Here is a 57,671-nt window from a genome sequence, read left to right as displayed (position 1 = left end):
CTTCCGGAACGTCGAAGGCAAGCAGCAGCCCTTTGCCGCGAACGTTCGAAATGGGGGATAGGCGGGAAAGCTCTTCCAGCTTACCAGTTAAATAACGGCCTTGTTTCTCCGCGTTGGACGTGAGATCGCGCGCAAGCAGTTCGTTTACAACAGCAAGGCCCGCTGCCATCGCAAGCGGCTGTCCGGTGTAAGTGCCGCCCTGGTCGCCCGGCTCAAATAAATTATACGACTCTTTAGTCAACATGGCCGCCAGCGGGAACCCTCCGCCGATTCCTTTGCCAAGCGTCATAATGTCGGGTGCAATGCCAAAATGCTGATGAGCGAACAGTTTTCCTGTACGGCCAAGCCCCGTTTGCACTTCATCAAAAATAAGCAAAATGCCATACATGTCGCATATTTTACGCAAGCCGAACAAATATGCTTCGGTTAAGGGATGAACGCCGCCTTCACCTTGAACGAGCTCGACCATAATGCCGCATGTATCGTTCGTAACTGCAGCAAAACATGCGTCTAGGTCATTGATGGGAACATGGACGAAGCCGTCTACTTTAGGAGCAAATAACGGCTTCCAATGAGGCTTGCCCGTTGCGGACATCATAGCGAGCGTGCGCCCGTGGAAACTGTTCGTCAATGTAATGATTTCGTGAGCGCCATTTAAGTTCAAGGCACCATGCTTGCGGGCCAACTTAACGGCGCTTTCGTTCGCCTCCGCGCCCGTGCTTGTAAAAAATACTCTATCCATGCCGCTAATGGAAGCGAGCCGTTCAGAAAACTCGGCCTGCGGCTTATTGTAAAACGCCGGAGAAGCATGAACGAGTGTAGCGGCTTGCTTCGCAAGCGCTTCTTGAAGAACAGCGGGGGAATGCCCGAGCGCGGTTACCGCCCAGCCTCCGATAAAGTCGAGATAAGCTTTGTTGTCCGTATCATAAAGCGTCATGCCCTCCCCTTTTGCCATAATGACGTTTGGCCGGTTTGCCGTGAACAGAACATGTTTATGAGCAGAAGCTAAAAGCTCCGATGTTGGTGCGTATTCGGGACAACCGGTCTCTTCTAAGGAAGAGACTTGAATGGTGTTAAGCATGGGAAACCTCCGTTCAAATTGGATTATTGTATAAATATACATTAAACAGAATATATATTCAATATCCAAACATCCTGTTTTGTAGAGGAGATTTTTTCCTGACTATGAGGGCCATGCAGCATAAAAAAGCCTCCGGAAACGAATGAATCGTTCCGAAGGCTTGGGAATGACTTTTTATATTAGTTGAATACGACGCGCAAGTCTTTAGAAGTTGCCCAAGTTCCAACTGGGGTGACGTCGTAGGATACGCCCGGCTGCAATTTTCCGCCGTTTTGAACTTCGAATACGCCAAGTACGCCTTTACGGGTTTGAACTTTGTATTGGGCAGTCAGCGTCGTGCCGTCCGATCCTTTTAATTGAACGGAACGGTAAGCGAATAGTTCGTCGCCGGGATCGGCAGCAAGCGATACGTTAAGCGTCGTTTCGTTGACGGCTTCCACGCTAGACAGCGCGAGCGGCGCGATTTCTTTGGCTACAAAGCTGCCTTGCTTCACTTCAAACCAGTTAGATGTCACCGTATATTTAACGCCCGGCTGCAGCGTTTGGCCTTGCGGCAAACGGAATTTAGGCTCTTGCTTGCCATCTGTAGATTGCGTGAAGCCAACGTACGATACTGTAATCGGCCCACCGCCTTCCGGAGTAAGCGTAGCTTGTCTTGTAGCAAGGGAAGGAATAATTTGCATCGTTTTGCCGTTTAATTGATTGTTCTCATCCAGCACGGCTGCATTGGCTCCACGTCCGCCCGCATAAGCGGAAATCAAATACCCGTAGTCGATAACGCCGTCGGAGCGGAAGGAGTCAATTTCGAATGTATCGGCAGTGACCTGGCGAGCTTCGTTCAGCTTCATCGTTTCGCCGCTTGCCGCTGCAGTTACCTTTTGTTTGCCTTTGTAGTTCAGCGTATATTCGGTTCCTTGCGTCATCGTTTGAACAGGCACGATATAAGTGGATGTAGAGCCTGTTTTGAGGCGCGGCTGGTTGACCAGCTTAATGCCGCCGTCGAATGCAAAGTTGGCGGAAGCCGTCGCCATCGTTTCATCCTCAATCGTCATAGGAGCGTCGAATACGACCTCAAAAGAGATGTTGTTTAACGATTTAATGGAAACGATTTTGGCATCGCTGCTGCGAATGGCCGCTTCCGATTTGACGAGCAAGCCAGCCGTTTCTCCTCTTGTTACATTGCCAGAGCCAATTGCTTGCTGCTCCATCCAATATTGAACCGATTTGGTGTCGCGTTGCAACGCTTTTGCAATTATAGCGGCCATATCGGCTGGTGCTGCCATTGCGTTTGGCTGCAAAGCGTCGCTGCTTGCGATAAGTCCTTTTGCAGCAGCGGCCGCGAGGTAGCTTTCGTACCATTTGGCTCCTGGAGCAGCGGCCGGCTGGTCAACCTCCAGAGCGAGAAGGACCATTTTGATAAACTCGGCGTTTGTGACCGGCTTCTCCGCTTTCATCTCCCCGCTTGGATATCCTTGAAGCACACCTTTGTTGATGAGATGTTTGATGGCTGCCTCGTAATTTACTTTTAGGCTTGTGGCTGCTGCTTGTACGCTTACTGCTCCAGTTTGCGGAGCGGCCTGAACGTTAAATGGGATGATTGCGCTCCCTATAATGAGTGCGGATAAGGCGGCAATAGCTGCTTTCTGATTGCTTTTTTTCATAGTTGGTCATCCTCCTGAAGTTTCGGCTGTTTTGAATGTCTTAGCCTTATAATAGAGGACAACTGTAAAATGGAAGGAAAGAGAATCTAAACTTTTTATAAACAGAATGATAAAGAAGGTGAAACAGCTTCTCCGAAACTAAACGGTAAACCGGTAACCGGCGCCCCAAACCGTTTCGATAAATTGAGGACTCGTTGGATCGGCCTCGATTTTCTCCCGTATGCGCGATATATGAACGGTAACCGTCGCGATTTCTCCATTGGAATCGAATCCCCAAATACGTTCGAACAACTCTTCCTTGCTAAAAACACGATTGGGATGCGAGGCCAAAAAGAGCAGCACCTCAAATTCTTTCGTCGTAAGCGACAGTTCTTTGCCATGCACGTAAACGCGGCGAGAGGACTTGCCGATCGCGAGCTCGCGGATTTGAACCATGTCGGAGTCGGTTTTACTTCCGCCCGTATACCGTTCGTAGCGCGAAAGATGAGCTTTGGCTCTGGCGACGAGTTCATTTGGGCTAAACGGCTTTGTAATAAAATCGTCGGCTCCAAGCCCAAAGCCTCTAATTTTGTCGATTTCTTCTTTTTTCGCGGAGACGATCAGAATGGGCAAGTCCAGCTTTTCCCGAATACGCTTGCATAGCTCAAACCCATCAACTCCAGGCAACTGCAAGTCTACAATGACAAGATCGTAGCTTTCGCCAAGCGCTTCCGACAAGCCCGATTCTCCATCGTGGCAAATCGTTACCTCGTAGTCGTGAAGCAGGAAATAATCGCGTTCCAGCTCTGCAATATAAGGATCATCTTCGATGATTAGTATACGTTTCATGTTGATCTCACCTATGCTCTACAAATTTTTTGAGTGTAAAATAAATGGTTGTCCCTTGACTGCCGCCGCTTTCCGCGCCAATTTCCCCGCCGTGCCCCTCCATAATCTGCTTCGCAATTGCAAGGCCGAGCCCGCTGCCGCTGGCCGTTCCGGTACGAGATTGATCCTCGCGATAGAAGCGCTCAAATATATAAGGCAGCGATTCAGGCTTGATGCCGGGACCGTTGTCCGATATTCGAACACGAAAGCCGCTTTCCAGCTCCTGAAGCTCGATTTCGATTTTTTTAGGGGCGGTTTTCATATATTTCAAGCAGTTATGGAGCAAATTAAACATAACACGTTTCAGCTTTTCGCGATCAGCCATCACATAGGCTGCGGAGTGAAAACCCGGACCCCATACGAGCTCGACGTCATTTTGCTCCAGCTCAATCGACATTTCCCCGGCAATATTCGTCAAAAATCCGGTCAGCTCCACCTGCTCAAAGGAGTAAGGCTCTTTGTTAAGGTCCAGCTTGGAATAGTATAACAACTCATCGACGAGTCTTTCCATATCGTTTGCTCTTGTATGAATCGCACCAACGTATTTATCGAGTTTTTCTTTTGTATTGGTAACTCCGTCGCGTATTCCCTCTGCGTAACCTTTAATCGTTGTAATTGGCGTTCTCAGATCGTGAGAAATGTTCGACAACAGCTGCTTGCGATTTTCCTCGTACTTTAGTTGAAGCTGAATCGATTGTTCCAGTTTGCCGCGCATGTCTTCAAAACTCATCACGAGCTGACCGACTTCGTCGCTGGATTCGGATTTCAGCTTGATGGACAAGTCCCCGTTTTTGATCCCTTCCGCAGATAGTTTGAGCCGCTCGAGAGGTTTTACAATTTTACGGGTTACATACCGGTAGAGAAGCAAGCTCGTCAGAAGCAAGATCGACAGAAATACGCCGATTAAAAGCGGCAGCAGTGTGCGTACCAGCTCCGCAAAAGGGCTTCGTTCCCTTAAAACGTATATGCTGCCTTTGTCCCCCGTTTCCGCGGAAAAGTAAAAATCGAATTTGGCATACGAAAAAAATCGGTTGCCTAAATTAAAAGTGTTACGGATGGAATAGTTGCCCATTTCATAGGGTGGAAGCAAGGTAGCGAGCGATTCCTGCTCCAAGGTGGGCGTAGCGTAGACGGTTTGTTCGTTTTCTCTCACGATGAGTCCGGCCTGAACCATTTTGAGCTGCCCATCATACTTTTCCAATAAATTGGTGTTGCGAAGCTGCTGTGGATCGTGTTTGGCCAAATACTTCATATCGAGAAAGATGCTTTCTTCTTCTTCCGACAAGGGATGAAGGGAATAATGAATCCGGTAAAAGCTACTGATGCTGCGGAAATCACCCGTAATGGCGACCGAAAGCAAATAAGCAGCTGAAATAAAGATGATAACGGAGACGATTACGACCGAAGCGAAAGAAAATAACAATCGAAATCGGATAGACATGCCGGTGTGGCTCCTTTCAGGTCGTCGAATAGCGGTAATTGGTATTGTCTGCAATCGAGAGGCTGGACATGTATGCGGTTCATCCAGTTGCTCTTATGAGCATTAATTTGAAATTGTAGTATAGATGCACCGAAATAATCAAGAGCCTTTTAGAAGGGGAATAGACAGGTAGGTCAAATGGCAGGGGGAGCTCGAAAAACATGCGGAAATAGTTGTGTAGCATTCCAAATTATGAAGGAAAAAAATTTCGGAAAACCGTCATATTTGGAAAAAAGGAGGAGGTTATTTCCAGAATTCACCGCCTATAGTCACCTAAATAGAGTCAGTAATATAGGATGTTAAGAGTTTTTTAAGAAAATTTAAGCTTTGTCGAGTTCGGATAAGCCGTTTAGGTTACTGGCTTTTGGCAAATTCCGGGGAGTCGTTTCCCATATTCAACCGTATTAAATGATCGAATAGTCCCGAATAATGTCAAAAAACATTTGAAACCATAGAATCATTATGATAATCTTTCATTAGGTAATATTTACAATAATAGGTTTAACAAGGACTATAAGAATCACTTTCCTGACTTTGCAGGAGACACACATAGAGGAGAGTAGTGGAATATGGCTAGGGTCTATTGGACTATCTAGTTCATCCACTTTAGGTAAATATATGTCTATCGAATCAGAAAAACGATCATTCTTCAAAAAAATTGCCATTGTTTTAGCCATCATTATAGCCATAGCCGCCGTGCTCGCTGGAGTGTTTGGAAAAGGAATCAGCGGCTGGCTTAAGGGCAACTCGGCATCCTCAAATGGCGATCCCCAAGTAAATATCACGCAATTAAAAACCCAATATATTTCCAGTTTAACCAATAAAATATATGATAAAATCACTCAAAACATAGAGTCAACTGAGCCTAGCTTATCAAATAGCATGAAAAGCAGCATCGAATCGTGGCTCGATTCGACAATAGATTCGACTATTATATCAGAATCTGTCGAAAATGGAAATTTAATGCCCCGGATTTTTATCTCTTCCGGTAAGCCCGACTCTTCTAGCAACCTGTCCAAGGGGGATACGGTTCTAGACCATGAAATTCAAGCATTTGGTTTCCAGACAAAAGATGAGAATTGGTGGATTCGATTAAGGTTTCCTGTAATCGGACAATCCGAATCCGGCGCCATGCATGAGCAAGAACTAGCTGATTTCGCTGTTCAAGGGAACCGCTTGCTGGACCGTTTTATGAAAATAAAAACATACTCCGTTTCCAAACACGAGTTTATAAAAGATAGCGCATTGATTCAACCGGCCAGCATTGGAGTTGGAATTGAAAAATCGATTCCCTATACGTACAATGCAACGCTGGAGCAAAGCGCAATCTATTTGGAGACCCTTCAATTAAGCGGCTGGAAAATGCAGTCGTTGAAGCCGGGGGCGTTTTATTTAGATTTTTATTTGGCACGATCCGGTGAAAATGCAAGAGTCATTATTTTAGACGGCAGTTTAAAGGTATTTAATTGGGGGACGCAAAAATGAATATCGAATGGAACTGGAAAACAATCGTAATTATTGCTTCTGTTGTCATTCTGTTTGTCGGCACAAATATCGGCCAATATTTTGTTATTTGGAAGCCTAAGATGAATGACATGAAAGTAGCATATGAGCAGGAGATTGCCGGTTTAAATGAAACGATTGAAAGAATCGGCCCGATCGTTCAAGTTTGGGCGATTAAAGACGATGCCAAAGATTTGTTCGCTGGCGGAGTCATTAAAGAGGAAGACTTGCTGTTGAGAGAGTTGCCGGAATCGTTTGTGACGCAAAGTCTTGTCATTAACCCCGAAACGATTATCGGGAAGTATTATCGCATTAATATGCTTCCGGGTACGCTGTTGTCGACGGATATGGTTATGGAAGATCCGATTGACGATACAGTGAGGCTTTATGACATAGTGGCGAACGTTATCCCGATCGGTCTTAAAGTTGGGGATTATATCGATTTCCGGATTGTATATCCGTTCGGCGAGGACTATATTGTTCTTTCCCGTAAAAGAGTCGAGGCTATTAACGATAAAGTAATCAAGTTGAAAATGAGCGAACTTGAAATTCATTATTATCAAGCGTCTCTAGTTGATCACTTCTTAAACTCCAATAAAGGGTCGCAATTGTATATGACCAAATATTTGGAACCAGGCATTCAGAAAGCAGCTACTCCTTATTATTCTGTACCTGAAAATATATTGTCGATTATGAAATCAAATCCGAACATTACAGAGGTCATTAACGGACAAAACGATACGTGGAGAAAAATTATTGATTCCGGTACCGCTAATGTATCTAAAGAACAAGGACAGGAGATTGTCCAAGGGCGTAATGATGTTCAAAGTGCAGCGGATGCCGGTAAAACGAAGTTTGAGACTGCTGAAAAAGAGAAACAAGATAAAGCAGCTCAAGAAGCAGCTTTAAATCCAGTCCCGCCTCCTGCAGTTCCAACCGATCCGAACGCTGGTTCAGGTGCAACTGGCGGAAGCCAAGGCTCGACCGGATCCAATGGATCAACCGGGTCGGGCACGGGGACTTCCGGCGGAGGCAGCAGCTCAGGCAGTTCGGGAACGACAGCTCCTGAAACAGGCGGTACTACAGGAGGCGGAGATGCTTCGCTCCCAGGAAATCCGCTATTAGAAGTTGAGAAAGGTGTCGTGGAGTAATGCAAATAGGCGTATACGGTTATACAGATAAGCGCCCTATCATATACGCGTTGATGAAATTGCTTCAAGCGACGGGCGATGTGCTTCTATTAAGCAACAATAGACACTACAAACGATTGTTGGAAGACGGAGAGTCGCAAGGCCATATGGCCAACATTATGATCGCGATTTCCGATGCGACTCCCGACGAAATCTTTCAAGAAATTGGTTACACCCCGGACGATTTTGAACATGTCATTTTCGACATTCAAGATACGATACCGGATGATCTCACTCATGTGATTTATGTTAAAACGTATAGACCTAGCGAGGACGAGTTGGCTTTTCTCGATTTGCTAGGCGAGTATAAGGTTTTTAAATTAACATACGACGGCAGAAAAGAAAAAGACGCAGTGAATATCATCCCTTCACCTAAGCTATGGAAGGCTATGGAAGATTTTGAGTTTTTCCGGGTTTTAAATCCGTTACCATCGGCTGATTTGAACAAAGGGCTTGCCGCTATGCTGGCTCCTTCCCTTAACCTATCGATGAAGTCGGCATTTACGTTGCTTAATAGGAAGTGGTCGAGATGAAAATATCAGTAATATCGCCGGATAGGAGACAAGGCGGAACGACCATTAGCATATTGCTTGCTATCGCATTGGCGCAAACGCAAAATTATACGACTTGTTTAACCTACTCGGGTAACAACAGCAACTCCATCTCGGGTGCGCTCGGCATTAAGTCGATCGAGGATAAAACGAGAAGTTTGACCCAAGTGATTAAGCTGCTAGAGGCAAACGCGATCTCTGGCGACGACATTTTGGATTATTGCATTCAGGTGCCCGGAGTGCCTAACTTGCAAATTATTGAGACGGCTTCCGATACGATTACAGATGAGGAAAATGCAAAGCTTCTGAAATTCGTTTTGGGCAGCTTGAATCATCAAATCGTCATAACGGATGTGACAACAGAAATTTACGAGGAAATTACGGATTCCGTTATTGAAAGCTCCGATTTGATCGTTATGGTGCTAACCCAGTCCAGAGAAATTAAAGAAAAGCTGCGCAAATGGGAAGCGGCCAAAATTATGGGGAAGCTGAACAAAAAAGGGCTTGTCTTTATCGTCAATCAGTATGACCCTTACGTCGAAGCGTTCCGCGACACAAGCAAAAATATGAAGCTGAAGCATTCCCGTTGCGCGAAAATTTCGTACAACCCGTTTATTAAAAAGACGAGCAATATCGGCAAACTTCAAACCATTTTGCCTTACATCCTAAACAGAGATCCGAGAGTTATGGAGTTAAATAATGATTTGAAAGAATGTTTAAGCGTGGTTCTTGCCAATCTAGGAAAACGAGTGGTATGGGCGTCACAAAGATAAAAAAGCGGAGGAACAAAGGTTCTTCTCGCCCGGTGGATTGGAGGGATTAAAGCTTGAAATTAAATACTCTTCTTATAGTGCTTACCCTTCTTGGTATCCTCATCTTTGTGGGAGTTCTTTATTGGAGATCAAAGCGCGAGCGCCCGGACGTCGAGCAATCCGACAAGCTGACGGTGGACAAGCTGCTGGAAATCGTCAAGTACAGCCTGGCGGACTTAATTAAGGACGAAAACTTTACAGGCCTGGCGGATGAAGAGTTTGAATCCATGTACAAACGGAAGGCCAGAATTCAAGATGCTATGCAAAATTGCGTATATGGCATCGATTCGGCGAAATTGATTGTACAAGACTTGATCCGAAGTATTTTGGCGGAACAGATGAAGACCGAAGAAGAGATTTTGCAAGTGTACGATTTTCGGGCCAACTATTTGGAGCCTCGTATCAAATTTGAAATTCTCATGTACTATTACAAAAAATCTTACGGCAAAGATGCTTTGGCAGAGATGATTACGGAATACAAACTCGCCAGAGAAAGATACGAGATCGAGGATAAGTCGCAGCCTTCCTATCTCATTAGCGAAGAAGATATCGATACCATTTATGCCGAAAAAAATTTCGACATCGATTATAACGTCATGCTGGATATGATGGTCATTATGATCTACCAACGGTATAAGGGCTTCGGTGTAGTCGATACGCTTCGCGAGATGAACATAAACGGATTTAACTGCGGTACATCAGGTTCAATTCTGAGCGCGCTGCTCAATAAAGATATGAAAATTATGAAAGCTCCGCGATCCGTTTGGCTTTATTTTAACGGTAAGTATATTCACCTACGCTTTCTAAGCTTCAACACCGAGGAAGAACTGAGACGAGTTGTTCAACTGCTGTGCCGGTACAACAATCCCGGTCCATTGACGGAAAAACGGGGATATATGGTTAACACGATGTACGACAAGTCACGGGTACTCGCGATGAGGCCGCCGGCTGCCGAATATTGGGCCGTGTTCGTCCGGAAGTTTACACTAAGCGATTCATCGCTTCCGGCTCTAATCGACAAACCGTATGTCAACCAAGCGTATCTCGCTATCGATCTGGTGAAGTATTTGATGATGGGGCAAGTCACTTGCGGCTTTACAGGCCGGCAAGGTGCCGGTAAAACGGTCATGATGACCGCGGCGGTCAAATATATCGATCCCAGATATACGCTTCGCGTATTGGAGATGGCGCCGGAGATGTATTTGCGGGAGCTGTATCCGGAACGAAATATTCTTTCCGTTCAAGAAACGCAATACGTATCCGCTGCTGAGCTTCAGGATGCTTTGAAAAAATCCGACGCCGCCGTATCCATCGTAGGCGAGGTTGCAACGGACAGCATTGCGGCTCGAATGATTCAGATGGGCCAAGTAGCCTCCATCTTCACCATCTTTTCCCATCACGCGAATCAGGCAGAGCAGCTTGTATATGCGATTCGAAACTCGCTCGTTAATGCGGGTGGCTTTACGGGTAATATGATTACGGCCGAACAGCAGGTTATCGACGTTATCCGCGTCGACATCCACCTTAACTATACAACGGATGGACGAAGGTACATCGAGCGTATTTCGGAAATTATCCGGCTGGACATTAGTGTGCCGTACCCGGATTACGACAAAAGCGATCCGCTGCATTCCATGAATGAAATTACAAAGGAATACTACAACCGCAGTACAGACCGTAAGTCGTTTATGACTAGAGATATTTTGAAATACAACTTGGAAACGAACACTTACGAAACGTATGACTGGTTTTCGACAGAGCTCACCCAGAAGATGCTCGACGTTATGCCGCTGGATAAAATGCAGGATTTCAAAAAATTTATTCTGGATAACTGGAGGCTGTAAATCGTGCTGTTTCTCATTATAGGAATACTCCTGACAGCAATTACGGCCGTTACGATGATTGTCGTTTCCGATAAGAAAAAGGCAAAGCATCGAAAAGGAAACCAGCGCAAAAAACAGAGCCTGCTTTCATTATCGAGCTATTTTAGAATCAGTCATTTCCTTGATGAGTTCTTTTTGACGAGAGGCGCTTACCGGAAAGTAAAAGAGCGGGTAGCGATGCTCTCCGTCTACTCGCCGCAGGAAATTAAAGTGTTTTCGGTACAGGTTTATGCGACGGCTACACTTTCTGCCATTGCGCTTGTTGTCGCCGGTGCAGTCATCTTCCGGGATTTATTTTCAACTTTGCTGGTTGTTTTATATGCGTTCGTTATGAATACGGTATTGGTCAGCAAACAAATCGACCATGTCCATTTCAAATTGCTGAAGCAGTTGTCCGCCGCTCTATCATCGATTAGGCAAAACTATTTGCGGCTAAACTCCATTCCGCAAGCCATTGCCGAAGCAGATACGGGATCGGAGCTGCATCGGGCGTTCGAAGAAATTTACAACATTTTAACGGACCCTGGCGGCAAGTCCAGACTGAATGAATTTTATGCAACCACGCCATTTAGGCTGCTTAGTACGTTAGCCGGCGTTTGCTATATTTTGAACAACTCCGGAGACACGAAGCTGCAAAACGGCTCCTCGAACTTTTTACAGGCGATGGGCATGATGGCAGATGAAGTGAATTTGGAGATTAGACGGATTTCGCTGCAAAAGGCGAGATTCGGCAGCTTGGAATATTTGCCGATAGCGCCATTGTTTGCGATTGGGGTCATCGAGACCTTTTTTACAAACATCATTCCCGGTACGTCGGTCATCTACAATGGTCCAATTGGTTATATTTCCAGAGCAGTCATTTTGTTAGCCTCCATTATAGGTTACACAGTGATTGTTAAAGTGAACAGCGCGGTTTCGGTTAGCAAGGATGACCGTAATCCGTTTGTCCTGTATTTGCTCCGACAGCCGTGGTATGGACGCATTGTAAAGGATGTCATGCCTAAGAAGTTATTTAAAAAAGCGAAAAAAATGCGTTTGGTCAAAGGCGCGCTCAGCGCCACGGATCTTAAACATTTGTACGCAAGTAAAGTTTTGTTTTCGTTCATGGCTTTTGCTTTAACGATAGGCTGTATGTTTTTTGCGGTTAATCTCGGCAAGCAATTTATCCGTGAGAACGTTCGCGAGGTTTCTCTCGTGGGCGGCGAGAAGCTGGAAGAGGATGATATTAAAATCCGCCAGCAGATGGATGATAAATATTTGTCTATGCCGAAGCTTCCAACAGAAAACCATACCAAACAGTATGTAGAAGCGATGCTTCCAAAGCTGCAAGCCTTTGACCAAGAAGCGCAAGTAAAACGGTTACAAGAGAAATACAAGAGTTACTATAACACGTATTTCAAATGGTGGATGATCCTAATTGCCTTTGCCGTTTCCGCAATCTGCTACTTTATTCCCGAAATGATGCTAAGAGCAAGGGCATGGATGCTGAAGACGGAAAGTGAAGAGGACGTTCTGCAATTGCAGACGATCATCTCGATTTTGATGAATACCTCTGCGGATACGCTAGAGACTTTATATTGGCTTGAAAAGCAAAGCCGGGTGCACAAAAACGCCATTTTGGATGCGTATCATGAATATGCGTCCGACCCGGATTTAGCTCTTAACCGAATGAAGGCAAAGGCGGTCCTGTCCGGATTCAAAAGAATGGTCGACAAGCTCATTCTGACGATTCATCAGATTACGCTAGCAGAAGCATTCAGCGATTTAGTGACGGAGAGGGATCATGTGATGCGAATTCGCGAAATATCGCAGAACGCCACATTGAACAAAAAGCGGGCTTATGTCAGTCCTTTGTCCATGGCACCGCTCGTCATGACTGCAATCCTCTATATTTTAGTACCGCTTGGTATTTTGGGCTTTAAAGAGTTTATGACGGCATTGTCTCATGTAGGCACGACTACATAAGACTGTCCTTAACCATGGATTAAGCCAAAAGGCTTGATTATAAAAAACTATTAATAGGGAGTGAGTAAACAATGGAAGGCGAACTGGGATCTGGCGCACGAATAGCCATCGCACTAATTGTAATCGGGGTAATTATTTCTATCATCTTTGTCATCTTGGGATTTACGAGAGGGACAACTAACCAAGGTATCGCAACAGTTTCGAACTCCATGGACTCCATGTCTTTGGCGCAATTTGATGATTATGACCAAAAGGTTTTATCTGGAACTCAAGTTTTATCCGCTCTTAAGCTGTTTGACGGCCGTCCGGTGGCACTTGTAGTTAGAACACAAAAGTTGACTGGGGCAACTCTCTCGGATATGGATGGAAATGGAACGGGACATAACTATGGTGCTTTGCTAAATGGAGTTGTTGCATCTTCTACAACAACGCCTGTGACTGGGGCACTAACTAGAAATGGAACGGATTCATTCTATACGAGTGACTTAAATATTGACGCAACTACTAAGATGCCGGTTGTAAATCCGCAAACTTTGGTTACAACTCAGGCTGGAAGCGCGACATATGTTCGTCCAACAGCAAGATTTACTGCGGAGCTAATTCGAGATACAACGGATACCATTGTTGGCATCGCTTTTACTCAGAGACCTAACTAGTCGTTAAGCAAGTAGGTTAACTAGACCTATGCCTCTTCGCATAGGTCTAGCAATTCATCTTTAATACGCTGTAGAAGTGGGGGCTTTTTATGAATGAGTGGCCAGCGGCGGTCTGGGCGAGCGTAAGCGCAATGATGGCGGCACTCGTATTGTCTACGATCTTTTTGCTCGGGTCATTCGCAAGGGAAGCCGTCCAGATTCAGCAAGTGGATGACAATGCAATCGCTATTGTTAAAGATTATCGCCAATACAGTCATTATGACGGTACATATAATTTAGTATCCGCAGATGTCATTAATGCGATTTCTCAATTTAATGGGTTTCCCGAAATCTGGGTGGATATTTACTTAGGTACAGGTGAAGATTTTTATGTGTGGAAAGATCTGGGTGGAAGTGATGACACTCCGAAAGAGCTTTTTTCAACTGCTTTTTTATCCGAGTTTTTTAAAGATTATGCTTTAGCAAGATACAGTGCCCATTTGGAGAGGGATGGCAATGGCGTTGTAAGTAAGATCATTTTCTACAGATGGGGGGATGTCCCTAACAATGGATAATGAACTTAGTAACGGTATACACATTGCGATCAACTTGATGGTGATCTCTGTTGTTATTGGAATTATATTACTCTTTACTTCGTTAGGCCAAAGTTTTGGAAGAGGTGCCATTGATGGAGTAGCTGATATTCAAACAGCTAGCTTTGCCACCGATTTGCAGGAGATTGAAGCTTACGGCCCTATTCCTGCAGCTTCTGCTTATGTGCTGCTGCAACGAAATGAAGCGGTTGTTGAAAAAATAATTGGACATCCATATCACCTTTCTTTTGTAAAAAATAATCCGAGTCCCTTACTTCATTTAATGGATAAAAAAGTTAAATTTAAAGTGACAGAATCTAACGGACTTTATACGGTTGAGATTAGGGAGGAAGGGGCAATAGACCCTTGAATGAGGCCGATGACGCTTTCGATATGATTATTATGATTATGACAGTGGCCGTATTTGTACCTATTATGATTTATTGCTCTATTCCCTTCTTCAAAGGTGAAGTCGGCGGGTTTAATGTACAGATAGAAAAGACGGCTATGGAAACGCAGCGCGAGCTCATTGTTGAAGAAGAAAGACCTTTAAACACACATGATGTGTTGCTCATGCTGGCGGTGGCGGACCGATTTACTCCGGGGCCAAGCCGCGTAAATATGAATGTTCATGGTTCGCTGGACATGCCGATCGATGAATCTTTCCTGCTTGATAAAGCAGCGTATATTCAACTGGCGAAGCAAGCGATGCCGAATAAAATAAATGTTGATATGAAGCTTTATGCCGGTCCAACCGGCGTAATGTATTGGAACGTCACCCAGCGGCAGCCTTAGGAGGTAAGAGCAATGACTGACATCATTAATAAAATTTTAGGCGTACTCATTGCGTTTGCCATTCTTGTAGGCGGTCCGCTCGTGATTACCGCTTTGAACAAAGATTTAACGATGAGTAGAAGCGTAATGAACGAAATGACCAATTTTATCGATAAAGTGACCGACAATGGAAGGCTGTCGTCTCAAGATTTAGCATCGTTTTACACAAGCATTTCTTCGCATGGCGTACCGATGGATGCGACCGTTACCCGTTATATGAAAGTCGTTTATCCAGAAGGAGCGGGAACTAGAGCCGCTTATATGATTGTAGACGACAATACGGTATGGAATCCGGGAGATATTATTCAAGTCAAGGTACAAGCCGTTGATTATTCCGGCGCACAGCGGCTGCAAAACAGGCTGCTTAGATTAACTCCTCCAAAGTTTGATCAAACGATGGCCGGTATGATTAGAAAGTAGGTGCGAAATGGGAAAAAGTTTAGGGATCGTCAATCTCATATCTGTCCTTTTTTTCGCCGCTTTGCTAGTCGGCTATATGAACTACATTACTAAAGAAAGAGATGAAGTTGAGCGTTTGAAGCTTTCTTATGCGATCGACTTTGCCTCCGATGCTGGAACGGAAGCGATGCTTGGAACGTCCGACATGGATATGGATTATACGAAAGAGAAATATTTTAGCGTAAATCCAGATTTGGCGCTCGATACGTTTCTGGAAGTGTTTTGTTTAAACTACGGTCTCTTTCCGGATGAAAAAAACAAAGCTTCCATTATGGATTATATTCCGGTAGCGGCGGTAGCAGGCTACGATGGCTACTATATTGCCTCCCATCAAGTGCTTCGCACTTCTAGCGGCATCTATCCGGGTACCAATTATAAAGATTCAGAATGGGGTTTAACGTTTGAAATGAAACGTCCCTATCACCACTTTAGCGGGGGCGTAGATTACGCTTTAAATATGGGGTTGACCGATCCCATAGCTTTAACGGGGAATCAATTGTATAGACATGAGGGCATGCCTCCAAATGAAGCTGGGACGGCGATTATGACCAAAACGGAAACCAAAGCTTTAATTAACAAGACGATCTCTGGCGAAATGGCTAGACGTATTGAACAAACCAATGAAAGCAACCCAAACTGGAAACATCAATTTTTTATTCCGGAACAGCTAACGACCCTTAGCGGTGTTAACCCGATTGAGGGGCCAAGCTTTCTAGTCTTAGTCCAAAATATAAAAATGAATACAACGAGACCCATCAGCGGGTTTAGCGTAGCTGGCACATCGGTTGAGATGAGGCGAATGGTAGCCGGTTATGTACGCGACGGAGTCAAGTATTATACATACGCCGATAATTTGCCTGCTGGAAATGTGGCGGACGAGATGTTTTATAGTGTAAATGAAGCAGCCAATATGGGCTATTTCCCTGACATTGCTTATCTCGAATCGAAAAAGCCTTACTAGAAGGAAGCGAAGGAGTGAGACAGATGAACAAAAAAATAGCGATGATCCTTCTTCTGCTTCTGCTGATGCCTTCTACGCTGGCAGCTGCTGAAGATGCGTCGGTGTTGTTTAAAAAATATAATCTTCCCGCCTTCGATCCGCTAGAAGAGGCCATTAAGCTGCAAATTTTAGAAGAAGAGTACGTGGAAGTATCCACAAAAGTGAACACCAATACGATGCTTGAAGCCGCCATGGTCCTTCATGAGGATCAGCGAAAAAATGCATTCAAGCGAATCGATACCGATATTTACGAGCTGACTGATGAGCTGACGGCTATAGAGGGGCAAATGGGCGAAAGCCATATGCAGGAAGTATCTTACATTATGGAGCTGGATACCCGTTACCGGGAAACGATGCAAAAGCTGGATGAGAAGCAGCAAGAGAGAAAGGAATGGACCGATCAGCAAAAGGAAGTTGGGATTTTGAGTCCCGACGAGGCAAAAAAGGATCGCCAAAAACTTGAATCTCTAAGTCCAAAGATAGAGCAGCAAAAACAAAACTATGAAAAAGCGGTGGCTTGTCCTGTATTGGGGGATGTCACCACATTCTCATCGCCGCTGGAAATTCCGGTTCAGCTTACTTCTCCATACGGGGAGCGGCTCGATCCTATTACACTAGATGCAGTCACCTTCCATCACGGAATGGACATGTATGCGCCAGAAGGAACTTTAGTTTTATCGGCTTTTAATGGAGTGGTGGAAGAGGCGTCTACCGCGGAAGAATTAGGCAATTACGTCATTGTGGATCATGGCTGCGGAATTAAAACGTTGTACGGACATTTGGAAAGCTATGATGTGGCCGCAGGAGATCAAGTGACACAGTATCAAAGCATCGCAAGGTCGGGCAACACCGGCTCGCGGACAACAGGGCCGCATTTGCACTTTGCGGTTTATATTAACGGCAAATCAGTGGATCCAGCTGTGTTTGTCCCTTATTAACGAATTAGGAGTGAGAGGTTATGCTGGTTGTCTCCAAGGAACGTTATTTGCCGGTTACGGTCAATACGCTGGTGCTTAGCGCAAATGAAACGTATTTTTACATCCATCGAGATGTATATGATCAGGCCATTATTTTATCGGACCGATACGATACTTTGGCCGAGCTGGCGGAATTGGTTGGCGGGTACGATCATAACGACGATACGGTTCAATGGTTTTATGAGCAGGCGCCCAAACCTCTTCATAGTTTAGCTCCTTTCCTAGCGTTAATTGATGGACGAATTGAGCCGGATATAGAGTTGTGCTGCGGGGTATTGCATGTTATCACTTCACTTATAAATGCCAGACATTTTGTGCGCAAGCCGTTAGAAGTAAGGAAAAGCGTATCGTTTTCCCTATCAATTAAAGAGGAATATGAAATGGCTTGGGATCGCTTTTTTGTTACAGCGCTCCCCTACGAGCAGCGCAATTCCTGGTACGGTATGCAGCCTATGTTTGTACCAAATGCACCATTAGCGAATGTCGCGGTTGAGGTCCAGCAGAAGCAGTCAAACGCACAGGCGGTACAGTCGGAAACACAGCCGGTTGCCTCTATACCGCAGGCAGCTACCCAAACAGCTGGATTGTCCCTTGCTTCTCCTGATGCGACAACGCTGCTGGAAGGTTTTTCTTATCGAAAGGAAGAGGAAGAAGAGGCTCCTGTATCGGCAAAGCTGGCCTCTACCAACGCGGAACGAAAAGCGATAAAAAACTTGTTGTCTTTATAAATTTAAAAAAGAGCGGGAGTGAAGACAAGATGCGTATCGAGACGGAAATGCTTGAGGAAGAAACGATGGATCAAGCCACCGAGAATCATGAAGAAGAAATCGTGGAAGAGGGTCAAGTAGACGAGATTCAGCAATCGATGTCTGCCCTTGTTCAAGAATTGAATGCACTGCAAGAGCTGACGTCGAGAATGAAAACCGTCTACGCCTCGGCAGCCGCCAAAAATGACTTAACTTTCATCAATATTATTGAAGAAAGATATGAGGATGTGCTCGCGATGCTGCAACGGCTCGCCTCCAGAGCCGAAGATGAGCTGAACCGAATGGTAGACGAAGAGGAAGTCGATGAGGGAGGTTTGGAAAATGGGCGGGAAGAACCATCTCTTGGATCCGGCTTTGCTCAGCGGGCTGTATCGTGAAAGCCAACAATTTAATGAGCAGGCTGAAATCCGAATGAAGGCCATTCATAAAGAGCTAAACGGACTTAACGACGCCTTAATCCGCAAAGGAAAGTTGGATTATGAGCTAGGCGACCTCACTAGAGAGGATGTGCTGGAGCTCATTGGTGAAGCAACGTCTCTGAAAGAAGCTTTGGAGAGTACACAAGCTTTTGTAGAGTCCAGACTTTCCGACGCGGTTTTGATGGAAAAGGAAATGAAAAGCGGGCGGTCTCAGCTAGCAGCGACTATTGAAGGGCTGCCAGCGGAAGTCTTTTTAAAGAAATAGATTAAGTCGTGAGATAGCTGAACAAAAAAAGGGTCAGCAATGTACATGCCAGCAAGACGCCCACAATTGCGGTCCATGTAGCGGCAAATCGCCGAGAAGCTTTTTTCTCGCGAAGCTCGTAATCGGCTAAGGTGTCATTCATCGGGACGGATAAATCCGGTTTAAAGTCGCCGCATACCGCAGTCAGCAGGTTGAACTCTTCTTCTTCTGTTAAGTCTCGAACTTGAACATGAGGCGGATTTACGAAATGAACGGTTTGCTTCACTTGGTCTTTTATTATGCCGAGTCCATTCTCGCATTCATAGTAGGTGAATGAACCGACGGCAATATGCTCCGATCCGAATTTTGCTGAAAAGTGATAAGGAGTTACTTCATTCGTTTTCACAGCGTACAGCTCTCCTTTGAATCTTTCATCGAAGAATGACTAACATGCAAAGCGGTGGATAAAGTGTTGCTTATTCTATTTCTACTATTGATTTTTGCTGCACTATTCGTTGTCATCTATGCTTTAGCCCGGCAGCAAAAGAGCAAGCCAGAATTGCCAAAGGTAGATTACCCGTTTGATTATATCGGGCTGATCGCTTTTGTTGAAAAAGCGGACGATGCCTATATTTTAACACACGCTACGTTGGACATCATGCCTTTTAGCAAATTTGCTTCGAGCAAAGCCAGCAACGAGTTGATCGAGTTTTTATACCGAAATCCTCCCAAAATGTTCGGTTCCAAAAAGCATCGAAAAAGAAGCTGGGAAGTTGAATCTTACAAGGGAGATTCTATTTTTTTAAAAAAGACGATCACCCATCGGCAGGTAAAGGTGAAGCGCGGCATAAAAATCAAACTCGGCGACGATTTGACGGAATATTGGGAGATCGCTGTCAGGCCAAACGGATTTAGAGTAGAAGCTGTTCAGTCAGACAGCGATTTTGAGAAAGAGGTGTAGTCATGCAGCTATCATTGCTTAAGGAAAATGTGCTATATACTTGTGTGCTGCCTGAAAAACAGAAGGGCCAGTATTGGGTCACGCAAATTAATGATGAAGGTTTTGAAGAAAGAGTTATCGGCGTGGAGGGGATGGAAGGGAAATGGATTTTAAAATCCAACAAACATGCCGTTCTCATCGATCAAAATCATTTGCGAATTAAAGAGCTTGTTTTGGAGCCAATGGCTTTCTACGGTCTTACGCTTAACCGAACCAGCGAGCGGGCTTGGCTTTATTCGGAGCCTGTAACCGACGATAGAAAACAATTCGTCAAGCTGCAGCTTCCGGCGGAAGGAAAGCTTGTCATCGGGCGCGCGGCTGTCTGTGACATGTGTTACTCCAACCTGTACACTTCGTCGAAGCATGCGGAGCTTATTATTGAGCCTAACCAGCTTATGATTCAAGATTTAGGTAGTTCCAACGGCACTTTTGTTAATGGGACGCGCGTTCAACATAAGATTCTGGTTCCGGGCGACATCATTTATATTATGGGACTAAAAATCATTGTGGGCAGAGGGTTCATCTCCGTCAACAATCCGGATGGACAGCTTTCGTACAATCGATCGATGCTGTACCCGTTTTCGAAACAGTCGGTTATAAACAACGACGAAGACGATGCTTGGGACGACGAGGTGGAAATTGATTATTTCTACCGTTCTCCAAGGTTTAAGCGCGATGCGGAGCGGGCCGAGTTCAAAATCGACAATCCTCCGTCGCTCGGCAATCAGGAGCCCACTCCGTTGATGCTCATGCTCGGTCCTTCCATTACGATGGCGATGGCATCCTTGTTTATGGGATTTTTTACGGTGCAAAATGCATTGCAAAGCACGGGCAATATTTCAAGAGCGCTGCCTGCTGTTGTCATGTCGATATCGATGCTGCTGGGAGCCATTATGTGGCCTTTATTGACACGGAAGCATGAGACCAAAAAGCGGGAAGAACGAGAGAAGCTTCGCCAAGAGAAATATAAGCAGTATTTAGAAGAGATGAATGAAAAAATAGTGCTGGAATGCGAGCATCAAAGCGAGATTTTGCGTGAAAACCATACGGCGCTCGATTATACGCTTAACCGTATCCGTCACCGCCAGCGCAATTTGTGGGAGAGAACGTACGGACAGGATGACTTCCTGAAAGTGAGATTAGGCATTGGGACATTGCCTCTTAATGCGGATATCAGTGCACAAGCAGAGGCTTTTTCAATTGAAGAAGACAACTTGATGGATGAAATGCGCGAGCTTGCGGATACGCCAAAAATGCTGGAAAAGGTGCCGGTCACCTTGTCGCTCGTTGAAGATCGGATTTCAGGTATTATTGGCACTCGCAACAGCGTCATTGATTTGACTAAAGGTTTAATTTTGCAGCTTGCCTCTCTGCACAGCTATGACGAGCTGAAATTTGTATTTATTTATGACCGCAAGGAGCAGCCGGTTTGGGATTTTGTCAGATGGCTGCCTCATGTATGGAATACAGAGCCGGGAATTCGCTTTATCGCTACCCAGCCGAATGAAATGAAAGAGATGTCCGTCTTTTTGGAAAAGGAAATGAGCAGGCGGGAGGCCGCGCAATCCGAAAGTCTTGATGATTTGGGTCCTTACTACATTATTTTCGCTATGAATAAGGATTTGGCGACCAGAACGGAATTGCTGGCATCGATATACAAGCACAAAAGCAATCTTGGTGTAAGCGTCGTTCATTTGTACGACGAACTGATGAACTTGCCTAAGGAATGCTCCATTGTTGTAGAGGCTGACCGGAACTTGTCTAAAATCTACGACAGGGACGATATAACAGGGCAGTTTGTAGGATTCCAGCCGGATTTCTATTTAAAGCAGGACGAGAGAGAACTGGCTGTTAATTTAGCCAATCTCAAGCTTCTATCAGCGGATGCCAACTTTGCGCTTCCTAATATGATGACTTTCCTTGATATGTTCGGAGTCGGCAAAATTGAGCATCTTAATGCTCTGACCCGCTGGAAAGAAAACGATCCGACCATATCGCTGGAAGCCGCTATTGGCGTCGATCCGACAGGAGAACTGTTCAAGCTGGATTTGCATGAAAAGTATCACGGTCCGCACGGCCTTGTGGCGGGTATGACCGGTTCCGGCAAATCGGAATTCATTATGACTTATATTCTTTCTTTGGCCGTTAACTACCACCCTGATGAAGTCGCTTTTATTCTCATTGACTATAAAGGCGGCGGCATGGCGAATGCATTTACGCATTTGCCTCACCTCGCGGGAACGATTACGAACTTGGACGGCGCCGCCGTCAAGCGTTCGCTTGTATCGATCCAGAGTGAGCTGAAACGACGCCAGGCGGTCTTTAGCGAAGCGAGCAAGAAGCTTGGGACAAGCAATATTGATATTTATAAATATCAAAAGTTTTATCGTGAAGGTCTAGTCAGCGAGCCGCTGCAGCATTTGTTTATGATTTCCGACGAGTTTGCGGAGCTGAAAACGCAGCAGCCGGAATTTATGGAGCAGCTCATTAGTGCCGCGCGGATCGGCCGAAGCTTGGGTGTCCATTTGATTTTGGCTACGCAAAAGCCTGCGGGCGTCGTCGACGACCAGATTTGGAGCAATAGCAAATTCAGAGTCTGTCTCAAAGTTCAAGAAAAAGCGGACAGTATGGATATGATTAAACGGCCTGATGCTGCGGAACTGACTATTACCGGCCGCTATTACGTTCAAGTCGGCTTTAACGAGTTGTTTGAACTTGGGCAATCCGCATGGGCAGGGGCGCCTTATCATCCGTCGGATCGCGTTGAGAAACATAAAGACGAAAGTGTCGTCATTATCGACAATTTGGGACGGCCTTTGAAACAGATGAAAGCCGACAGACGAAAATCGGTCTCGGCCAATCCTCCTAAACAAATTGATGAAATCAACAAATATTTGGCCGAAATTGCCAAGGAGGAAGGAATTAAGGTGAAGCCATTATGGCTGGATCCGATTCCGGAGTTCATTTTTGTAGATAATTTAAATACCAAATACGGGGTGTCAAAGCCAAAGCCGTATTGGCTGAATCCAACGATTGGCGAAGTGGACGATCCCGCTCGTCAGCGTCAAATCCGGATGACTCTGCCGCTCAGCGAAGAAGGCAATGTCGTCGTATACGGTTCGGCGGGCAACGGAAAAACCACTTTCTTAACGTCACTCATTTATTCCTTGATGATCGAGCATACACCGGAGGAAGTTAATATTTATGTGCTGGACTTAGGCTCCGAGACGTTAAAAGCATTTTCGAAATCACCGCATGTCGGCGATGTTTTGCTTGCTCATGATGTCGAGAAGACGAACAACCTGTTTAAGATGCTCTATGCAGAAGTAGAGAGAAGGAAAAAGCTGTTTTCGGATCACGGCGGCGACTATCATTCTTATATTCGCTCAGGTCAGCCGGGTATCGAGTCCATTGTGGTCATGATTCACAACTACGCGGCGTTTGTAGAGACGTTTGAGGATAAGGAAGATGCAGTAGCTTATCTGACCCGCGAAGGCGTCAAATACGGAATTTACTTTATTTTGACAGCGCTCAGCACGAATGCGGTTAGGTTCCGTATTTTGCAAAACTTTAAGCAGCTGCTGGTTCTTCAATTAAATGATTCCTCCGATTATTCGGGAGTTCTTGGCAATACGGATGGTGTGTTCCCTTCGAAATTGAAAGGCAGAGGCATTATGAAAACGGACAGTATCTACGAATTCCAAATCGCCCATGTCTTTAAAGAGGTGGAGCAGACGCTCGAAAAAGTACGGGATTTCTGCAGCAAGAGTGCAAAGAACTGGAAAGGTTCGACCGCCAAGCGGATTCCGATTTTGCCGGACAAGATTGATGCCGCCTATTTGGAGCAAGAAACTTGGCAGAAGGATTGGAACGTCATTCCGGTCGGGGTGGAGAAGAACAGTTTGAAACTTGCAACCTATTCTTTCGATCGCTATATCAATTTGGTAGCGTCCAATAGCAACGAGAATGCGGGCTTTGTGCAAGGGGTGGCGGAGATATTGGCCGCTTATTCGGAAGCGCAAGTTATGGTCATTGACCCCAACAGCCAGTTCGAGGCAGATGCTTATAAGAGATACGAATACATGAGCGATGAAAGACAGCTTGACAATGTGGTTGGGGAATTGTTCAGCATTCTGGTCAGCCGCAACAACAGCTACAAGGATGCCAAAGAGGCGAACCTGTCTACGCCGGAGTTCCCTAAATTGATTTGCGTCATTCACTCCTTATCGAGCTTATTCTCTTTTGTTTCTGACGATACGAAAGAGAAGCTTAAAATATTGCTTGAAAAGGGCAGCATTGCCTATAATGTCATCTTTATTGTTAGCGATGCCGCAGCTTCCTTGTCCAACTTCTCTTACGATAACTGGTTTAAAGCGCATGCCTCCGTTAATGATTGCATTTGGACAGGATCTGGCTTTACGGATCAATACCTGCTCAAGGCAAACAAGACAACTAATGATTTGTATGCGGACATTGGCGATTCGTTTGGCTACGTTCTCGTAAAAGGAAAACCGACACTGGTGAAGCTGGTTTCTTCAACAGTCGCCGAATTGGAGGTTGAACTGGTTGGATAAGTATTTAATCGAGGTTTATATCCCGGTGTTGAGCCGGAGCTACGATGTGTATATTCCGGCGCTGACCAAGCTTTATGAAATTGAAGCTTTGCTGGCAGCCGCAATTGCCGAATTATCCGATGGCTACTTTACCGCGAGGCCCGATACCGTATTATGCGATACGGCTAGCGGAATGCTGCTGGATATTAACAAATCGGCTCTGGAGTTAGGTTTGCAAAACGGCTCCAGGCTGATGTTAATATAAATAATTTATTTGAGAGGAGAAATAAAAAATGGCTACAAAAAAGATTGTGGTTGACCCTACGATGCTGACTAATGCATCTAAAAGTATTACATCTGTTGCTGGAGAATACGTGCAGACGTACAATTCATTATTCACGGAAGTTGACAACATGGGTAGAAGTTGGAAAGGTCAAGATAACACTGACTTCGTCGCTCATATCGGAGGATTCAAAAAAGATTTCGAGGATATGAAACTGGCATTGGATGACTACGCAAAATTTTTAAGTGAAACTTCGAAAAGATATGCTGACGCGCAAAGTGAAATTGCTGCTGCTGCAAAAAAATTAACTAATTAAAAGGAGGTAATAACTATGTCAAATGGAACTCCAATTGAAATATCGACAGCAGAGGTCAGAGGTGCAGCCGATAAAATCGTCACCATTAATACGCAGCTTAAGGATAAATTCGATAAAATCATCAAAGAAATGAATGCTCTTGAAAACACTTGGAAAAGTGAAGCGGCATCCACAATTAAAGAGAAATTTTCGAATTTCACTCCGCGCTTCAATGAGTATCAAGAGGTTGTAAAGTCTTATGCTGATTTTCTTAAAGCAGTAGCAGAGCGATATGAGGGCGAAGAAGACGCAATCAAATCTTATGCGAATCAATTCAAGTAAGTGATCACTCAGCGGCAGATCGGGGACTTTAGTGCCCCGATTTGCTTTATCCATTATTAATGAAGGAAGACGGTGATTTTGAGATGGGAATCAATGTTTCGGCAGCGAGGTCTCAGGCAAGCAGCATTAGCGGATATGCCGCCGATTTGCGTGGAGTTAAGATGGGGCTGATGCAATATAAGACGGAAATTAATCAGAACTGGAAATCTACCGAGGTGCAGTACGTTAATCAGGCACTAGACCAAATTGTGAATGAACTGACGTCGATCTCCTCCGAGCTGGATTCACTCAGCAGCGATATTGTCACAACTGCCGAAGACATTAAACGGGAAGAGGATGCGGAAGCCGCAAGACAAGCGGCAGCTGCAGAGGCGGCGCGGCAAGCTGCGATGGCCAGATCGGGCAGACCGGGCATTCGATAACAATAGGGAAGGAGAGTAGATCTCGTATGACGACTACGACTAGCATTAATTTCAATGGCGGCATCGTCCAGACGTTAAATTTGGGGTTGAAAAAAAATATTTTGAAGGTGGATAACAACCGACAATATTTATCATCAACTCAGTCTAGCGTTGATTATCGCATTGCGTCTAGAAGGAATATCGGAGCGCGGTTACACAGTTCGGCTTCCAAAGTAAATGCGGTTCATTCCCGGCTAAAATCGGTGAACCTTGTTGTCGATCAGGCAATAGCGAAATATGAAACTGCGGAGAGTGAATCTAACCGATTTGCTGCCAATATTGGCAAAATCATAGCTTCTCTAGGTGTAATAGAAGATGTATATAGTTTCTTGAATAAAATTGATTCAGAAAAGATGTTGAGGATAAGCAAAGACTTACGATTTCACATGTTCGAAATTAATGGGAATACCTATATAAAAATTGTCGGAGCGAGCGTCACCAGACCAGGTGATTATATAAATTATCGCAATATACTGACTCAAGGCTTAGGGCATTATGACAGATGGAATAAAAACTTTGTTCGAAAATTAGCTGGGGCTGGAGTCTTGATTCACGACGGTACCCGTTATACGCAATATAAAAATAAACTGAAGGGTACCAATTTTCCAGGATTAGATAAAGCCATGGAGAGGCTTCAATATAATAGATGGAAAAGTGCAGGAACGACCCTCGTGAAAGAATTAAACCCTTTGACAGATTATACAGGTTGGAAAGGTGCTACGAATTTAACTAAATTCAGCAAGGGACTAGGCATTTTTGGTACGCTCGTAACGGTCGGGGCTAATGTATTTGATCCAGAGCTTTCAGGACGGCAAAAAGTGGTAAATAGTGTAGTGGACATTGCGAGTGGAACAGCTGCTATGGCTGTAGGTGCCGCTGCCGGTTCGTTCATTTTGCCTCCTTTAGGTACGGTTGTGGGAGCGGGTGTCGGACTTGCAGTCAACGCCGCTATTAACTGGCCTGTTCCTTTCTTGGATGGAAAAAGCGTGGTTGATTATACAAAAGAAAAGGTAAATAAGTTGGTTGATGAAGGAATAGACAATTTGAAGGATGTTGCTAACAACATAGGCAACACACTAGATAAAATTTTTTGGTAGTAGGGTGGATGAATGGATAGAATCGATTTGGGCGAGATGCGAATTCGAAGCTTGAGACATCGTATGTATAGGTTTTCAGATCGTAGTTATTTGACTGACCTTCCGCTTATGCTCCTCATTTTAAACATCATTATTGGGGGTATCGGCATAACAGGCAGTTTAGACGGCTAAGTTCTTTGCATACGATAACATACACGGCTTTTTATTTGTTCAGCCCGCTTTTTTTGTTTCATCTTCTTTTGTCGCTGCTGATCTTGTTCCCTATTCGTTGCACTCCTGGTAAAAGGGGCTCAATATCTGCTCTTGTTTTGTGCACCGTTATTTTTCCGTTTGCCGTTATTGAAACTGCGCCTATCATCGGAACAATTATCTCCGCTATGATTACTTACTTTCTATTGAAATGGATTAGCCGGTACGTTATTTTGGTTTTTGGGTTTTTAGGATTGGGAACATATAATTTGTTTGGTTGCGTCATTCGTTTTCTGGTTTAAATTCGACGTCATCAGTCGCTTAAGAAGAATGAAAAAGAAAAAGTCGGAATTTTAAAGAGGATCTATAGTTAAAGATCGAAAAAATGAACTCGTTTCTTCAAAAAAAGGAGAATAAATTGTGAAAATTAAACGTTGCCCGATTATGTTCAATAATGTGATTAGCGCCAAAATAACGACTCAAACGGATCAATGGCATGAAGGAGCCCAAGGGATTAGAAATGCAATTATTCGCAATGGCTTATATGGAACAGGCCCCGTTATGTATCAAGTAGGCGATGCAGATCCCGAAACGAACAAAGCGGACTTTACGTTTTATATACCGGTTAGCGAGCCCGTTGAAATGAAGCCAAACGACGAATATACCTTTGAAGAGAATTGGGTTATTCCAGATGCTCTTATTCTTAGGCATGCCGATTTGGACGAGGATATTGCGGAGTCATATGCACTGATTCGGGCTTGCGCGGAAGCCAATAGCTTGACGCTGGCAGAGCCCTTTTACAATATTTACTTGGATGTATTCGGCGGCGGAGTGATCGATATTTGCGCACCGATTCAAAAGGAGGATTAATATGGTTTTATTGGGCGATTCCATTCGATATACAAATGTCATCTCGAAACGGTACCGCTACCATTACAGCGATACCAACGATGTTATGGAAAGCTTTTTGAACGATGTGGGAGATACAAAAGCGACAATTAAAGGGCCGCTATTTTATTCGATCAACAACCTCCCGATGGATGAGATGGTCAATGCGGAGTTTTTTATGCCTGTCTATGAAAACCAAGTAGAAACTCGGGAAAATATGTATTTCCATAGCTACTATAACATTGAAGATATGATTACATTTTGTATCCATGATCAGTTCGAAACGGCAACGGAAGAAGCTTATGGCGCTTTAATGCATTATATGGATCAAAACGGGCTGCAGCAGGTGACGCCTATTTTTCATATCATTTCCGGCGATCGTTCATTGGCCTATGTGAATATCAAAATCGGAATCGCTCCGGAAGAAAAAGAAGAGCTTGTATGGCGGGATTAGAACGAACAACTTAGAACGAACAACCAAGAACGAAGACAAAGGAACGGGTGATGGACATTGTTGCAGCAAGGAGATATGCTTGGCGGCCGCTACCGGGTGGAGTCCCATTTAGCGAAGGGCGGAATGGGCAGCGTTTATCTTGTAAAGGATGCAAAGCTGAACGATAAAATTTGGGTCGTGAAAGAGATGGCTCATATGGACGATAACGAAAGCTTCGTAGAAGAAGCGCGTATGTTGACCAGCCTATCTCACCCCAGCATCCCCAAAATAACGGATTATTACGAGCCCGATTTGTCGGGCCATTGTTATCTGGTGATGGAATATATAAAAGGGGTCACGCTGCAAAAGCATTTTGAAGACGCCTCGTTCCAACTGCCGTTTCAAGATATTCTTTCTTACGCCATGCAGCTATGCGATGTGCTCGGTTATTTGCATCGGCAGGACCATCCTGTCGTATTCCGGGATTTGAAGCCCGGCAATTTAATGCTGGATGAATTCGGGAAGCTGAAGCTAATTGACTTCGGGATTGCCCGCAAATACGACGAATCCAAAATGTCCGACACCGTTCAGATGGGTACGATCGCTTTTGCCGCGCCGGAGCAATTCGAAAATCGGCAAACGGACCCAAGAACGGATATTTACGCGGTAGGTGCTATTTTGTATTACCTTGCTAGCCGCGGCCATTATTATTTCCGAAATACGACTCCGCTGCCGCAAGTGCTGGCCGATTATCCATCAGAGTTTGTGCAAATGGTGCAAAAGCTGCTGGAGGCGGATCCAGTGAATCGCTACCAAGACATTCAACAGGTAACGGCTGTTTTGCAAAAGTTGCAGCATGGCGGAACGGCCACGGTTTCGATGAGTGAGTCGGAGCCAGAATTTTTGAAAACGATGATGATCCAATCGTCGGTCGTCCATTCCCATTCACCAACCGCCCAGCAGCAAATTCAAACCGTTTCTTATATGCAGCATATAGCGAAGCAGGAGCCCGCCGGTTCCGGATCATCTAAAAAGATGTACACCGTGCAGGCGACACAAAGCAATCCCGCTCTTATTATTTATTTGCTCGATGTCAGCGGATCGATGACGCTCATGAACGGCGAGAGGAGAAGGCTGGACATCGTAACGGATGCGCTTTATGTGGCGCTCAAACAAATGGTGTTCCGCTCGACAAAGGGAAGCCGTATTTCTTCGCGATACCGTGTTGCCGTATTCGCTTATAGCGACGACGTGCAGGACGTGCTCGGCGGTGTAAAAGGAATCGATGAGCTTATGCAATCCGGGATGCTTCCCGAACTGAAAACGCAGCGTTTTACCGATACGGCAAAAGCTTTCCAACATGCGGAGCAACTGCTGAAAGCCGAATTGGCGAATTTGCAAGACGGCCCCGCTCCACTGATCTGTCATATGACGGACGGCATCTATACAGGCGAAGACCCTGAGCCGATTGCACGAAGAATTATGGATATGTCCGTGAAAGACGGCCATGTGCTTGTTGAAAATATTTTTATTTCGGACGATGTGCTTCAGCAAGAAGTGGATCAGCCCAAACGTTGGCAAGGCGTGCAAGACCAGACCGAATTCCGGGACGATTACGGCCGCAAGCTGAAACGGATGTCTTCCGTCATTCCTGAAAGCTACAGGCAGATGATGAGAGAAGCCAATTACAATCTTGCCGACGGATCATTCCTTATGTTTCCCGGTACCAATCCTGAGCTGGTGTCGCTCGGCTTTCAAATGTCGGCTGCGACCCCCATTCATTAACGATGACGATAAATATAAGACTTTCCCAACAAGAAGAAACGAACATAGTCGATGTAGAGCGAAGCCATTGGAATTATCGGTACGCCTACGCCCGGTCGGCGGAAGCGAAAGCGAACGGCGATATTGGACAAGACTATTTGACTCTTATAGAAGAAAAAGATTACATCGCTTTCGCTCTATGCGACGGCGTCAGCATGTCTTATTTCGGCGATTTCGCCGCTCAGTTTGTGGGGGACAGCTTAATAGAATGGCTTAAGGCGTTGGACGAATCTATGTCTGGGGCCGAAATGCTTTCCGGTCGTTTAAATCAATATTTGATCGAAAAAGCGGGGGAAGCGGGGAAGAAGCTGGACAATTATCCGCTTCCTCCAGGCATTAACGGAATGTTCCGGGAAGTGCTGCTTTCCAAAAAGAGTCTGGGCAGCGGTACGATGTACAGCTGCGGAAGAATAGACAAGCCTGGCCCGGCTTACCCGCAAGGACGAATCGTGCTGGCATGGCAAGGAGACAGCCGAATTCGCATTTGGTCGGGAGCGCGCGAACGGGCGGATTTATTGGGGGATCGCTTCCATACGCGCGAGCGATGGAACAGTGTATCAGGCCCAGTAGGCGGCACGCCTCATGTTTATGCGGGCGGATTGACTCCGTTAGGCGAGACTGGTGCCGTATTGCTGTATTCCGATGGGCTGCAAGCGATAGACGGCGCCGGGCGAATTAATTCAGATATGATCACCGGCCATATATCGCGGGAATCGATGAATCCATCGAGCGACGATATGTCCGTTTTTCATTTGCAATGGCATTGTAACAAGTAAATCGATGATTCACTACATACATTCATTTCTATTCATTCATTTATAAGGAGAGTCGAATTATGGCATTTCAGACAGAGGTACATTCCAAGCTGGTCATTAACGGTGATACGTATTTAATAGGCGAGCATCCCTTTGCTCCCGGTGTACCTTACGGCCAGGAAGGGAGACAAGGGACGGTTTATTTGCTTCAAACGGAAGACAGACGTCAAAAAAAGGCGATCAAGGTGTTCCGCTCGCAGCTAATTAACCCGTCCACGGTTCATCTTTCCTCAAAAATAAGCAAGTATTCGGCTATGGAGGGGCTAGCCGCATGCGAACGCAGCACGATTACCCCGCATAATAACCCGGAATTGCTTGCCAAAGAACCGGATCTTCTATACGCCGTTGTCATGCCATGGATTGACGGTCCTACATGGATGGATATGGTGATGAACAAGCAACCGCTTACCCGCAGGCAAAGCTATACGGCGGCGTATGCGCTCGCGGAAATTATGGCGACGATGGAGCAGCGCGGACTTGCGCATTGCGACTTGTCGGGCCCGAACTTAATTATGCCTATGTTCAGCGAGGGGAGAAATCAGGTCAAGTCGTCTAATTTTGTTCAATTGATTGACCTTGAGCAAATGTTTTCAAACCAATTTGAAAAGCCGGAGTACGTGCCGACAGGGTCTCCGGGCTATGCTCCGCGTTATGCGAATAACCAAATGTGGAATGCCCAATCGGACCGGTTCGCTGGCGCCATTTTGATCATGGAAATGCTTGGCTCCTGTATGGGCGCATTTGCTCAGCAAGCTTGGGGAGAAAGCTACTTTGATCCTAAAGAGCTTCAAACGCATTGCGAAAGATATGACCGTTTAATTTCGACAATCAGACCGATTTGGGGAGCGGGTGTGACGGGCCTCATTCAACGGGCATGGGAGAGCGACGAGCTTAGCCAGTGTCCTACCTTTGGCGAATGGCTGCTGGAGCTGACCAAAATCGATCAGTCCATTTTGCGCGAGGACGCAACCGTCTCGATGCCGAAACGAGAGGAGCCGCAGCCTGCTTCTGCCGCCGCTGCAAATCGCCAACAGCCAGCGGCCATGTCTAGCGCTCGCCGCGAAACCGCAGCGGCCGCTGCGCCGAAACCGCAGGTTCCCGTTGGCCCCGGCCGCCCGGATATGCCAAGCTCGCCGAATCAGGCGCGCTTTAATCAGCTTATGCGCAAGGCGAAAGAGCATGAGGGCAAAGGAAACTTGGCCAAAGCGATTGAAACGTATCGGAATGTGCAAGCGCTTGGGCCTCATGAAAGTGTTGCCAAAGAAATCGAAATTGCGATTGAGTATTTGCAAAAGCAAATGAACGATAAAAGCAAGAAAAAAACGAAAGGCGCTACCGGCGGCTGGCTTCAAAAGTTGTTGAAGCTGGTCATCACGCTTGCCGTTATTGCCGGCCTAGGCTTCGGCGGATATTGGGTTTATGGCTATTTTAAAGGGCTGGCGGAAGCGGGTCCGGTGCCGACCAAAGCGGAGAAGAAACAAATTAATGAAGAAATTCAGCAGTTGAAAATTGAACTTGCAGCGCGGGACAAGACGATTAAAGAGTTGACCAAAGAGGTGGAGGAGCTTCGTAAACCGCTTGATAAGCGCAGCGGCGAATTGATCGGCAAGCTGATGACTGAATATGAAGAAATTCAAAAGCTGGCAGCCGTTGACCCGAGTACGGATATGCAGCTTCATGAAAAGATGTTCAAATCTACCGAAGCTTATATGAATCATGTAAAAGACTACTATAAAACCGCCTACAATTTAGACGGATTGTTATTGGAGCAAATCGGGGTAGTGGAGGGCTATTACTTCCCGTTCATTTACAATCGCGATCGGAACGCCCAGTTGAACTTTAAATTTTATACGGATTATAAAGATAAATTTGCAGTAGGAGGGTATTAATTATGATTTATGGCGCATCGCTAGGCCCCTTTATCAAAAAAGCGTTAACGGATCGAGGCTTCCAAACAACCGGACCGAGAATGATCGAGCTCTTGCCTATGGACTCGGCGGTTTCGAATATGGATGCCATCGTGCTTGGTCCAAAAGACTTGAGCGGTTCCAAAGGACGCGATTTGCTTGAGGCGATTAAGAAAAAACATCCTTCCGTCGGCGTCGTTTATTTCTATAACAAAGAGTCGGAAGCCGGATTAATTGATGGCGACGTTTTGAAAATTCAAGTTGGAAAGCTGACCGTGGAAGAGGTACAGGATGCGGTGGACATCGTCATTGAAGGGAAAGCAATCAGCAAAAGCAGCGGCTTTGAATCTGCGGATATGAGGAGCTATCAATTCGGAGAAGGCGAAGAGGCGCAGGAGCCTTCGGATTATGAGGAAGCGGAGGCAGTGGAAGCGGCACCTGTTGTCCCCGCTTTTTTGGAAACGGCTACCGGACTTGAGCAGCGCGTGGTCGAGATGGGCAAGTTTGCCGATTTTGACTATTTGAAAAAAACGATGCAAACGGAGTATATCCAAACCGAGCTTAGAAATCATAACGCCGAATATGGGGATATTTTAAACGCTCTAGAGGAACTTGACTCTCAAATTGTAAAAGTGTTCAAAGATTCCACCGTAGCGCCCGATTTGAGATTCGAAAAGCTGAAGCAAATCGGAGTGAATCGCGCCGCTTATAAAGGAATGGAGAACAGTCTCGTCGTGGAAAAGCTCGCTTCCGTTATGGAATCGGTTATCGTGTCGGCGGAAGAAGCGGTCGATGCCCGCATTCATCAAATGAGAGAAGCGCTGGAAACAATATCGGCGTCTAGACAATTATATGAAGACCACGGCAAGCTGCAGCAGCTCATAGACGCTAGACTTGCTGTTCAAATGGATTTAATGGAGCTGTCCAAAGGCATTATTGAGATGTATCAGGCGATGGATTTGAGCGTGCATGAGCTGATTGACCAGTTCCAGGATAAAGGCCCATCCAACTATCCTTATATTAACGAAATTATGGACCCAATCAAACCGTTGTTTATTCCGCAAAATATGGCGGCCATTACGAGCCGTTTGCTTTCGGATTTGAACCGGAACAAAGTGACTTTCTCTATTATTGAAGAAAAAGTAAAAAGCGTCGTTAATCTCGTGTTTAAGCTTTGCGAAGAGGATGCCACCATTATTGCTTATCAGCAAAAGCTGATTAAGCTGCTGCAAGCTCAACGAGTGGAAGATGTCATTATTGTAGATCACGTGATTAAAAACTCGCTTCGTCTGTTTGTTGGCCCGACGGATACGGGCAGAACGGCGACTGCTTTAACATGGTCCGGCGTCGCTTCGAGAAGGCAAAATACATTGCTGCTCGACTTCACGGGCAGCTCCAAGCTAGGGCAATACGGAGTTGAAGCGATTTCTTTGGAGCAGTTTCTGGAAGAGCGTTTGGAGCGTAACTTCCTTTGTGTGGTCGGAAGTCTGGAAGCTCGCGAGGAGCGAGTATTCGAGGTTGTTTCCGAGCTTAAGAAACGTCTGAACTACTATGCTAACGTTCATATTTTGCTGGACGCTTCGCAAACGGAATTGATCGGACTGCTTGCTCCGTCCGCGTTGTCGATCCATTTTATTACCGACTGCACGCCAAGAGGAACGGAGCTGCTGCGTCCCGCGGTAGAGGCGTTCAAGGAACAGAACATCGCTCAGAAGGTGGTTTTGATCGATCCTCCGGTTGATCCGATTCGATTGGTCAATGACCTCGCCGTCGATCCGCTGATGGCGAAAGTGATCGTGCTGCCGAGACTGAAATATATTCGAGCTTGTTCTCTTAACCGGACGAAGCCTTATGAGAGCAAAGAGGTTGAGGAAGTGTTTGAGGAGGCTTTTCGGTAAGGATTTAGCTTAGGTTAATGCTGTTAAAGTATAGTAAGTGAGCTACTGAGATGGATGGTGCACAGTTGAGCGAAATCAGGATTGATCCTAAAGCGGTAGAGGCTGCCGGATTTCAATTAAGCCAAAGCCAGAAAAGTATCGGGCGGGTAAGCTCAAGCTTGCCCTATACGAATTATCAAGTCAATTACGCTATTGCCGCTCGAAAAAACATTCAATCCAGAATGTCTCGTTCGGAGCAGCGGGTTCGCGAATTGAGCCAAAAGATCGATGGAATGAATACGTTTATTCATACTACTTTAGGAAAATATAACGGGCTAGAGCGGGAGTTGGCTCAGAAAGCACAAGCGATCAGCGGGCAGGGGGGACTTCCTCCTGCTTCTTCTTGCCCAGTTCCTACAAGCAATAGTAAGGTCGAAGCTGATACGAAAGCCATAAAAGTAATTTCTCATATAGCTAAAGCTACTATCGACTGGATGAAGGATCTTTTCAAGGATAATAGCAGTTCCACTGAAAAGATGCCCATATATGCTTCAGTTGGTGCAGGCGATGGGTCAATGCTGAGGCCATCTAATCCTGATACTTATACTAATGAGGATTTATTAAATATGGATGATCCTGAAGCCTATGAACGGCTAATGAACGGCCCGTTCGGTCGAATGACGGAGGAAGAGCGTAAAGAGCTGATCGCTAAAGCAAAGGAAGAGGAACGTCGGCAAAGATTAGCCGATCTAGTCTACGATCAAGCTCTGGGCCAAGGATTTGCCGATGGTTTGGGCAAGGGAATAGAAAGTGTCATTGAAGGGATGATAGGCGGAGCAAAAGCTGTCGCCCAAAACCCGTTTAAAGCGATTGGGAATGCTGTAGAATCGTTTGTGGAGAAGATAACTAATCCAAAAGAAACTTTAGTGAATAATTTTGAAGAGACAGTTGCGACGGCAAAAGACTTTTGGTACGGTAACGATGTAAGGAAAGGATATTACGTCGGATTTATGTTTACCGATCTTGTCTTTTCGATTGCAACAGGGGGCAGTGGCAAAGTTCTTGGTTTTGTCAGCAAGTTAGACGGTGGTTCGGGTAGTGATCGGAAGAGCGGTAGTGGGAGTAATAATAACGACAATGGCAATGACAGTAATAATGATAACGAAAGTGGTAGTAATAACGATAATGATAACGATAAACAAAAATTAGATAAATCAAATACCGGTGATAAAAGTAATGAGGGGTTTGGTAACCTGAGTCAAACTGAACCTTCTTTGCCTAATGGCGGAAAACCTAAAGGGAACTATACAAAAGGTGACTCACACGGAATTAAGAAAGAGAGCCAAACAGCTGATCTACTGGCAGATCAAGGATATGACATTAAAATGCTAGATGAAGTAAATGGCGGTAATGGATACGGATTAAAAGAGTCATCCAATCCAGATTTCTTAATTGAAGGTAATGTATTTGACTGTTATGCACCTACAATAGAAACAAAAGTTGATAACATTCTTAGAAACATAACAACAAAGACTAAAACACAGGCGGAAAGAATAGTTCTTAATTTAGATCAGTTCCCTCCTGAAAAAGTAATCGAAATTATTCAAGGCATTTTAAGAAAAGCAAATCCAAACGGTGATTTAAAGAACTTAAAAGAACTACTTATTGTGAAAGACGGGAAAATTACACGAGCATTTGGGGGATAGGAATGAATTATGAATTGTTTTTACAAACCAATGTAGGTAATCATTCATTAGCAGAGCTAATAGAAAGATTTACTACCGAATTTGCAAACAAGAAAGCGTCATTTAATTGTAATGATGAGGAAATAGTTATTGGAACTGAGTTATTTTCATTGGCTCTTGAAATTGAAGATATTTCTGATATCGCTTTTGTTAATAATCATTATAACTTAGATATTAATGTATGCATCAGAATTCAATTGTTTGGTAATACATTAAATCAAGGACTCGAGCTTTTGTTTAAAGTTATGGGAAAGCTTATAAAACATATTGATGGAAATCTATTATTTCTAGAAGATGGTTCAGCTCAGTTACTTAGAATTGAGAATGGTCAGCTAATTGTCAATAATTCTTTAGATCAGTTTCAGATAAAATATTTTACTACAAGTTTACTTAGTTTACTTGAACGTCCTTACATTGAAAAAGAGTTATCAAACTGAATCATTCTGTGGGCGTCCTAGTGCAGAATGAACCTAGCGTATAGTTAAAGTTGTATGCAATTTATAAAATATGTAATCCGATCACTAAGTAAGAGTAAATCGTACAACAACACCACAATGCGAGCTTTATCGTCGTGTTGTGTTTTTTTTATTTTCGCCGAAATAAACTAAACAATACAAACATGCAAGAGGTGGCTATTCAAAAATACCCCACCCAGTGCCGAATAAACTCATCATTCAATCAATAGCACAGTTAACCCATGTAATACTAGTATAGGGATTTCTCCATTTCTGTTGTACGCACATCAAATACTTTAACTTAATAACCTAATTACGATAAAGCGTTACATTGAACTGTTTTTCGCTAAGATATGATAGCGCAACTAATATTAGGGAACAATGTCCGCTCTTTCAAAAAGCGTTTGCTTGCCGTTTTAATAAAGAGACCGCATTGTGAGGAACACGAAATTAATATTTTTTCAATAAGCATTAAGGCTTATTGCCTCTACATAATAGGGGCGATAAGCCTTTTTATAATTTTAAATTGATTCTATTCTTTAAAATGATCGAATTACAATTCTATAGCTAATCGGCATTTTGCGACAAAGTTTCCAGGAAATATTTAGCACACTAATAGATTGTGATAAAGTATAAATATGTATTCGTGGAAGTGTTTGTATACTGAAGAAACGTGAAAATATCAACTTGCGGCCATATTTTTGTGTTTATTCGTTCAATAAAATTATAGGAGATTAAGAAATGTTTAAAAAAACGATAGCAGCTCTATTAGCAGCCATTTTATTGACTGGAGGAATAACTACCGCAACAGCGGCTCCAGGCAAGGACCTTCGAATCATACCTGTCATTGTCAACGGTCAGAAAGTAAGGTTTCCTGATACCGAGCCTTATATCAATACAGATGGCCGTACAATGGTTCCTGTTCGTTTTGTAAGTGAAAAATTAGGTGCTGAAGTAAAATGGGAAGCAGCGACTGAAACGGCAACCATCAAGTATAGAGATAAAACGATTAAACTCCCTGTTGGATCCAAAACGGTAACGGTGAACGATGAGAAGCAAGAACTGGATACGGCGGCTGAATTTGCAGATGGACGAACGATGGTGCCGCTTCGTTTTGTCAGTGAGGTTTTAGAATCAAAAGTGGAATGGGATGAAGGGGCACACGCAGTCAAAGTATCGGACAAAGCTTATCAAGATCTGGTAACAGCAGGAAAAGCGAAGCTTGATCCTTGGGGACGCGAGTACAGCAAAACGTGGGATCCTTATTGGATGAAGCTAACCGACTTAGAGAAGACGGGATTCTATAATGTGACCTATAAATCTAAAAATAAAAGCCTTGTTGAATCTATTCAAGCTTGGGATATGAAGACATACGTCGATCAATGGTCAGAACATATTAGGGATTATTATGCAGCCCAGCTTAATGTCGACTACCGGACAATTAATGAAAAAACATTCGCCAACACTCTTATAAGCAATATGACAGGAATGTCCTCGTACCAGGAAGGGCAAATTCGAGATCATATTTTTGAGTATGTTAAATGGGTTAAGAAAAACAAAGTTATTGCAAAAGGGTATGCTGACCCAGAAAACTCACAAATTGAAGGAAGCTTAATCAGCGGAGTGTCTATTCGTGTGCACTTTAAGTTTAAAATCATTTCAGCGAATGATACAGCTCAAACCTTTCTTGATAATTGGAATATATCTACCAATTCAGATTCCTATAAATTGGAAAAAGGTGTTTGGTACAGCGGTTACTCTCGTGTTGTTCTCTGGACTCATTACGCAAACTACAAATATATGCACTATGCCGTCAGAAGCGTTGAAAACATGTTTGCAAAAGATGCTTACAAATACGAGAAATTAAAGTGAACGTAACAGCCCCAAATTGATAAACTTTCAAAAGCTTATTCCAACTTGAGCAATGAGGAGGAGTGAGCTTTTTTGTAAGTGCAAAATCAAGCGAAGAATGAAAAAATTGCTAAACAGATACAGCCAGTAAAGGGAAGCTTGAGTAAGTAAAAAGTTATTCATAGTTTCCTTGATAGAAAATGTGTCACCTTTTTATTTTTTAAAAGAACTTCTCTAACCGTTATGCATATAAGCATGAAAAAAGATCACTCCACCAATCATTAACTTGGAATAAGCATTTATTAAGGAAAGAGACCGTAGATCGAAAGATGGTTCTATGAAGCTTGAGGATTTTGAAAGAAACTTAACAGAAGCCATTGCAGAGAGTCTGGAGCAATTAATTGCCGCCTTACGTCTAAAAAGATAAGTTAATACGAAGCGTTAAATGAACGGATGGCTGGAAAGCCTTCTGAAATTACGGTTTACCTTAGCTGGTGGAGGTCTCTATTAACAGCTTATGTTACATCAAACAGGTCAGTTATGGTTAAGTTCCGCCATGATTGGCCTATTTTATTTTCTTTCTTTTCTCTCTCGGCCCAAAAGATACTTCTAGGAACACCAAAACCAAGAAATCAATAACTCAATTGGTTTAACTAGTAAAAAACTCACATAAATGATCGAAAAACAATTTCTCAAATAGGTAAAATGTGCTAAAATTGATGTGGACATGGTTCGAAGAAATTAGTGATATAAAGGTCTAATGAACTATTTTAGAGCTAGCAGGTGAAACATTCATGTTAAAGAAAATGATAGGCGTTCTACTGGTTATCTTCCTCTTGGTTCCTCATAAAGCCATGGCAGAAATCAATATAATAGCCGTTGAATCGGACCAGGATTATTACGATGTTACGGCTGTTGCAGGCGAAACAAGAACCTTTGAATTTAAACTAGTGAATAACGGAACGAAGGCCGCCGAGGCGGTTGTATATCCGAGCCAGCAGCTAACAGCGATAAATGGCGGACAGGCTTTTATTAGCAGTGACGATTCTGTTAGTGGAATTGGCAAATGGATCAGCAATAGCAAAGAAACGATTAAACTTTCACCAAATGAAGCAAAAACAGTTACATATCAAGTGAAAATACCTGAACAAACAACTGACGGCCAGTATATTGTAGCCATTGTATCCCATAACAAAAACGTATCTAGCTTATCCGTTAATTCTGAGAACAATGCTAGTGTAAACATAAGCGGACCGGTAGACCTTGTTATAGCTAAACAAATGGTTCTGAATATCGGTAATCAATCTACTCGATACATAACGATCGATTCATTTTCCTACACGTACAATTCCGATGGTTCTCCTGTAATTGGAGCAATGTTAACGAATCATGGGACTATTTTAGAAAAGCCGAAAACGACCATACATATAAAATCGGATAAAAACGAAATCATAGAGTCGGTCGTCTTAGACAACCATCTTTCGTTCTATCAAGGAACGGAGCAGGTCGTGAGGCTAACAAGTGAAAAGCTTTTGAATCATGGGAATTATAAAGCTCAAGTCATAGTGGAATATTCCGGCATGAGTGTGGAAAGAACGTTTGATTTTACCGTAACAAAAACAAATGTAGAGAAGTCATTGCAGGCATTAAAAGAGACAGGAGGAGATATTTCAACTGTATCGAGTGATGAAAAAACCACATTTATGTATTATGTTGCGGGCAGTCTAACCATCATTATATTTTTATTATTGCTGCTCCTTTTTATCTTATTAAGAAAAAAGACGAACAGGGATACTTCCCCTCGTAAAGAAATTGGAGGATAAAAGATGAAAAAGTTTTTGCTGGCTACATTTATCGTTTTGTTGGCACTTGGGAATGTAAATACAGCCTCCGCACAATCGGTAGATACAAATGTAGGGGTTGTCGGCGGGACGTTGTCATTTGTACCGGAACCTTTTGATTTTTCTAATGCGACTATTAATTCCGAGAGTGTCACTGTACTGGAAAAATCGATTAATAATCGGATCGTGGACTCGAGAGGTTCAGGTGGCGGCTGGTCCGTCTCTTTATCGGCTAGCAATTTTATCAGCGATGCGGTTCCCGACAATTCAAATAGCCGGGCAGGAAGCACGATGACGATTCGATTCCCTGAAAACTCACTGAAAGTAGGAAACTGGTCTATCTATAGAAATAACGATTACGGCCAAGAAATAGATCCAGTGAACGGCCCGCTAAAACTAACTGCGCCGCTGGTGACTTTAAATTCCACTCCTATACAATTAATTGAAGCGAAAAAAGGTTTTGGCATGGGCAGCTATATTAATAATTTGAATTTCGTCTTAACCGTTCCGTACAAGGGGTATGTACAAAGTCTGTCAGAGGCTGCAACAAGCGGCTACACGTTGGATCAAGAGGTTGGCATTAGGGCTACGAACTATAAAGCCACATTTACGTATACGTTAACTTCTGGGATTTAACTTCTGCTTGGGGGAAGAAAAACTTTAAGTTAGCCAGTGTTGGAGCCTAAGAGGCACTGAATAGAGAGGCTAGTGGACTATTTTAAAATGGGTACTCAAAAAGCTAGAGCTTAGCAGGTTGATTCCGGTAAAATATCGCCGTGATTAACCTGTTTTTATTTTCTATTTAACCTTTGTCTGATAGAGGATTAAGTACATAACTCTTCTTCATAAATGGCTCTTTTTAGCGTTTTTTCTTTTACTCTAGCGCCTTATAACAACATAAAATCATCAAATTTTTGTCAATTATTGCATTTATGACGTAGGTAAATTGTGCTAAAATTTAAAAGGAACGTCTTGGGACCAGGGATAGAGATAAACAATAATAGAAAACATTAGTTCACTATTTTTAGGAATGACTACCTAAGTGTATTGCAACGAGAGAGTTAATAGAAATGTAATTCAGCAGTTCTATTCTAATATGATTTTAGAAAGAGGAGTGGTTCAATTGTTTAAGAAGTATACAGCAGCAATATTGGCGGGGGTAGTAATGTGCGGGGCATTATCCGTTGCTCCTGTTCAAGCAAAGCCAGGCAAGGACCTTCGCATGATTCCAATCATCGTAAACGGGTACAAAATGAAATTTCCGGATACGGAGCCGTACATTAATACGGATGGCCGAACAATGGTACCTGTACGTTTTGTAAGCGAGAAGCTTGGTGCCAGCGTGAAGTGGGAGGAAGCGACCAAAACAGTTACGATGAAGTTTGAGTCTAAAGGGATCGAAATGGTGATTGGCTCTAAGACAGTTAAGGTGAATGGGGAATCCATTACGCTTGATACGGCTGCTGAAAAGCACGAAGGGCGCACCATGGTCCCGCTTCGTTTTGTAAGCGAAGTACTGGACACGAAGGTAGAGTGGGATGAAGGCGCTCATTCGGTCCGTGTGACGGATGCGGAATATCAAGCGAAAATCGATTCCGGGAAGGTTAAGCTTGATCCTTGGGGAAGAGAATACAGCAAAACGTGGGATGCTTACTGGATGCGTTTATCCGACTTGGAGCAAACGAGATTATATAAACATATTCGCACATCTGGAAATAGAGAATACGTAGAGAAACAAATAGATTTTGACTTTAAATTTTACGGAGATCGATGGGCAGAGCGTATTCAAAAATATTACGCGGCGCAATTAAATATAGACTACCGGACGATTAATGAAAAAGAATTTACGGAAACTTTAATTTCTTATACCAGTCATGATTCAACTTATTTTGAGAAGAAGGCAAGAGATGTAATAAAGGAATATGTAGCATGGGTTAAAAAAAATAAAGTTATTGCAAAAGGTTATGCATCTCCTGAGATTTCTCAGGTTGGAGATGCTAATGATTCGCGAATTAGTGTCCCAGTAAATTTTAAATTTATGATTCTTTCGGCGAATGATCCATCTCAGGTCTTTCTAGACAATTGGATTGTTAACAAGCTTAACGCACCTATTAAGTTGAAGAAGAATGTTTGGTATGACGGATATTCATATGTCATTATGCAAACAAATTATGGAAATTACATTTATAGACATTTTAAAATAGCACATTTTGATAATATGTTTTTAAAGAATTTCTCTTTTTATGATGAATTGAAGTAAACGATTTTTAAGTAAGGAGATAATGAAATTGAAAAAATACACAGCATTGTTACTACTGATTTTAATAATCCTTACTGGAATTCCTATGTCTCCCTCTCTTTCTGTAAATGCGTCTTCCAATCTTCTAGAAAAGGATTATTATCGCACAGGTGCTTGGATGGAAAATGGGAAGTTTATATTTGTTGCAAATAATAAGAAGGCAAGCTCCAGTATTAGATACAAGACTACTCACTTTATACTTCGTAAAGATCCTACATGCAATTCTGTTAATGATACTGCTCAGTGTACACCTGCAAAAGGGATTAAAGATGTAGATTATCTTGAAATTGATGTCAGAGAAGGTTCAACTGATGGAGGTGGAGGTAATCATACTGATATATGCGGTTATATAAAAACTCATGGTTTTAAAGAATATAGAGATTTGAGCCCTGATGAGCGCAAGAAAAAAACAAGATGCGATAAAACGACTTCTGATCTGGGTTTTGATTTATTAATCTACCGTTTTGAGTCACCCGAAAGCGTCATTACAGAAAAAATGAAAAAAAATAAGTATTTCAAAGATTATGTAAATGGTCAAACCATTTATGTAAGCACAGTTTTTACAGTGACAGGCCCTACTAGTAACGCCGGAAAACGATTTGAACAGTCGAGAAACGGTACAGTTGACGGCAAATACGGCGAGGGAATCTATGATGCCGAATATTGGGCCAATAAATCTTTTTTTCGAGGCTACTACGATAGGTCCATCCCGTTTGATAGTGCCGCCTATCCGTTAAAAGTGCAAATGAAGCACGAAGAGACCAAAGTGACTCTAAAGCCAGACAAAGAAATAAAAAATCCCAAACTAGCCGAGGGATGGGAAGCAGAAAACGCGACAACTAAGATTAAACTTGACGAGTCCATTGTAGGTACAGACGGTAAAACGTATCAATTGCAATGCTCATACATTGTAAAGCCAGATGATAAAACGCCGGTGAATTGTTCCAGTTCGGGCAATGAGCCCTACCTTGTAAGAGGAACCGCGACAGCCGATCTCAATCGTAATCCTAAAATGTATATAGGCGGCACGAATGTCGTCGCTTTATACAATCAAGCCGATTGTAAATGTAAGCAATCAGCTACCATCCCTAACAAATCCAAGCTGGAAGGGAAAATTCCTTTAGAGCAGAGCGTCATAGGCAAGCAAATTCCGGTTCAAGTTGATTTGCAGCAGGATTCCAAAGAATATGAAAATTGGAAAAAATGGGTGAAGGGTAAAACGGGCCTCCAAATCCGGGTGCGAATGTGGCGAAACGATCAAACGGACAAAATAACCGGACTCGCCAATACAGGGGATAGGGCTAAATGGGCCGCAACAGGCAAGGCTCCTACTCCCGCAAACGACGAGAAGCCGGAGCTTAGAGTAAACGTGACAGAGGCTCAGCTCCTTGCCTATTTAAATGGTAATGGAAGCAAGCTAATTTACAATGACGATTTAACCAACTATCCGATTCCCGAAGGGGGCAAAGTAAGCTTCCGCTACAATGCTTCGGTATACATTTATGCCAAAGAAGGCAATGCGGAGCTTATGAAGCAATGTACCGGGAATCCGAATTCGACGGAAATGACCTGGTTTAGGCCGGAACCGAAACCGCCTTTAACCGGAGATTTTATTTCTACTCCTAAGTACTGGTCTGAAATCAAACAAGGCTCACCTCAAACCTCAGGTACGGGAGCAAACGAAACCTTTGATGCAATGTCGGGTACGCCTACAACGAGAAGCCTCTATTTTGCTTCGGGCGGTTCCGAATTTATGGTAGATGTACAAGTTGAATATGTGCCAAAAGTGACTCAAACCCGGTCATACCGCTCATACTTTACCCCGGTTGTTAACGGTTGGGCCATGTCCTCCATTACGGGCTCTCCGGGGCATGGCAGTGCGCCTTCAAGACCTACGCCAAGGGTGATGACGGATTCTGCAGGTCAGTCGTATACGGAAGTGGTTTCCCAGCATAGCTCCAAGCATGTAACGAAAGCAGCCGTGCCATGCAGCGGGAATCCGTGTACAGGAGGATCACCGGAAGAATCCCATACCGATTATTGGTGGGTGCAGGAGGGATATAGCTCCCATATGGTAGGGGGTTATGAGGATACGTGGACGCAGACGGTCACTTTTGACTATATGAAAATTAATAAAGCGGTCGTATGGAAGCTGGACCGTTCGAAAGTGAACGGGATGGCGACGCTGGTCGGCACGAACGAAGTGACGGCAACCGTAACCCAAGGTGATCCGAACATTTTTTACAATATCGCAAGCTCCAATACAAGCGCCGCAGGCCGTCTGCGCTACTCTCTTGAGACGGATCAGCATGATACGGTCGTATGGAACGAAGGCTCTTCGGACAATGCGATTGCAAACAGCAAGGTAGGACCTGGGCCTGTAAAAGAGGATGAGAAGTTTAAACAGCGCCGTGCTCTCACAACCAACGTGACTGCGATTTCCGATTTTCTTATTCTTCAGACGTCGTCGGGCGACCAATCGGTCATGTATTTTGAGAAACCTTCAAATACAGCCAAAGTAACGGACCAGCTTGATGTTCCGACATCGGATTTTGACACTATGTGGACTCGAAATTCATTGTCCGCTGCCAAATGGAATGTGCTAGATACGATCCAGGTTGGCTCATATAACGGCAATTTTTCAAATCCGTCGATGAAATATTCCGGGGGGAACAGTGCAAAGGTCGCGACCATCTTTGACAGTAAGCCGGCAGGATTAAATAGGCCAAGTCAGCCGGGCGGATATATGCGTCTTATGCAAGCGGGATTAGATATTCCGGACACACTAATAAACGGCCAACAAATCACCGGCTACTCATCGGTATTTTATCGAACGATTTTAAACCATAATCCAAAAAACAAAACGGTCTCCTATTCGACAACAGCTGACGATGAATTCGGAAGCGCGGGTCAGTCGTTTATAAGCACGTATTCTCCGCTTCATTCAAAGATAAACGATATTGTCATTCACAACCCGGTATCGGTTGAAGATGCGAGAGTCGTATCGCTGGACAGCCATCTTGATCAACGAACCTCTTCCTCTAAAGATTTGGGGGGCAATAAGCAGGAGCCGGTTGTAGAATTCGAGCGAGTTTTAGATCCAGACTACCGTCAAAATATTATCCCTAACCCGGATGCGGAAATTGTGAACGTCAATAAGTCGGTAGCGGGCTGGAACACTTGGGTCGCTTCTGGCAATAACGCCGACATGAGGTTCATAAGCAGAGGAGAATGGAACGGGAAAGATTGGATCATTGGCGGAGAAAGCTCGTTTGAAGTAACGAGCAAAGCAAGTTCGGGGACAACGGGAGGGTACTGGAGGGACATCCCGATCAAACCGAATACCAGCTACAAATTTGAAGGGGATATTAGCTGTCATCGTTGTGAAGGTTATTTCTCTCTTAATTTCTATACCGCGGAAATGAATGTAACAGGCGGAGCAGTAGGGGCATCGGATATAAACCGGTCATCCGTCGTACAGCACAAATCTTTTACTTTCACTAGTCCATCCAATGCTGCTTTTATTAGAATTCATATGATAAAAGGAAAAAATATGGATGCGGTGTCCTATGCTAATGACCATCTTTTCGTCGACAATTTAAAGCTTATGAATATGAGCATGCAAGAGTTTATTGCGGTCGATGGAGTCTATATGACAACCGAAATACCGAATCCGGATTATCGTAAGGGATCTGACGGGACATCCGAAGTTTTCGCTCATACGGGTGGAGTACAGACCTTTAAGGCACCGTCTACCGGCGTTTATACCCTTGAATTATGGGGAGCTCAAGGCGGCTCAGCCGGAGGAGTCAATAACGCAGGGGGCTACGCCAAAGGGGATATTACTCTCACGGCAGGTCAAATTCTTTCCATTTATGTCGGTGGACAAGGGGCCAACGGCAGTACGACCATTGACCAATACGATGGCTGCAATAGAACCGGGGGCTTTAACGGCGGAGGAACAGGATGCGGAAATGCCGGAGCAGGAGGAGGCGGGGCTTCCGATGTTCGGCTTGGAGGAGAACGAATCATTATTGCTGGGGGTGGCGGCGGCGATACGACAAGTTCGGCGGGCAACCAGTCGTATGGCGGCGCTTCAAAAACGACTTCTACCTTATGGAACGGGCATAATGGCGATACAGGTCGCCACAGCAGCAGTTACCCAAATGATGAAGGAGGCGGAGGTGGCGGCTATTACGGGGGAGAAGTCAACCACGGCGATGATACGAAGTGGTCCTATGGCGGCACATCGTGGACGGGCAGCCTAAGCAATGCTACTATGACTGCCGGCAACTCCAACATGCCAAGTCCTTCGGGCGCAACGCAAATCGGACAAACGGGTCATGGCGCTATCAAAATTACGTCTCCCGCCAGCGCGGAAGTAGGTAGTCCTAACCTTATTGTCGAGGTTTTGGCCGGAGGTTCGGACACGGCTATTCCTTCCGAGGCGTATAAGCTGGTCGAAAAGAAGCAGGATCCTTCCGCGCCAGTTAACGGTCAGCCGCAGGCGAGCTTTATTTTGCTAGATAAAGAGTTCTTCATCGACTTCCCGAATACCGGCGACTTTTACGGCAACGGCCAATGGGGCTGGTCGACCACAACTGGCATCAGGGGCAAAGGTTTTACGGACGGCATGGATACGACGGAATGGACAAAAGCGAAATATGTCAGGTTCGATTTCCATGTCATTTACGACGGGACGCTTTACCAGTCTAATGAGTGGATATCTCTCCCGGTTAATGAGAGAAACTTCAGATTTTACCTTCCTCTTGCCAACCGGGAAAAAATTAGCGCATTAGTGGAATTCAAAAGCATCGCAAACAACGCTCCTTACGAAGATAACGATGCTCCAACGAACCGTATTCGTGAATATAACCATGCTGCGAAACATAGCACATTAAAAAAGTTCAATATTGATGTGGTGGGCCGGATTGGCAATATGACGATCCAGGATACGGGAGATTTCCGCTTTTCGAATTTTTTCAAGACGCCGCTAGGGGGCAATCCTACGCCATGGTACATTCCTAACGTTGTGAGAAAAGTAAATCCATATTCTCAAAATAATTGGGTAGGCGATACGATCGATTTGCGTGGAGAACAAGTCAGCTCCGCGACGAAAGTGTTAAATACGTATGGTTTGCTGACGCATCTTAATTTTGATTTAAATATGAAAAAGCCGATGACGTTCCCGTTATCGCCAGAGAAAAACAACATTAAAGCGTTAGATAAGCAGCCGCTGCGACTTGGCTATAATGTGTTGTCCGATATTCAAACGATCGGAAATTATTACAGCAGCCTGCAAATTATGCCGTATTTCTATGCGCTGAATTTGCAAACCGGAAAAATCGACCCAGTCGATATGTATATGAAAGTAGGTCAGCAGTATAAGCCAATCAATTTCTCCGATAAAACGAAAAAAGCGTATTCGTATTCTGCTAAAATGGATTGGGATGCAGAGGTGAAGCGGAGAAATGTTTTTGGACCTGAAGAGGTGCTGACAAGCCGTGTAACAAGGTTATTCTTGGAGTCAGGCGGCGATTCTATTGAGGGAAGCGCTGTCTCGCCGTACGGAGTTTATTCGTTTGGCAATACACAGCTTATGCAGCTAACCGGACGGAATCGAACCTTTATCGGCACGGATGCGACCTATGGGCAGGACAAAAATCCTGGAAACGTATTGTCGAGTTTGGAATACGGCATGCAGGCGCAGAGATGGCACTATACGTATGCCATTCCTTCTTCAGCAGTCGCTGTTGCAAAGGATGCGGCCATTACACAAAAAAATATAGACGTGTACCGCAAAAATAATATGGTTATCATTTTGGCCGCAGATATTAAGGCGGTAGGCGATACTTACGTGCTGCAATATTCGGTACCCGGAGACAAAGCAAACGGGCATGTGAAAATATCGGGTACGTCTTGGTCGCTAGCAAGCATTCCTCATCCGGTAATTGCAGTCTATTCAGCAAACAAGACTTCTGGAGATGACTTGCAAATATCGGGTACGCACTAATGTTTAAAGTAGCCTTTAAGTAATTTTAAGTAGCGCGAGAAAGCAGTTAGGGGGAGCAAATGAGCTTCCCCTTTGCGCTATTTAGGGCATTGTTTATTTTAGAGGAGTAGCAAAAGAGGAGGAACATCTATGAAAAGAATGAAACAGCTTTTGACGACGACAGCGGCAGTCATCTTTGCTTCTCTGGCACTATCCGGCGCAACAGGACATGGAGCAAGCCCAAACACTCCATCCGCATGGGCTCAGAGCGATGTACAGTTTATGGTAGAGGAAGGGCTTGTTCCAAAATCGCTTCAGGGACAGTATCGCAACAAAATTACCCGTGCGGAATTTACAGCGATAGCCGAGCTTGTCTTGTATCGGGTAACGAACGCGGAAGAAAAGCTCCATAAAGTATTGACGGAGCAGCGGTTTCAGGATTCTTTTGAACCCTATGTATATAAAGCCTATCAATTTGGAATTGTGAATGGAATCAATGAGTCGGAATTTATGCCGAATCGCCCAATTGAACGCAAAGAAGCGGCGGTTATGATGAGCAATATGCTGAAAACGGTGCGGACGGCTAATCTATCGAATGAAAAAGCACCTTATGTTGACTATGCGGCAATTCCTTCATGGGCCCGCGAAGCGGCAAACATTACTTATCACGCTAATATTTTTAAAGGAAGCGCGGCAGGAATGGAGCCGGATAAGCCTTATACGCGAGAGCAGTCCATTGTGACGATGAAGCGGTTATTGGACGCGGTACACAATGTGGAAGGCATTTCGTATAGGGGCAAAATATTTGTGAAGTTCGACCAAATCGACGATGTGCGCGTCGGCTGGAACTACGTTAAGCTAGGCTCTCCCAAAGCGCAGGGAAGCCTTCAACGACTTTGGCAGTCCGTTTCTCATCAATTTTCAGGTGTTACACCGAACGGCTACACAAAAGAAACGCTAAATAGCGAGGAGTTTACGATTGAGACTTTGGGAGACGATTATTTGATTAAAATTTCTTGGTAGATATCTCCTTGTGCAATAAATCTATTTCAAAAAACCGATTTTAGGAAGCGGAGTTGGTTTAGTGAATGTTATAAACTTTAATTTAAAGAAGTAGGTGAGTAACATGGTGGGAAGAAGAATGGTAGATAGATGGCAAGATGATAGTAAGTCGTTTCTTGCATTAGGTATGAAAAAGAGAGCATTGCCTACCATATACGGAGGAATCATTGGTGATTTATTGGGAGTTCCTGTAGAATTCAGGAAAAGAGATAGCTATCAAATTAAGGAGATTGCGGGATACGGGACATATAATCAACCTCCTGGAACATGGTCCGACGATACGTCGTTGACGTTATGCCTCATGGAAAATATTATAAATGATGATAGCATGGATGACTTGATGCTCAAATTGGTTAAATATTATGATGAAGCATATTGGACCCCTCACGGTGAGATGTTTGATATTGGCAGAGCAACGGTTGAAGCGATTACTAGATTCAAGCGTGGAACTATGCCGGAAAAATGTGGGGGTCAAACAGAGCTTGATAATGGCAATGGGGCTATCATGAGAATTTCACCTGTGGTATTTCTTTTGTATAATAATTTTGATTTTGTTCAAAAAGCAGAAATAATAAAGCAATATACAGAAATAACTCATGCACACCCTCGTGCGATAGTTGGTTCTATTATTTATGTAGAATTATTACTAAGACTTTATTACAATAATTCATTTGCAGAATCTATTGAACAAATCAATGAGCTTTTCACTGAAAATTTTGATGAAAACCACATATATCGAAAAGAACTTATAAATTATAAAAGAATTTTTAGTGAAGATTTTGCAAAAACGCCGAGAGAAGAAATTATGTCGACTGGTTTTGTCGTTCATTCACTTGAAGCGGCAGTATGGTGTTTAATCACAACCTCTTCCTTTAGTGAAGCCGTATTAAAAGCAGTAAATCTAGGTGATGATACGGACACAGTGGCAGCAATAACAGGTTCATTAGCGGGTATGTATTATAAAATGGAAGGAATTCCAGAAGAGTGGCTGGAGAAAATAGCTAGAAAAAATGACATTGATGAATTAATCGAAAAGTTTTATGAGCATTGTGCAAATAAAGCTATTTTAAAAGAATACGGTAGTCTCTAAGTTCACATTCGTGGCTGAATAACTATTTAAAATAACAACGTTATTTCGAGCAGGTCTACTAGTATTTAGGTAATGCCAATGCCAATGATAAAGAAATTGAAGAGTATATGAGTTAACCTTGAACGGCTAAATGCCTTCAAGGTCTTTTTATATAGGAAAGTAAATACTACCATGAATTTGCTAGGCCCGCGAGTCTATGATCTTATTACAAGAGAAAAGCTGTCCACGGCCGAGAGATGGCTAGCCGCTGCTGTAACATTCGTTCCTTGGGTACGTACGGCTTACGCTATTGTTGATGTGGTACAACTTAATATATAAACAATAGGTAAATTGTGCTAAAATTGATGCGGACATGGTTGAAACTATCATGCTTCGACTGACTAAATAACCATGAAGAAAGGAACGAGGAGGGTCAAAAGTCATGTCTCTAATTCATATTGATCTTGGCCGGGTACAAGGCTTAAATACTAGCCTAAACAGCATTGCTCAAAAGTCAGCTGCGGCTTCGAGGGGCGTAGGCAATATCCGTATCGATTATGCCATCACCTCTCGCCGCCAAATTGGCCATCGTATGTACAAGACGAATAGCCGTTTGATAGAATTAGAGAGAAGGATACGGGCGATTCAAATCTTCGCTAATCAGTCGGTTGAGAAGTATGGCAATACGGAATCGGAAATAATGAAACGGATTCCGGGGGGCGCGGGTTCTATCATTTTTGGAAGTGTCACGCATCATATTGGCGACCCCGGGGGAATGAAAAATCAAATCTCGGCTTTCGGTTTGCTGACCCCGCGTTTTTATGATCCGAATTCGATTATGGACAAAATGAGGGCCATGCAGCTTCAAGATCCTCCGAAGTCTACTTACATAGCAGCGTATCCCAACACTTGTGGACCTAATTACACGGAGAAAAGCAGCCAATATGAGGAAAAGAAGAAGGGGCCAGGCTGGCTCGCCAAAGGGTTTTCATTTGCGTTAGATTTTGTGCCGATCGTAGGTAATGTAAAATCAGCAATTGAAGCTATTTCAGGCAAAGATGTCATCACAGGAGAAAAGCTGTCCACAGCCGAGAGATGGCTAGCTGCTGCTGGAACATTCATCCCATGGGTACGCAAGGCTGATACTGTTATTGATGTGGCTAAACGTGCCGATGACGTGATAGATGGAATTGGCGATGCTAGGAAAGTTCCTGTAGGGACGGGCGATCTTGCAGAAAGCTCTTTAATTAACAGATATATGCCGGACGGAAGAGTTCTAAGTGATGTTACAGAATTACCAGGGGCACAAGGGATTGTAGTACCGAAACGCTTAACTCCGGAGGAGATGGAATTCTTAACTAAGGAGCATGGTGTGGAGTTCGCACAAATTTATCGTACTGGATCTGGTACAAGTAGTGGCAGGGGTGGGCAATATGAATTATATTCAGGTGTTCACAACCGTGTTAATGTTCCAATTGGGAAGGACGTCATGCTAATATCACATACTCACCCACGAGGAACGGCAAGACCAAGCCCAGACGATTTAATACTTATGGAGTTATTAGAACTAGCAGGTTCTCCGCAAAAGACGTCACAGATTGTTCCTGTTGGAAAGGCTCCAGTATACTTTGATAAGAACGGGTTAAAGAAAAGGTAGCCAAGTATTCATAATAGTTTAGATTAATTCTAACAATATCTAATTTTATTGATAGGAGTGACAAATAAATGACAACATTAAACGAATATAAAGATATGTGGACAACAAATAAAGAAAAATATGCATTAATAGAGTTGAGTAATAATCGTTATGCAATTATTGATATAGAACATAAATCAGCAGTTCTAATAGAGGATAGTGATATTGCTGAAGAGGTAAAAGCGCAAATGAAAAGTCATGGTAATCAAATTTTAGACAAAACTTGGTTCAATAATAATTGAGTGAGAATTGCTCTTAATAATAAAAACATTAGTTCAGCATTACGAGTAGAGTTAGTTTGAATGAAAATCTGATCCAGGCCTGTTAGTTGATTTTGATAATAAGAGACTATATTCGTACTTTCCTGAACCGGCATCTTTTGAAGAGTATGTACCCGATGGTTGGATTGGCGTTTATGAAAACTTCTTAGAAAAAATAACAACGCAAGAAAGATACTGGATAATAGAAGGACATAATTATTTCTGCTGAGCTGTGGCGGGATAAAACAAAAGGAAAGAAGGGTTTCACTTGAGTCAAGACAATAAATTAAACCTACTAAGTGAAAAGCTTGTTAACGGTGATACTGGACAAGAAGTAGAGGGTATTACTGTTATGATTGATGGGAAATTTAAGCAAGCTCTAGATATCATTATGGACAACTCGGATGGATATACAAATTATTCTGAGATTATCCGAGATATTATTTTCAGTGGCACACAACAAATTGTAGAATCAATAAAGAAATAAAGTTATTTAATAGTTTCGCCAACCAGTAGATTTTCATTGGGTGAATAATTAGTCTATATAAGTCATTAATAAAACAGGTCAAGTATGGTTAGAAATTAATCATAGTTAATCTGTTTTTTTATTTTTAAAATGCCACTTTTAAACAAAGAGAACGAAAACATGAGGTGGATACAATATTGTTAAGTTTAAATGGCGGCCTTGATTAGCTTTGTGTCTTTCTAGTTTTCTCTTTAGCAGGGCTACCCAGATCCGCCTCCAAACTTCCAACCAATAACCCCCAATTCAGGGGGTTATTCTTTTCCCCTAATCTTGCATATCTAATCGAATAGTCCCGAATTATGTAAAAAAATGTGTGACAACTAGGAAAAATGTGCTAAAATTAAGTAGGTATATAGACTTGGAGAGCGAATAGCAATGCTCAGAAATAGAAATATGTTTTACAGAAGACAGGGGGCTGTTTTGGCAATTGGCACAAGTGATTTTAGACTTTTTATCCAAAAATGAATTAAGAAATACGAGGACAAAAGCGATCTGTTTAGCTATCCTCTTCCTATTTGCTTTCAGCAAAACGGCAAGCGCGGAAACAAGCGCAGGCACACTTCAAGGGACGGCTCCAGAGCCTTCATTCTCTATAGCGGCATTGGATTCCGGAAGCAGCTCTATTTTTATGATGGACTCGCGCGCTGGCGCTTCTTTGTCTTTTAAAGTTCAGGTGGGCAATAACAGCAACAAAAGCTCGGAGTTTAAAATTTACGCGACCGATGTGCTGTCGACCTTAAGGGGAGGCTGGAGTTATCCCGCCAGCTTTGAACCCAAATCTTTATCCGGCACCTGGTTCAAGGAAGAAGTGCGCTCAGGCTCCCTAAAGCCCGGCGAAAAAAAGGTTTATACCTTCTCTATGAATGTCCCGCAAGGGTTAAAAGATGGCCAATATATCGGGGCGATCGTCCTGGAGGAATTTGTCCCCGCACAAATGGACGCTTCGGAATCCGGCATGTCGGCGGTATCCGATATGTACATCAGGCTGCCGATTCAAACAGTTATTAACATCAACAAGGAAAAGGCCTCGCATGAGCTATTTGTAGAAAACATTTACCACGAGACAGGACAAGATGGACTCATCACTTTATTTATCCCTCATCGCAATGCAGGCACCATTTTGGAAAAGCCGTCCGGAACGCTATCGCTAACAAACTCCTCGGGAAAATTGATTAAGTCGGAAACTTATGTAATGGACTCCGTGTATGTAGGTACAACCGGATTATACGATCTGAGACTGACGGACATTTTGGCGCCGGATACCTACATCTTAACTTATACGACGAAATATCAGGACATAGAAACGACAGGCCAGTATAAGTTTAAGCTTACTGCGGAAGAAGTAGTATCTTCTCTTGATAAGGCCGAAAATATGGGCGTGTCTTACAAGAGCGGGTTAGCGGAAATTCTGTATATGTATTGGGTATGGATTCTGCTAATAGTTGTAGTGGTGCTCGGTTTGCTGCTCATTATTGTACTGCTTCTACTAAGAAGGAGAAAGGAGAAGAAATCCAATACGCATCCGAATGGAGATGGGGTGGGTACAAATGGTCCAAAAAATAATGAAAGCAGCTTTGGCGCTTAGTCTGCTGCTGGCCGTGATCGTTCCGGCCGCTGCTGCGACGTCAAGCAACCTGGTAGACAATGGAGGCTTTGAATCCTATACTTCAGGCAATACGGGCGACGGCTGGGACTTTTCTACGGATAATGTGCCTGCGCAATATGTAGCGGAGCTATCGAGTGCAAGTGTAGCCGAAGGAAACTATTCGCAAAGGCTGACTCAAGACGGCCTTACTTATGCTGGCCAAATGCTGAAAGTCAGCAACTCCAAAAGTACGGGCATCACAGCAGGACTGCCGCTTGAAATGAAGTTTAAATCCAACATTACTTCAATGGTAGGAGCCAAGCTCAGAGCCAAAATCGAGTATTACGATTCAACGGGCAGGTATTTCGGAAGGGCCCTATTGGAAGTAAAAGATCCAACAACCGGGTTCCAGGAGTTTTCGCTTTCAACGGTTTTGCCGGCGGGGACCGATCATGTTGCGACATCGTTTGAAGGGACGATAAACATTGAAGGCGGCTATTATAATCTCTTTATCGACGATGTAAGGCTGTATATCAACTCTGTTTCCGGCGAACAAACTCAGGTAGGAATCGTAGGCGGCCAGCTTGAATTCAGCACGATATCCGGACTGTTTTTGGATGTTAATCTGGACAATGAAGCAGTTATGACGACTACGAATACGTCCACCGTGCGCATTACCGACAACCGGGGCAATGGTGAAGGGTGGGCGGTCAAAATATCGGCTACTGACTTTTTGAGCGCCAGTCTTCCTGACCCTTCGTCAGGCGGAACCGCTTCATTTGTTCTCAAAATACCAGTTTCCAATTTGAGACTGGCATCGGCGACGGTGCAGCATGTGTCCGGGCAGCCGATACATGCGACATACGGCCCGGTTGCAAGCAGCTTTACGATTAGCAACGCCAGCCAAACTGCCGTTAGAGCGCAAACCGGTTTTGGAATGGGAGCTTACAATGTGCCGATCAATTACTCCTTAACGATTCCAAAATCATTGGAGATTGTAAGCCAATCCGGAACGGGCAGCAAGTTGACTACAGGAGAATATGTAGGTACACGCTCCGGTCATTATACGGCTACTCTTAACTTTACAATTGGAACGGGACTATAAGGGTTAACTGTAAAAGATGAAAAAGAGGCTTCCGGCGTCATTCTAGACGACGAAGGGGAGTCTCTTTTTGTATGGCCGGAGATGGTTATTTATAAAGCCTTGGTCTGGTGAGAGAGTTCACCATGGAATCACCTGAAAATAGGACTATACTTTTCCCTCCGAATAAGGTATGATCTTTTTCCCGCTAATTTGGAATCTGGTAAATAAGGCCTGAGCAAGAGGCAACGCCACATTTTTTACCTAGCGGAAATCTAACAGGAGGACTACTTGGCATGACTCGGAACAAGGAATGGATTACTCTTGAAGGAGTTGGCAAAAGCTTTAAAGTCGCGACGAGAACGGCAGGGCTGAAGGAAGCGGCCAAAGCCTTATTTGTGCGAAATCATACCGTGGTAGAGGCGCTTAAAGACATCTCTTTTTCGATAGGAGAAGGGGAGATTGTCGGCTACATCGGCCCGAACGGAGCGGGCAAATCGACGACGATCAAAGTGATGAGCGGCATTTTGGTGCCGGATCGCGGAAGCTGCTCCATCATGGGCTACACCCCTTGGAAGGATAGGACAGAATACGTAAAGCATATTGGCGTAGTATTCGGCCAGCGTTCCCAGCTTTGGTGGGATGTGCCGGTCATCGATTCGTTTGAGCTGCTGCGCGACATTTATAAGCTTCCAGAGAAGATGTATCGGCAAAATGTAGATAGGCTGACCGATATGCTGTCGCTGGAAACCATTTTAAAAACGCCGGTCAGACAGCTTAGCTTAGGTCAGCGAATGCGCTGCGAAATAGCGGCTTCCCTGCTTCATAGCCCGAAGCTGTTGTTTTTGGACGAGCCGACAATTGGCCTTGATGCCGTCAGCAAGCTGGCGGTTCGCAACTTCATTAAGACGCTTAATCGAGAGCAAGGCGTAACGGTTATTTTAACTACGCATGATATGAGCGATATTGAGGCACTTGCGGATCGGATATTAATGATTGGAAAAGGCACGCTGCTTTACGACGGATCGCTTCAACAACTGAAAAAACGGTTCGGAACGGCACGCACGGTAACAGTCGACTTCAAGGATCATCCTGCCCCAGTGGAAATTCCCGGAGCTGTTTTGGTGGAGTGGACGCCACAGCGCGCGGTTTACAGCTTCGATACGGAACGGATGGTACTCGCGGATATCGTTTCTCAGCTGTCTCAGTCGATGGAACTGATCGATATCGCCGTTGCGGCTCAGGATATTGATGAAATGATTGTTCGGCTCTATGAGGAGCATCAAATATGAAAGCTTACGTTTCGATTTGGCGCTTAAGGTTT

Annotated in this window: 51 protein-coding genes and 1 pseudogene (2 of these 52 running past the window's edge); 47 read left to right on the top strand and 5 right to left on the bottom strand. The window is 44.2% G+C overall.

Annotated elements, in window-relative coordinates:
* The 4 genes from ACFQZE_RS10925 to ACFQZE_RS10910 form a co-directional block, all read right to left on the bottom strand.
* Nucleotides 1–1,081: the 5' portion of an aspartate aminotransferase family protein gene (locus ACFQZE_RS10925; RefSeq protein ID WP_379356678.1), read on the bottom strand. Its footprint begins 164 nt before the window's first position; the window shows 1,081 of its 1,245 coding nt (coding positions 1–1,081); it begins with the start codon at nucleotides 1,079–1,081; its stop codon lies off the left edge, out of view.
* A gap of 179 nt (nucleotides 1,082–1,260) precedes the next feature.
* Nucleotides 1,261–2,742: an S-layer homology domain-containing protein gene (locus ACFQZE_RS10920; protein WP_379356676.1), complete on the bottom strand. Its 1,482-nt coding sequence runs from the start codon at nucleotides 2,740–2,742 to the stop codon at nucleotides 1,261–1,263.
* Between the two features lie 138 nt (nucleotides 2,743–2,880).
* Entirely contained in the window at nucleotides 2,881–3,570 is a 690-nt protein-coding gene (locus ACFQZE_RS10915; protein WP_379356674.1) for a response regulator transcription factor, read from the bottom strand.
* 7 nt (nucleotides 3,571–3,577) lie between these two features.
* Complete coding sequence (locus tag ACFQZE_RS10910; protein WP_379356672.1) at nucleotides 3,578–5,050, bottom strand: sensor histidine kinase; 1,473 nt, start codon at nucleotides 5,048–5,050, stop codon at nucleotides 3,578–3,580.
* Between the two features lie 657 nt (nucleotides 5,051–5,707).
* Between ACFQZE_RS10910 and ACFQZE_RS10905 the strand changes: the two genes are divergently transcribed.
* The 16 genes from ACFQZE_RS10905 to ACFQZE_RS10830 all read left to right on the top strand — a co-directional run bounded on the left by ACFQZE_RS10905 (nucleotide 5,708) and on the right by ACFQZE_RS10830 (nucleotide 18,942).
* On the top strand, nucleotides 5,708–6,574 hold the full coding sequence (locus tag ACFQZE_RS10905; RefSeq protein WP_379356670.1) for a hypothetical protein: 867 nt from the start codon (nucleotides 5,708–5,710) through the stop codon (nucleotides 6,572–6,574).
* On the top strand, nucleotides 6,571–7,743 hold the full coding sequence (locus ACFQZE_RS10900) for an SAF domain-containing protein (protein WP_379356668.1): 1,173 nt from the start codon (nucleotides 6,571–6,573) through the stop codon (nucleotides 7,741–7,743). The genes ACFQZE_RS10905 and ACFQZE_RS10900 overlap by 4 nt, the downstream gene beginning before the upstream one ends.
* Nucleotides 7,743–8,315: a hypothetical protein gene (locus tag ACFQZE_RS10895; RefSeq protein WP_379356666.1), complete on the top strand. Its 573-nt coding sequence runs from the start codon at nucleotides 7,743–7,745 to the stop codon at nucleotides 8,313–8,315. Before ACFQZE_RS10900 ends, ACFQZE_RS10895 begins: the two co-directional genes overlap by 1 nt.
* Entirely contained in the window at nucleotides 8,312–9,106 is a 795-nt protein-coding gene (locus ACFQZE_RS10890) for a CpaE/TadZ family protein (RefSeq protein ID WP_379356664.1), read from the top strand. The genes ACFQZE_RS10895 and ACFQZE_RS10890 overlap by 4 nt, the downstream gene beginning before the upstream one ends.
* Before the next feature lie 53 nt (nucleotides 9,107–9,159).
* The gene (locus ACFQZE_RS10885) at nucleotides 9,160–10,989 is read left to right on the top strand and encodes a pilus assembly protein CpaF (RefSeq protein ID WP_379356662.1); all 1,830 of its coding nucleotides are present in this window, start codon (nucleotides 9,160–9,162) and stop codon (nucleotides 10,987–10,989) included.
* A 3-nt stretch (nucleotides 10,990–10,992) separates the two neighbouring features.
* Nucleotides 10,993–12,993 (top strand): hypothetical protein, encoded by a 2,001-nt coding sequence (locus tag ACFQZE_RS10880; RefSeq protein ID WP_379356660.1) that lies wholly within the window; start codon nucleotides 10,993–10,995, stop codon nucleotides 12,991–12,993.
* A gap of 71 nt (nucleotides 12,994–13,064) precedes the next feature.
* Nucleotides 13,065–13,649, top strand: a complete 585-nt coding sequence (locus tag ACFQZE_RS10875; RefSeq protein WP_379356658.1) for a hypothetical protein — start codon at nucleotides 13,065–13,067, stop codon at nucleotides 13,647–13,649.
* 89 nt (nucleotides 13,650–13,738) lie between these two features.
* Complete coding sequence (locus ACFQZE_RS10870; RefSeq protein WP_379356656.1) at nucleotides 13,739–14,203, top strand: hypothetical protein; 465 nt, start codon at nucleotides 13,739–13,741, stop codon at nucleotides 14,201–14,203.
* Nucleotides 14,196–14,591: a hypothetical protein gene (locus ACFQZE_RS10865; protein ID WP_379356654.1), complete on the top strand. Its 396-nt coding sequence runs from the start codon at nucleotides 14,196–14,198 to the stop codon at nucleotides 14,589–14,591. The genes ACFQZE_RS10870 and ACFQZE_RS10865 overlap by 8 nt, the downstream gene beginning before the upstream one ends.
* Nucleotides 14,588–15,016: a hypothetical protein gene (locus ACFQZE_RS10860; protein ID WP_379356652.1), complete on the top strand. Its 429-nt coding sequence runs from the start codon at nucleotides 14,588–14,590 to the stop codon at nucleotides 15,014–15,016. The genes ACFQZE_RS10865 and ACFQZE_RS10860 overlap by 4 nt, the downstream gene beginning before the upstream one ends.
* A gap of 12 nt (nucleotides 15,017–15,028) precedes the next feature.
* Nucleotides 15,029–15,475 (top strand): hypothetical protein, encoded by a 447-nt coding sequence (locus ACFQZE_RS10855; RefSeq protein WP_379356650.1) that lies wholly within the window; start codon nucleotides 15,029–15,031, stop codon nucleotides 15,473–15,475.
* Nucleotides 15,476–15,482: 7 nt separating this feature from the next.
* Entirely contained in the window at nucleotides 15,483–16,475 is a 993-nt protein-coding gene (locus ACFQZE_RS10850) for a hypothetical protein (RefSeq protein ID WP_379356648.1), read from the top strand.
* Between the two features lie 23 nt (nucleotides 16,476–16,498).
* Nucleotides 16,499–17,452: a peptidoglycan DD-metalloendopeptidase family protein gene (locus ACFQZE_RS10845; protein WP_379356646.1), complete on the top strand. Its 954-nt coding sequence runs from the start codon at nucleotides 16,499–16,501 to the stop codon at nucleotides 17,450–17,452.
* Nucleotides 17,453–17,472: 20 nt separating this feature from the next.
* Nucleotides 17,473–18,219, top strand: a complete 747-nt coding sequence (locus ACFQZE_RS10840; RefSeq protein ID WP_379356644.1) for a hypothetical protein — start codon at nucleotides 17,473–17,475, stop codon at nucleotides 18,217–18,219.
* 29 nt (nucleotides 18,220–18,248) lie between these two features.
* Nucleotides 18,249–18,635 carry a hypothetical protein gene (locus ACFQZE_RS10835; protein ID WP_379356642.1) on the top strand — a complete coding sequence of 129 codons (387 nt, stop codon included), beginning with the start codon at nucleotides 18,249–18,251 and terminating at the stop codon, nucleotides 18,633–18,635.
* Entirely contained in the window at nucleotides 18,580–18,942 is a 363-nt protein-coding gene (locus ACFQZE_RS10830; RefSeq protein ID WP_379356640.1) for a hypothetical protein, read from the top strand. Before ACFQZE_RS10835 ends, ACFQZE_RS10830 begins: the two co-directional genes overlap by 56 nt.
* Before the next feature lies 1 nt (nucleotide 18,943).
* Here the strand turns inward: ACFQZE_RS10830 and ACFQZE_RS10825 are convergent, their stop codons facing one another.
* On the bottom strand, nucleotides 18,944–19,327 hold the full coding sequence (locus ACFQZE_RS10825; protein WP_379356638.1) for a hypothetical protein: 384 nt from the start codon (nucleotides 19,325–19,327) through the stop codon (nucleotides 18,944–18,946).
* A 63-nt stretch (nucleotides 19,328–19,390) separates the two neighbouring features.
* Here ACFQZE_RS10825 and ACFQZE_RS10820 point away from each other — a divergent pair, with 63 nt between their 5' ends.
* The 31 genes and pseudogenes from ACFQZE_RS10820 to ACFQZE_RS10670 form a co-directional block, all read left to right on the top strand.
* A complete protein-coding gene (locus tag ACFQZE_RS10820) occupies nucleotides 19,391–19,882 on the top strand; it encodes a hypothetical protein (protein ID WP_379356636.1) in 492 nt (163 codons plus the stop codon).
* Nucleotides 19,883–19,884: 2 nt separating this feature from the next.
* Nucleotides 19,885–24,495, top strand: coding sequence for a type VII secretion protein EssC (essC, locus tag ACFQZE_RS10815; RefSeq protein ID WP_379356634.1), 4,611 nt, complete (start codon nucleotides 19,885–19,887; stop codon nucleotides 24,493–24,495).
* Complete coding sequence (locus tag ACFQZE_RS10810; protein WP_379356632.1) at nucleotides 24,488–24,739, top strand: methyltransferase; 252 nt, start codon at nucleotides 24,488–24,490, stop codon at nucleotides 24,737–24,739. The genes essC and ACFQZE_RS10810 overlap by 8 nt, the downstream gene beginning before the upstream one ends.
* Nucleotides 24,740–24,767: 28 nt before the next feature.
* A complete protein-coding gene (locus ACFQZE_RS10805) occupies nucleotides 24,768–25,073 on the top strand; it encodes a WXG100 family type VII secretion target (RefSeq protein WP_379356630.1) in 306 nt (101 codons plus the stop codon).
* 15 nt (nucleotides 25,074–25,088) lie between these two features.
* Nucleotides 25,089–25,394 carry a pore-forming ESAT-6 family protein gene (locus tag ACFQZE_RS10800; RefSeq protein WP_379356628.1) on the top strand — a complete coding sequence of 102 codons (306 nt, stop codon included), beginning with the start codon at nucleotides 25,089–25,091 and terminating at the stop codon, nucleotides 25,392–25,394.
* Nucleotides 25,395–25,477: 83 nt separating this feature from the next.
* Nucleotides 25,478–25,816 carry a hypothetical protein gene (locus tag ACFQZE_RS10795; RefSeq protein WP_379356626.1) on the top strand — a complete coding sequence of 113 codons (339 nt, stop codon included), beginning with the start codon at nucleotides 25,478–25,480 and terminating at the stop codon, nucleotides 25,814–25,816.
* 26 nt (nucleotides 25,817–25,842) lie between these two features.
* The gene (locus ACFQZE_RS10790; protein ID WP_379356624.1) at nucleotides 25,843–26,952 is read left to right on the top strand and encodes a hypothetical protein; all 1,110 of its coding nucleotides are present in this window, start codon (nucleotides 25,843–25,845) and stop codon (nucleotides 26,950–26,952) included.
* 609 nt (nucleotides 26,953–27,561) lie between these two features.
* Nucleotides 27,562–28,011 (top strand): DUF5085 family protein, encoded by a 450-nt coding sequence (locus ACFQZE_RS10785; RefSeq protein WP_379356622.1) that lies wholly within the window; start codon nucleotides 27,562–27,564, stop codon nucleotides 28,009–28,011.
* 1 nt (nucleotide 28,012) lies between these two features.
* Complete coding sequence (locus ACFQZE_RS10780) at nucleotides 28,013–28,483, top strand: DUF5085 family protein (protein ID WP_379356620.1); 471 nt, start codon at nucleotides 28,013–28,015, stop codon at nucleotides 28,481–28,483.
* A gap of 75 nt (nucleotides 28,484–28,558) precedes the next feature.
* Nucleotides 28,559–29,263: pseudogene (locus ACFQZE_RS10775) on the top strand (serine/threonine protein kinase); the annotation flags it as partial.
* Nucleotides 29,264–29,497: 234 nt separating this feature from the next.
* Nucleotides 29,498–30,247: a vWA domain-containing protein gene (locus ACFQZE_RS10770; protein WP_379357036.1), complete on the top strand. Its 750-nt coding sequence runs from the start codon at nucleotides 29,498–29,500 to the stop codon at nucleotides 30,245–30,247.
* A gap of 2 nt (nucleotides 30,248–30,249) precedes the next feature.
* Nucleotides 30,250–31,062 (top strand): hypothetical protein, encoded by an 813-nt coding sequence (locus tag ACFQZE_RS10765; protein WP_379356618.1) that lies wholly within the window; start codon nucleotides 30,250–30,252, stop codon nucleotides 31,060–31,062.
* Nucleotides 31,063–31,121: 59 nt separating this feature from the next.
* Nucleotides 31,122–32,990 carry a hypothetical protein gene (locus tag ACFQZE_RS10760; RefSeq protein ID WP_379356616.1) on the top strand — a complete coding sequence of 623 codons (1,869 nt, stop codon included), beginning with the start codon at nucleotides 31,122–31,124 and terminating at the stop codon, nucleotides 32,988–32,990.
* A gap of 2 nt (nucleotides 32,991–32,992) precedes the next feature.
* Nucleotides 32,993–34,906 (top strand): hypothetical protein, encoded by a 1,914-nt coding sequence (locus tag ACFQZE_RS10755; RefSeq protein WP_379356614.1) that lies wholly within the window; start codon nucleotides 32,993–32,995, stop codon nucleotides 34,904–34,906.
* A gap of 50 nt (nucleotides 34,907–34,956) precedes the next feature.
* On the top strand, nucleotides 34,957–36,591 hold the full coding sequence (locus tag ACFQZE_RS10750; RefSeq protein WP_379356612.1) for a CdiA C-terminal domain-containing protein: 1,635 nt from the start codon (nucleotides 34,957–34,959) through the stop codon (nucleotides 36,589–36,591).
* Nucleotides 36,592–36,593: 2 nt separating this feature from the next.
* On the top strand, nucleotides 36,594–37,067 hold the full coding sequence (locus ACFQZE_RS10745; protein WP_379356610.1) for a hypothetical protein: 474 nt from the start codon (nucleotides 36,594–36,596) through the stop codon (nucleotides 37,065–37,067).
* Between the two features lie 759 nt (nucleotides 37,068–37,826).
* Complete coding sequence (locus ACFQZE_RS10740) at nucleotides 37,827–38,957, top strand: copper amine oxidase N-terminal domain-containing protein (RefSeq protein ID WP_379356608.1); 1,131 nt, start codon at nucleotides 37,827–37,829, stop codon at nucleotides 38,955–38,957.
* 773 nt (nucleotides 38,958–39,730) lie between these two features.
* The gene (locus ACFQZE_RS10735) at nucleotides 39,731–40,759 is read left to right on the top strand and encodes a WxL protein peptidoglycan domain-containing protein (RefSeq protein WP_379356606.1); all 1,029 of its coding nucleotides are present in this window, start codon (nucleotides 39,731–39,733) and stop codon (nucleotides 40,757–40,759) included.
* A 3-nt stretch (nucleotides 40,760–40,762) separates the two neighbouring features.
* Complete coding sequence (locus ACFQZE_RS10730; protein ID WP_379356604.1) at nucleotides 40,763–41,413, top strand: WxL domain-containing protein; 651 nt, start codon at nucleotides 40,763–40,765, stop codon at nucleotides 41,411–41,413.
* 487 nt (nucleotides 41,414–41,900) lie between these two features.
* Complete coding sequence (locus ACFQZE_RS10725) at nucleotides 41,901–43,037, top strand: copper amine oxidase N-terminal domain-containing protein (protein WP_379356602.1); 1,137 nt, start codon at nucleotides 41,901–41,903, stop codon at nucleotides 43,035–43,037.
* A gap of 535 nt (nucleotides 43,038–43,572) precedes the next feature.
* Nucleotides 43,573–49,089 carry a glycine rich domain-containing protein gene (locus tag ACFQZE_RS10720; protein ID WP_379356600.1) on the top strand — a complete coding sequence of 1,839 codons (5,517 nt, stop codon included), beginning with the start codon at nucleotides 43,573–43,575 and terminating at the stop codon, nucleotides 49,087–49,089.
* A gap of 129 nt (nucleotides 49,090–49,218) precedes the next feature.
* Nucleotides 49,219–50,091, top strand: a complete 873-nt coding sequence (locus ACFQZE_RS10715; protein ID WP_379356598.1) for an S-layer homology domain-containing protein — start codon at nucleotides 49,219–49,221, stop codon at nucleotides 50,089–50,091.
* Between the two features lie 103 nt (nucleotides 50,092–50,194).
* Nucleotides 50,195–51,220, top strand: coding sequence for an ADP-ribosylglycohydrolase family protein (locus tag ACFQZE_RS10710; protein WP_379356596.1), 1,026 nt, complete (start codon nucleotides 50,195–50,197; stop codon nucleotides 51,218–51,220).
* A 171-nt stretch (nucleotides 51,221–51,391) separates the two neighbouring features.
* Nucleotides 51,392–51,538, top strand: coding sequence for a pre-toxin TG domain-containing protein (locus ACFQZE_RS10705; protein ID WP_379356594.1), 147 nt, complete (start codon nucleotides 51,392–51,394; stop codon nucleotides 51,536–51,538).
* Nucleotides 51,539–51,641: 103 nt separating this feature from the next.
* Nucleotides 51,642–52,856 (top strand): pre-toxin TG domain-containing protein, encoded by a 1,215-nt coding sequence (locus ACFQZE_RS10700; protein WP_379356592.1) that lies wholly within the window; start codon nucleotides 51,642–51,644, stop codon nucleotides 52,854–52,856.
* A gap of 68 nt (nucleotides 52,857–52,924) precedes the next feature.
* Nucleotides 52,925–53,137: a hypothetical protein gene (locus ACFQZE_RS10695; RefSeq protein WP_379356590.1), complete on the top strand. Its 213-nt coding sequence runs from the start codon at nucleotides 52,925–52,927 to the stop codon at nucleotides 53,135–53,137.
* Nucleotides 53,138–53,423: 286 nt separating this feature from the next.
* Nucleotides 53,424–53,642, top strand: coding sequence for a hypothetical protein (locus ACFQZE_RS10690; protein WP_379356588.1), 219 nt, complete (start codon nucleotides 53,424–53,426; stop codon nucleotides 53,640–53,642).
* Nucleotides 53,643–54,108: 466 nt separating this feature from the next.
* Nucleotides 54,109–55,266 carry a hypothetical protein gene (locus ACFQZE_RS10685; protein WP_379356586.1) on the top strand — a complete coding sequence of 386 codons (1,158 nt, stop codon included), beginning with the start codon at nucleotides 54,109–54,111 and terminating at the stop codon, nucleotides 55,264–55,266.
* On the top strand, nucleotides 55,229–56,371 hold the full coding sequence (locus ACFQZE_RS10680) for a WxL domain-containing protein (RefSeq protein WP_379356584.1): 1,143 nt from the start codon (nucleotides 55,229–55,231) through the stop codon (nucleotides 56,369–56,371). Before ACFQZE_RS10685 ends, ACFQZE_RS10680 begins: the two co-directional genes overlap by 38 nt.
* A gap of 272 nt (nucleotides 56,372–56,643) precedes the next feature.
* A complete protein-coding gene (locus ACFQZE_RS10675) occupies nucleotides 56,644–57,639 on the top strand; it encodes an ABC transporter ATP-binding protein (RefSeq protein WP_379356582.1) in 996 nt (331 codons plus the stop codon).
* Nucleotides 57,636–57,671, top strand: the 5' end (the start) of a protein-coding gene (locus ACFQZE_RS10670) for an ABC transporter permease (protein WP_379356580.1). Its footprint extends 768 nt past the window's final position; 36 of the gene's 804 nt are visible here — the first part of the coding sequence; its start codon is at nucleotides 57,636–57,638; its stop codon lies beyond the right edge, outside the window. The genes ACFQZE_RS10675 and ACFQZE_RS10670 overlap by 4 nt, the downstream gene beginning before the upstream one ends.

Source organism: Paenibacillus sp. GCM10027627, assembly GCF_042675505.1.
In the GTDB taxonomy this organism is placed as follows: Bacteria; Bacillota; Bacilli; order Paenibacillales; family Paenibacillaceae; genus Pristimantibacillus.
This window is presented reverse-complemented; position numbering and strand designations above follow the sequence as displayed.

Coding starts and splice junctions, on each gene's coding strand:
- ACFQZE_RS10705 (WP_379356594.1), top strand. CDS start 51,392: ATGAATTTGCTAGGCCCGCGAGTCTATGATCTTATTACAAGAGAAAAG.
- ACFQZE_RS10805 (WP_379356630.1), top strand. CDS start 24,768: ATGGCTACAAAAAAGATTGTGGTTGACCCTACGATGCTGACTAATGCA.
- ACFQZE_RS10915 (WP_379356674.1), bottom strand. CDS start 3,570: ATGAAACGTATACTAATCATCGAAGATGATCCTTATATTGCAGAGCTG.
- ACFQZE_RS10920 (WP_379356676.1), bottom strand. CDS start 2,742: ATGAAAAAAAGCAATCAGAAAGCAGCTATTGCCGCCTTATCCGCACTC.
- ACFQZE_RS10765 (WP_379356618.1), top strand. CDS start 30,250: ATGACGATAAATATAAGACTTTCCCAACAAGAAGAAACGAACATAGTC.
- ACFQZE_RS10715 (WP_379356598.1), top strand. CDS start 49,219: ATGAAAAGAATGAAACAGCTTTTGACGACGACAGCGGCAGTCATCTTT.
- essC (WP_379356634.1), top strand. CDS start 19,885: ATGCAGCTATCATTGCTTAAGGAAAATGTGCTATATACTTGTGTGCTG.
- ACFQZE_RS10855 (WP_379356650.1), top strand. CDS start 15,029: ATGACTGACATCATTAATAAAATTTTAGGCGTACTCATTGCGTTTGCC.
- ACFQZE_RS10890 (WP_379356664.1), top strand. CDS start 8,312: ATGAAAATATCAGTAATATCGCCGGATAGGAGACAAGGCGGAACGACC.
- ACFQZE_RS10780 (WP_379356620.1), top strand. CDS start 28,013: ATGGTTTTATTGGGCGATTCCATTCGATATACAAATGTCATCTCGAAA.
- ACFQZE_RS10770 (WP_379357036.1), top strand. CDS start 29,498: ATGTACACCGTGCAGGCGACACAAAGCAATCCCGCTCTTATTATTTAT.
- ACFQZE_RS10760 (WP_379356616.1), top strand. CDS start 31,122: ATGGCATTTCAGACAGAGGTACATTCCAAGCTGGTCATTAACGGTGAT.
- ACFQZE_RS10800 (WP_379356628.1), top strand. CDS start 25,089: ATGTCAAATGGAACTCCAATTGAAATATCGACAGCAGAGGTCAGAGGT.
- ACFQZE_RS10720 (WP_379356600.1), top strand. CDS start 43,573: ATGAAAAAAAATAAGTATTTCAAAGATTATGTAAATGGTCAAACCATT.
- ACFQZE_RS10910 (WP_379356672.1), bottom strand. CDS start 5,050: ATGTCTATCCGATTTCGATTGTTATTTTCTTTCGCTTCGGTCGTAATC.
- ACFQZE_RS10865 (WP_379356654.1), top strand. CDS start 14,196: ATGGATAATGAACTTAGTAACGGTATACACATTGCGATCAACTTGATG.
- ACFQZE_RS10695 (WP_379356590.1), top strand. CDS start 52,925: ATGACAACATTAAACGAATATAAAGATATGTGGACAACAAATAAAGAA.
- ACFQZE_RS10870 (WP_379356656.1), top strand. CDS start 13,739: ATGAATGAGTGGCCAGCGGCGGTCTGGGCGAGCGTAAGCGCAATGATG.
- ACFQZE_RS10840 (WP_379356644.1), top strand. CDS start 17,473: ATGCTGGTTGTCTCCAAGGAACGTTATTTGCCGGTTACGGTCAATACG.
- ACFQZE_RS10835 (WP_379356642.1), top strand. CDS start 18,249: ATGCGTATCGAGACGGAAATGCTTGAGGAAGAAACGATGGATCAAGCC.
- ACFQZE_RS10735 (WP_379356606.1), top strand. CDS start 39,731: ATGTTAAAGAAAATGATAGGCGTTCTACTGGTTATCTTCCTCTTGGTT.
- ACFQZE_RS10905 (WP_379356670.1), top strand. CDS start 5,708: ATGTCTATCGAATCAGAAAAACGATCATTCTTCAAAAAAATTGCCATT.
- ACFQZE_RS10755 (WP_379356614.1), top strand. CDS start 32,993: ATGATTTATGGCGCATCGCTAGGCCCCTTTATCAAAAAAGCGTTAACG.
- ACFQZE_RS10675 (WP_379356582.1), top strand. CDS start 56,644: ATGACTCGGAACAAGGAATGGATTACTCTTGAAGGAGTTGGCAAAAGC.
- ACFQZE_RS10895 (WP_379356666.1), top strand. CDS start 7,743: ATGCAAATAGGCGTATACGGTTATACAGATAAGCGCCCTATCATATAC.
- ACFQZE_RS10830 (WP_379356640.1), top strand. CDS start 18,580: ATGGGCGGGAAGAACCATCTCTTGGATCCGGCTTTGCTCAGCGGGCTG.
- ACFQZE_RS10795 (WP_379356626.1), top strand. CDS start 25,478: ATGGGAATCAATGTTTCGGCAGCGAGGTCTCAGGCAAGCAGCATTAGC.
- ACFQZE_RS10790 (WP_379356624.1), top strand. CDS start 25,843: ATGACGACTACGACTAGCATTAATTTCAATGGCGGCATCGTCCAGACG.
- ACFQZE_RS10875 (WP_379356658.1), top strand. CDS start 13,065: ATGGAAGGCGAACTGGGATCTGGCGCACGAATAGCCATCGCACTAATT.
- ACFQZE_RS10750 (WP_379356612.1), top strand. CDS start 34,957: ATGGATGGTGCACAGTTGAGCGAAATCAGGATTGATCCTAAAGCGGTA.
- ACFQZE_RS10745 (WP_379356610.1), top strand. CDS start 36,594: ATGAATTATGAATTGTTTTTACAAACCAATGTAGGTAATCATTCATTA.
- ACFQZE_RS10740 (WP_379356608.1), top strand. CDS start 37,827: ATGTTTAAAAAAACGATAGCAGCTCTATTAGCAGCCATTTTATTGACT.
- ACFQZE_RS10700 (WP_379356592.1), top strand. CDS start 51,642: ATGTCTCTAATTCATATTGATCTTGGCCGGGTACAAGGCTTAAATACT.
- ACFQZE_RS10710 (WP_379356596.1), top strand. CDS start 50,195: ATGGTGGGAAGAAGAATGGTAGATAGATGGCAAGATGATAGTAAGTCG.
- ACFQZE_RS10900 (WP_379356668.1), top strand. CDS start 6,571: ATGAATATCGAATGGAACTGGAAAACAATCGTAATTATTGCTTCTGTT.
- ACFQZE_RS10680 (WP_379356584.1), top strand. CDS start 55,229: ATGGTCCAAAAAATAATGAAAGCAGCTTTGGCGCTTAGTCTGCTGCTG.
- ACFQZE_RS10730 (WP_379356604.1), top strand. CDS start 40,763: ATGAAAAAGTTTTTGCTGGCTACATTTATCGTTTTGTTGGCACTTGGG.
- ACFQZE_RS10850 (WP_379356648.1), top strand. CDS start 15,483: ATGGGAAAAAGTTTAGGGATCGTCAATCTCATATCTGTCCTTTTTTTC.
- ACFQZE_RS10845 (WP_379356646.1), top strand. CDS start 16,499: ATGAACAAAAAAATAGCGATGATCCTTCTTCTGCTTCTGCTGATGCCT.